Source organism: Lentzea sp. NPDC060358, assembly GCF_042725365.1.
GTDB lineage: Bacteria > Actinomycetota > Actinomycetes > Mycobacteriales > Pseudonocardiaceae > Lentzea.
The window spans coordinates 1-56773 of sequence record NZ_JBHXCW010000006.1 but is presented as its reverse complement, the minus strand read 5'-3'; the positions used below and the strand labels follow the sequence as shown (position 1 = coordinate 56773).

Below are 56773 nucleotides of genomic sequence, written 5' to 3'. Positions count from 1 at the left end.
ATCGACAGGTGGGGGCCGCTCAGCGTCACCACCGACGACTGCGACATCCCCGAAGACGTGCTCCGGCTGTCCGCGCAACTGGAGAACTTCCCGCGCCACCTGGGCATCCACTCCGGCGGCATGGTGATCTGCGACCGCGCCGTCAGCGAGGTCTGCCCGGTGGAGAAGGCGCGCATGGACAAGCGCACGGTCCTGCAGTGGGACAAGGACGACTGCGCGTCCATCGGACTGGTGAAGTTCGACCTGCTGGGCCTCGGCATGCTCTCCGCGCTGCACTACGCGATAGACCTGGTGCGCGACCACGAAGGCGTCGACGTCGACATGGGCGCGATCGACCTGGCCGACCCGGCCGTCTACGAGATGCTCCAGAAAGCCGACTCCGTAGGCGTCTTCCAGGTCGAGAGCCGCGCCCAGATGGCCACGCTCCCACGCCTCAAACCGCGCAAGTTCTACGACCTGGTCGTCGAGGTGGCACTGATCAGACCGGGACCCATCCAGGGCGGCTCGGTGCACCCGTACATCCGACGCCGCAACAAGGTCGAGGACTGGGACTACGACCACCCGTTGCTGGAGAAGGCACTGGAGAAGACCTACGGCGTCCCGCTGTTCCAGGAACAACTGATGCAGATAGCGGTCGACGTGGCCGGCTTCACCGCCGCCGAGGCCGACGAACTGCGCAGGGCCATGGGCGCCAAACGCTCGACCGCCCGCATGGAACGCCTGCGCGACCGCTTCTACGAGGGCTGCGCCCAGAACGACATCGGCGAGGAACTGGCCGGCAGCATCTACGCGAAACTGCTGGCGTTCGCGAACTTCGGCTTCCCGGAGTCCCACGCCCTGTCGTTCGCGCACCTGGTCTTCGTCAGCGCGTGGTTCAAGCTCTACTACCCGGCAGCCTTCTGCGCGGCCCTGCTCAGAGCCCAGCCGATGGGCTTCTACTCCCCGCAGTCCCTGGTGATCGACGCCCGCCGCCACGGCGTGACGGTCCACGGCCCGTGCGTGAACAGGTCTCTGCCCTGGGCAGGCCTGGAGCAACTGGACGGCGCGAACGCGGTCCGCATCGGCCTGTCCGCCGTGCGGGGAATGGGCGAGGAGGACGCGGCCCGGATAGTCGCCGCCCAGCCGTTCCGCGACCTGGAGGACTTCGGCACCCGAGTCCAGCTCACCACGGCCCAGGTGGAAGCCCTGGCCACAGCGGGCGCCTTCGCCGCCTTCGGCCTGGACCGCCGCCAGGCCCTGTGGGCGGCGGGCGCGGTGGCAGCCATCCGCCCGGACCGCCTGCCGGGAACCACGGTGGGCGTGGCCGCACCCGCGTTGCCGGGCATGGACGACGTGGAACTGGCAGTGGCCGACGTCTGGGCCACGGGCCTGTCCCCGGACAGCTTCCCGACCCAGTTCATCAGGTCCACTTTGGACTCGATGGGCGTCCTCCCGGTGATCTCGCTGCCGTCCGTCGAGCCGGGAACCCGAGTCCTGATCGGCGGAGCCGTGACCCACCGCCAACGTCCCGCCACCGCGGGCGGCGTCACGTTCCTCAACATCGAGGACGAGACGGGCATGGTGAACGTCGTGTGCTCGCCCGGCCTGTGGGCCCGGTACCGCAAGGTGGCGCGCGGCAGCGGCGCCATGCTCGTGCGGGGCGTGGTGGAGTCGGCGGAGGGCGTGATCAGCGTGCTGGCGGACCGCCTGCAGCACTTGGACCTGCGCATCCCGTCGAAGTCCAGGGACTTCCGCTGATCAGCCACGAGCCTGACCGCCGCGAGGCGACCGCAGTAGCCGGACCCAGGCACTGGTCGTCGTTTCCTTGTTCACCACTTCCAGCTGTCGGTAGGCCTTCAGCTGAACGGGATCACCGTTTTGGACGACGTCCTTGAAAAACCAGTCCGAAGTGATGACCGCAAGCAACGTAGAACTCTTCAGCGACTTCCGGAAAACTTCGGCATCGACGAGGCGGCATGCGTGGATGATCGCCGAACCGGTGGCGCCGTACTCGTCAAAGTCGACCTCGCCGGCGTGCATGGACAGCCGAAGCTGAATGCGCTCCCGCGCTAGCAGGGTTCGGTTGTATGCGTTCAGGGCCTCAACGAGCGCACCAGGCAGAAGATCGGCCAGTAGCCTCTTGCTCTCTCCTGCAGGGATGACCACGATCACACCATCCCCTCGGTCTGCCAGATGGCATGCGGGCAACTTGATGCCGACAGTGTCGAAGCCCGCTTCGACTGTTTTGCGCATGGCACGCCGGATTCGCACTTGGGTTGGGTTGCTAACGTGCCGGCTGGAGCCCACGACGTCGACCACGACGATCGTGCCATGCCCATTAGTGACTACCGGCTCTTTTTCCCCGGCGATGTCTGGTGGACCGCCACCGTTCTCGGCGGGACGCAGCGGTTCGGCTGAATTCTGAGCATTCGCGCTTTCCTCTTCGTGCGCGGGCTCGCTCATCGTTTCCTCCATCGTCGGACTCGCGCGGTCGGTCATGTGGTTGAAGCAAGTGGCGTTAAGGTGAGTAATGGTGTGGTCTCGAAGGTGGTCGGCAGAAGCGGCCCGCAAGGTCGATTCCGTCGGAAGCTGAAGCTTTCGGTTTGAACCCATTGAACTCCGTGCTGACAATTCGACCCGCGGTGCGCAAAGCTGCGCTCTTGCGGTTGCTCTGTTCGTGGCGGGCGGGTTGCTGTGCCCGCCTCCCTCGCTTGAGCACACCTGGAATCGAATATCTGGCGGAGTGTCGGTGAACGCCCACAGGTTCGCGTCGAACCTGGGTGTGGCAGGGAAGGAGCCCTTCCGCAGCTGCTCATGCTTGAGTCATCATGGTGTCGCCTGCTCCTGTCGGGTTCGGTACGAGGGGACGACATCATGACTTCTTCAAGTGCAGAGCCAGGCGTTCAATCGAACCTGCTCGACCTCGAGCGGGTTCCGTTCGCCAAAATGCGCGAGCTGGACGCCGAAATCCTGCGCAACGCGCTCGGCCATGTGGTCGAGCGTGCTCGGCTCGTTCGTGCTCCCTATCGAAGCAGCAACGCTTCCGGTGGTGAGCGGATCGATTGATGCCGACCGGTGCCGAGTACCACAGCATGTCGTGGAACGACTTCGACGCGTTGGCTCGTCTTCAGGGAGACGCGCAGATGGTGCGTCGTCTTCGTCAGGCTGAGCGCAGCAGGCGAATGTTGTTGCTGCACGCCTTGCTTGAAACCTCGGCGAAGGCGCCGGAGCTGTACGGGCCGATGCCTCTGCCCGACGAGGCGCGTCAGCTGTTCGATCGAGTGGAGCGCAAATCCCCAGCCGCGTTCGACCGGCTGCTCGCTCATCCGTACACCGGGAGCTGGGCGGGCTACACGACACGCCTGCTGCGTGACCGCATCGACGGTGTATGTCCACTGTGGATGCACCTCGGCCATGTGCACTCGATCGCCGCCGCTGCGGCGATCCGAGCCGGACTGGATTTCGAGATCGCAGTTCCACTGTGGAACGGAAACGCTTCCCTGCCGACACTCGGTATGACACGACTTCCCTTCATGACGTCCTTCTCGGTTGCAACGGTGCACGGCGGACCGGAAAGCTACCGGGTCACCAATGAGCTCGGCAGCGAGTCCATACCGGACCCCGACGAAACCGGAGCCGGATGGCAGCACATCCGTGTGTGTCACTGCGAGGTCGAGCAGCAGATCTTCACAGTGTGTCTCGATGACGTCGATCCTTACCGTGGGCTGTACGAGCCGCTGCTCCCGCAGCGGCTGGGCGACGTTGAGGTTGCTGATTGGACTCGACTGATTGACGAGGCTTGGCGGTTGGTCGTTGTGGCCGAACCGAGCTTCGGCAAGGTTCTCTCCGCAGGCTTGAGCTCGCTGGTTCCCAAACCGAACGTGCCGTTCCAGAACCCGAGCGCATCAACAGGTGAAGCCTTCGGCAGTGCTGTCGTGGGGCGGCCCGAAGACGGTGCGGACCTCGCTGCAACCTTGATCCATGAACTCCAACACATAGTCCTCGGCGGAATTCTTCACATGGTCCGTTTGTACGAAAGTGACCCGCAGGAGCGGATCTACGCGCCGTGGAGAGATGATCCCCGTCCGCTCAGTGGTGTACTGCAAGGTGTTTACGCGTTCTTCGGTGTTGCCGCGTTCTGGCGAGCACTCGCCGTGGTCGGTTCAGGCGTGATCGGCCGTCGTGCATCGTTCGAGTTCGCTTTCTGGAGGAGACAGGTCTGGCACACATTGCTGGTATTGCGGGAAGACGCGACTCTCACCGATGCTGGACGCCGTTTTCTTGCTGGTATCGAAGATGTTCTGGGGCCGTGGCAGCGAGAACACGTCCGTGAGGACATGGTCAAATTAGCTGTCGCAGTCGCCAAGGATCATCGAGCGGGATGGCGATTACGGCATTTGCGCCCAGAACCAGCTGCTGTAGCCGCCATTGTGGATTCATGGCGGGCGGGCAGACCCGTTCCGCCGATCGGAGCGATACACGCCGACTTGGTTTCGACACCCGTGCCGGACGGCACATGGTCCCGTAGCCGTGCCGCCTTGGTCCGGCTGAGTTTGACCAAGGCGGACCGAGCCGAGCTGGCTGCCACCTGGCGTGAGGTTCCTGGTGCCACCTCAGCCGATTTCGCTTACTCGACGAGTCGGTTCGAAGACGCGGTCATGGGCTATCGCGCCGAACTCGGAGCGACACCTGACCGGCCGGCATCCCTGGTGGGGTTGGGGCTTGCGCTGGATGCAACAGGGTCCGGGCCCGCGGCACGCGCGCTCCTTCATCGACCGGAGCTGGTTCGTGCTGTGCACCGGGAACTGCGGCGCACAGCTGCTCGAAGACCAACTCCGGAAGCCGTGGCAGAGTGGATCGGCCAACTCGTCTCAGGCTGAAGCCCCGTCTACATCAGAATCGGGTCTATGTCACAGTTCGCCCTCGCTCCCTTGATGGCGGCGATGGTGCCGGGGTGGGTTTCGCCCAGAGCCCTGCGGTACTTGTCCAGGATCGGGCCGCGATAAGGTTCGGCCTCTTCGATCCGTCCCAGTACTCGCAGGTCCAGACCCAAATTGATGGCGGCGGCCAGGGTCGTGGGGTGGTCCGCGCCGAGAACCTGTTCGGCGCGTCCCAGTGCGTCTTGATTCAGTGTCAGGGCCATCTCGGTTTCTCCGAGGGTTGCCACATCGCTGGCGAGGTTGATGGTTGCGATCACCGCATACGGGTGGTTTGCGCCCATACCCGACCGGTAGTGCTCCAGCGCTCGTTCGTCCAGCACTCGCGCCTCTGCTGCTGCACCTTGCAGTCGGAGCGTGACCGCGAGATCGACCGTTGCGGCAATCGTGTGCGGGTGCAGGACGCCGAGACTGCGGCTGTAGCGCTGGAAGGTCTGTTCGCCGAGGTCTTTCGCCGCTGCGAGGTTGCCCGAATGGCGAAGGTCGATCGAATGCGCCAACGCGCACGCCATGGTGGTCGGGTGGTCGACGCCGTACGCCACCGTGAATCGCTCAAGGGCTGCCGTCGACAGCTCGAGGGCGGTCTCGTGGTCACCGTTCTTGCGTCTAGAGACCGAAGACAAGAACTCCATTGCCACGCTGTCGGCGTTGTCCTTGCCGAAGCGAGCTTGGAAGAAGTCGGTGAGTTTCTCCTGGTCAATTCGCGCCCGAAGGTACTCGCCCGCCTCTCTCCTGTCCACGATGAGAGCGGAGTTGGAATAGAGTGTCTTGGGATGATCTGGTCCCAGAACTTCTACCCGACGCAGATAAGTGTTCTCGTCGATTTCGGCGGCGGTCTTGTAATCCCCGGAAAGTCGGAGACTCAAGGCGTGCTGATAAGCGGCGTTCAGGGATTCGGGATCATCCTCGCCGAATAGATTCCTTGATTTGATGTAGATCTCTTCGCTCAGTTTTGAAGCCTCTGCGAAGTCGCCCTTGGCGCGCAGGTCCATCACGATATTGGTCTGCAGAACGAGAGTCTCTTCGCTGTCCTCGCCGGATACTTGGATTCGACTCTGCAGCGTGGGCTGGTTGATTTTGGAGGCTTCCTCGTACCGGCCCAGCCCCCACAGGTAGAAGCCGAGCCGCTGAGCGACATCGAGTGTGTGCGGATGCGTTTTCCCCAACTGCCGCTGGAATTTGTCAAGGGCGTGCTCGGCGTACTTCGCGGCTTCGTCGTGGTCACCCCATGCGAAGAGGAAGCGCATCAGGTTGATCGCGAGCTGGCGAACCCATCCGTCTTCGCAGTCGACGATGTCGGCCGAGTAGGCGTGAGGTAGCAGTTCGCGGTACCGCGGCCAGTGGCGATCCGATTCAGGGTCGTTCGGGTCGCGGCTGACCAGCAGTTGGTGAGCTCCATGCCTCATCTGTGCTTGCAACTGGGGCGCCATCACCCGGTTGCGGAGGACCAACTGGACCAGGCGGTGGAGCTGGATCGTGTTGTTGCCGTGATCGATCTTCGCCAGACCGTAGCGGTTGATGTCGCGGATCGCCCTCGCCAACTGGATCGGGTCACGCAGAGCCGCGTCCAGTTCCGGGGAGATCGACGAGCGGCTCACTCCCGTGAACAGGTCGCGGGAAATGGGCTCGGGAGAGAAGTAGGCGCAGATGTGCAGGATCTGGTGAGCGGCGGGGTTGCGGGTCTTCAGTTCGTCGAACGAGACGTTCCACGCCGCGGCGACAGAGACCTCGTACGCAGACGGTGCGGAGGTGTCGAGGATTTCCGCGACGGACTCGTCGAAGAGACGTAGGTACTCGCTGACCGGCATACCCGTCATCGCTCGCCACGCCGCTGCCTGCTCGACTGCCAAGGGGAGGTCCCCGAGCTTCTCGGCGAGCCGATTCGCGTCGTCGGCGTTGATCTCCGGGCCTCGCTTGCCCAGCAGTTCGATACTCTCCTCGCGATCGAACACGGCCAGTTCAAGAGGCCTCGCCACGCCCGCCCAGTCCGGGTTTCGCGAGGTGATGAGCACCTCGCCGGGGCCGTTCGTGGGGATGAACGGCAGGACCTCCTCCGGCGTCTCCGCCGCGTCGAAGACGAGCAGCCAGCGCCGGAACGGCCTGCCCAGGCGCAGTGCCTCGCGAATGGCCGGCACAGCGGTGTTCGACTCCGAGGCGCCCGGCAGTCCCAGCTGCCTGGCCAAGTCGGTGAGACTGGCGCGAATCTGGGTCACGCGGGCCGCTTCGATCCACCAGATCAGGTCGTAGTCCTGTGAATGGCGGTAAACGTACTCGGTTGCCATCTGTGTCTTACCGATACCGCCCATACCGTGCAGTGCGGAGGGCAACACCGCGGTTGTGCCGCCTGCTGCCAAGCGTTTGCCCAACTGTTCGAGAAGCTCCCTCCTTCCGGTGAAGTTGGGATTTCGTGGAGGAACATTCCCCCAGACGGGTGGAGGGTCGTCCTTCTGTCGTTTGTAGAACGTGCGAGGTTCGGATGGCGTGTGATACGTGGAGGAGTGGTCGGGGGACTCGGAAATGGCCACGTCGCTCGGTCGATCCAGATGAGCAGCAGGGGTGGAAGTTGCCGCGGAATCGCTGGGCCGCTCGGCCAATTCGGGCATGTCCTCGCTCGCAGTCCTGCTCAGGCTGCCCTTGATTGATTCAGAGGCCAGCAAAACGGAACGCCCGTGCGTCCCGACTTTCTGCAGTCGGTCCGCACGGGACAAGTATGGTCCGGACAAGGCTCTCATGATCGCGCGTTCCAGCTCCACATCCGCGGGTGCACTCGCCTGATCCGGATCTGGAGTCCCATGCGGGTCGGCTATGGCATCTCGGATGCGCGCGAGAACGGGAAGGCGGTCCGAGAACTCCGCGGCGGCGGCCTGAACAACGCCGGCGGTCTCGGAACGGCGGGCGCCACCGAGCAGCAGTTCGCGAACGGGTTCCGTGAAGGCGAAGGCCTGGGTGTCCTGAACGGGTTCGTGGTCCTCCGGCTCCGCGGGGTGCAGCAACCTGCTCAGGAGCAATTCGGCCAGGTGTTCGATTTCTGCTTCCGGTACGAATCGGCGGCGAATCAATTGAGCGACGTCCAAGTGCGCGGGAACCGCGGCCAGCAGGGTCGCCAGCCGCAGCGCGGGCGGTGACGCCTGGGCGCGGAACTGCCGGATCTGGTCGTGGGCCGGCAGGGGGAGCGGCTCGGCGGCCGACGTCTCCCGGGCGGCCAGCAGGACCGTGCCGGTGATCGGGCCGCGGTGCTCGCCTGCGATCAGGCCGCTCCACCACCGCAGCCAGCGCGGTCGCATCTCGATCACCGGGATCGGCACGGTGCCGGGACGGACCAGCGCGTCCGGGTCCGGCTCGAGCCAGGCGTCGGGCAGGTCGAAGGTCCAGCGGCCGTTGGGCTTCATCGCGCCGTGGGCGGTCAGTTCGACGCGGTGGGTGCGCACGCGGCCGCGGTCCCAGAGCCACTGGGGGAGCAGGTGCACGACGCTGACCGGCATCGTGCGGCCCCACGTCGCCAGCATCGGCAGCAGGACGTCCGGTTTCCAGGTGTCGCCGACGCCGTCGGTCAGCAGCAGGACCACCCGCCTGCCGGAGGTGTCGACGATCTCGGCCGGGTCGCGCGGAGGTGTGTCCGCCGTGCCGCCGCGCAGGATCGGGACCGCGGCGCCGTCCGCGTCCTTGACCACCTCGAGCAGGCGGGTCTGGATCGTGCGGAACGCCCCCAGCCTGCTCAGCATCTCCGTGAAGGCGGAGACCCTGGGCTGCCAGAGCGACATCAGCGGGCTGCGGTCGATGACGAGGGTCAGGTCCAGCCAGCGTTCCTTCTGAGGCTTGGTCACCGGCCACCAGCGGCCGGTCTGCGCCACCCGGTCCGCCGTCCCGTGTTCGTCCAGGACCATCGTGTCGTCGCGCCACGAGCGGATCTCGCGCTTCAGCGGCCGCAGCGCGCGGAAGCACGCGAGCGAGTCGACCAGCGGAGCGCTGATGGCGTGGTCGCCGTGGGTGGCCGGGGAGAGGAACTCGGGCACGGCGGAGAACTCCGCGCGCATCGGTTCTTCGGATGGGGTCTCACGAACGGGTGGTTCCGCCGACGGAGTCTCACGAACGGGTGGTTCCGGGGCCGGATCGGGGGCGGCGACGTCGGCGGGCGGCGGAACGGGATCGGGGTCGGGTTCGGTTCGCTCGGGTGCGGGCGGCTCGGGCGGGGTGTGGTCCGGGTGGGTGGGACGGACGGCGGACGCCAGCCAGACGACGTCTCCCAACTCGGCCCAGTCGAGGTCGTCGATGACCAGGTCGGCGCCGTCGGGCTGCGCTGGTTCGGTGGTCTGGGTCCTGCCTCGGTCGCCAGGGGGTCCGGGAGCGCCGCTGGGCGTGCGCATGGGTCATCTGCCCGTCGTGAGTCGGTGCCAGAGCGAGTCGATCAGGCGCGGCCAGGCGACGCCGTCCGGTTTGTAGGCACCCGAGGTCGCGAGGTACACGGCGTCGAGGAGCCGGTCGGCCGGGATTCCGCCTTCCGCACGGCTCTTCTCCACGAACTCGCGCACGAGGGTGTCGCGGTGCCGGCCCTCCTGGTCCAGGAGGTGGTTGGCGACCATCGCGGCCAGTTGTTCGACGTTCGGGTCCTTGATTTCCAGCTGCAACGCGCGGCGGAGGAATGCGGGCGGGAATTCGCGCTCGCCGTTGCTCGTCATGATGACGATCGGGAACGCGTGACAGCGGACCAGGCCGTCCGTCACCGTTGCCGTCACATTTGGATCCGCGGTGTGCACCGTCATCTCGTGCGACGAATGGCGAACGCGCGCCAGTTCGTCGATCGTGAACTCCCCGTCCTCGAAGATGCTCAGGAGGTTGTTGGGGAGATCGGACTCGCTCTTGTCCAACTCGTCGATGAGGAGCACCCGCGGCAGTTTCCTGGGCAGGAATGCCGTTCCCAGCGGACCGAGACGCAGGAAATCGCCGATGGGCAGGTCGTCGACCGGACCGGATTGCTGGCTGGTCGCAGCTGCCTGCAGACGGCCGATCGCGTCGTAGCGGTAAAGACCCGATTCGAGGGTGGTGTGCGTGGAAATCGACCATTTCAACACGCGGCCGAGACGCAGTTCTCGCGCGATCCGGTAGGCGAGAGCCGATTTGCCCACGCCTGGCTTTCCGGTCAGCAGCAGCGGGCGGCGCAGGTACAGGCTCGCGTTGACCATGTCGAGCTCGTGGGCGTCGATGTGCTGCTCGGTCAGGTGGTACTCGGAACCCAGCCGGCGGATCGCCTCGCCGTCGTCCTCCGGCGGGTGACCGTCCGACGAGGGGACCGGTCCGCCGTAGGCGCGCCACGGCGGCGGGGGCGGGAGGATCTCGGTCAGGTCGATGTCGTACATGGGGCGCCCTGTTCCCCGGTAGATCCACCAGTCGGGTGCGAGGGGGGCGTTCGCTCCGGGGTCGTCAGCGCTCATCCGTTCTGCCCCTTCACTGTCCGGCCGGGTTCGGCGGGAAGGTTCTGGTCGGGTCGTCCCAGAGCACCACAAGATCGCGTATGAGGTCGTCGGGGCCGGCGGACAGGTGGGCCGCCCTGCGCTGCTCCGGCAGGTCGAGCACGCCACCGGGCCCGCCGGCCAGGCGGTCGACGAGCTCGCGCAGCTCCTCGGACGAGGCCGTCGGGTGCCACAGGATCACCGGCAGGCCGGCTCTCAGCGCCGGCACCAGGAACTCCGGCGCGGTGCGCGGCTCAGGGCGAGCGGATGGCGGTTTGTCCATTACCAGCCCAATCCATCTGGAATCACTCAGCACTGCGTCGATCGGATTCTCCCCTGCCGATGATGCTCCGACCGAGTGAATTCGCTCTGCGGCGGGGTCCTCCAGCATAGAGTCCCACCGCATGCGCCAGGCACGGTGCCAGTGTTTTGAGTGCATTCTTTCGAGTGAACGCATGATCAGCGTGTAGTCGAGCACGAGTGGGCGTGGATCACCGGAACTGTGCTCTTTGCTCCACGTGTAGATCGGCAATTGAAGCAGCTGGCGCGCCAGCAGGAATTCCAGGGTCACGGCCGCTGCTTGATCGGACCACGCGCTCTCCGCCTGAACGATCACTTCGTCGACCTGGTATTCCAACTCGTCGATGCTCACTTCGTGAACTCCGCCGCGTTGTGGTGACCGGTCGTCGGGATCGTCCTGCCGCCAGAAGGAGAGGATGCAGCGGCCTGAATCGATAGAGTCGAGCTCGACCCCGAACATCAGGTGCAGGTGCGGTTCCGCCGGAATCGGCAGACGCGTTTCGCGCTGTTCCTCCAGTGCGGGCGTCCGGCGCAGTTTGCGCGCGCTCTGCTCCGCCCAGTCGGTCAGGCGTGCGCCGATCTCCCCGCCGACCTCCCGGGCGACGAGCTCGACGAACAGGACCGCCGGCGGCACGCCGTCGGGACCCGCGTTGAAGTCGGCGAGGTGGAGGTAGGCCTCCCACGCCGAGCTGAACGGCTGGGCGGGCACGGCGGACCTGGTGGCGCGGCTGACGAGGATCGACAGGTGCGGCGTCTCGACCTCGACGAGCCAGCTGTGCAGTTCCTTGAGCTCGTCGATCGGGTTGAGCGGCAGCACCACCGACTCGTCCTGCTCGGCCAGCGGCGGCGGGCTCGATCGAGCGTTCTCGCCGTGCAGACGCAACCACGCGTGGCCCTTGTAGCTCTTGATCGTCACTTCGATCTGGCGGTAGGCCTCCGGCGCGGTGCCGGGATCCTGCTGGATGACCTCGGTGTAGAAGTGGTCCGAGGCGATCAGCGCCAGCAGTCCGTCGGAGTGCCGCAGCGCGACCTTGGCGTCCTGGGCGTCCAGGATCCGGAACGCGGCGATCAGCGCCAGACCGGTCCAGCCGTGCTCGTCCTGGTAGATCTCACCGGAGTGCACCGCCACCCGCAGCTTCATCCTGGCTTCGGCGACCCTGGTCGAGTTGAAGCGGCGGATCTCGGAGAGCAGCCGGTCGGGCAGTTTGTCGGCCAGCTGGCTCTTGGGGAAGGTGGGCGGGACGAGGATCATCATGCCGTCGCCGCGGTCCTCGTGGTAGCACTCGTCGTGGTCGATGCCCGCTCCGTCGAACGCTCGCTTCACCACGCCGTACAGGCCATCGCGCAACTCGGTCTGGTGGATCGCCATCCTCTGGCCGAAGTCCGCGATGTCCACGTTCACGATGGTCCGGTGCTCTGTCGGCGCAAGTGGCACGAGCCAGTCCCCTCCCACGACACGACATGACCTGCCGGTCCGTCGAGTACCAGATCGGCCAGTCGTCCCACCACGTCAGATGACGCACAACGCTCGATGGTTGGAAGATCGCGACCAAGTGCGGTCGTGGTGGGCCGGCATGCCCACAGTCTTGCTCCGGGAACAAGCTCCCGAGTCGGTTGTCAATCAAATGACATTGAGTTCCCCTGCCAGGACTCGAACCTGGTCCTCCCGCGTAACAGTCGGGCGTGCTGCCGGCAGCACCTCAGAGGACGCGCACCCCCGGCAGGAGTCGAACCTGCGTCTCCGGCTTCGGAGGCCGGTGTCGTGTCCGCTGGACCACGAGGGTCTTTCTCTTCACCAGTCGGATGCCCGCGAGTCGAACGCGGTTTTTCCTCAACCCGAATGAGGCGGGTTTCCGTCTCCCTCGCACCCGTCAGCACCCCTGCCAGGAGTCGAACCTGAATCTCGGCGTTCGTAGCGCCGCACTCTCTCCATTGAGCTACAGGGGTAGAAATGCACAGCAAAGAAAAGGAGCCGCCCGTTCGGTTTCCCGAAGGGCGGCTCCCCGTGGTGGCCTCGGTCGGGCCACTACAAGGAGCTCACCTGCACGAACGGTCGCCGCAGGGCGGGGCGGCCCGACGGGCGCACGCACGCGGCAGCGCGGCGGAGGTGCCGGCCTCGCATCTCGTGGCTCGTCATGGCTTTTCCCTTCGGCTTGGTGTGGTACGAGTATTGCGGGCGCGATCGGCGTCCGTCAATCATTTTCTCACGCGCGTTCATAAGTCATGAACGAAACGCCGCTCTCGAACAGCTGTCCGTTCGTGCGCTCGAACTTCGTGATGCCGGCCTCGCCGTCGAACAACGGGATGCCGCGGCCGAAGACCACGGGGTGGATCTTGAGCAGCAGCCTGTCGATCTGCGGCAGCAGTGCGGCGGCCAGCTTGCCGCCGCCGCACAGCCAGATGTCGAGGCCGTCCTCCTGCTTGAGGGCGGCGACGCGGCCGGCGACGTCGGCGTTGATCACCTCGACGTCCGGCGGGGTGCCGGTCACCTGGGTCGACACCACGAACTGGCGCAGGTGCGCGTAGGGCGACGGCAGGCCGCCGGGCACCTCGTAGGTGTTGCGGCCCATCAGGACCGTGTCGAAGTTCGGGTTCGGTGCGTCCTGCAGGCCCAGGGCTTCGCGGAACTGGGTGGGCAGGGTGTCCGGGTAGACGGCGTTGATGCCGGCCATGTGGTCGCCCTCGAAGACGAAGCCGTCGAAGGTCCCGTCCTCGGCGGCGATGAAACCGTCCAGCGTGACGGCCACGTAGTACACGAGCTTTCGCATCTCGGAACTCCCCTCGATCGGTCAACCACGACAAACGTAGTACTATGTCCGTAGTGGTTTTCAAGGAGGTAAGCAGTGGTGCGGAACGAGGCACGGCGAACGGCACTGCTCGACGCGGCGGTCGACGTCCTGGCCGAGGAGGGGGCGCGGGGGCTGACCTACCGCGCGATCGACGTGAGGGCCGGGGTGCCGGCGGGCACGGCGTCCAACTACTTCGCGAACCGCGACGAGCTGATGGTCGAGGTGATGGCACGGGTGCACGTGCGGCTCATGCCGTCGGACGAGTCGGTGGCCGCGTCGCTGGACCTGCCGCGCGACAGGGAGCTGACCGTCAAGTTCATGCACGACATCATCAGGCGGGCGGACGCCGACAAGGCCTGCTACCTCGCGATGATGGAGCTGCGGCTCGAGGCCACGCGCCGGCCGGAGATCCGGGACGCGCTCACGCGGACGATCGCCGAGAACATCGAGGCCAACGTCGCGTTCAACGAGGAGTCGGCGCTGCCGGGCGACCGGATGACCGTCGTCTCGCTGTACTTCGCGATGACCGGGCTGATCTACGAACGGCTGACGCTGCCGGACGTGGTCGCGGCGATGGACCTCGACGAACTCGTCGAGGTCCTCGTCGACCGCGCCATCGGCCCGGACTAGCGGCTGAGCGGGCCGCCGGTGATCGTCAGGGCGACGGCGATCACCACGATGCCCAGCGTCGAGTAGAGGAACGCGTCCATGCCGCGGCCGCGGATCTTGATCAGGCCCGCCTGCTCGTCCGTCACGAGGATCCGCAGCACGGCCGCGACCAGCAGCGACACGCCCAGCAGGACCGCGCCCTGCCGCCAGTGGTACTGGAAGATGCGCACCAGCCCGAGCACGCCGACCCCGAGCACCAGCGCGAACGGCAGGTGCTTGCCGGGGCCGGAACGCCAGCGCTGTTCGCCCATGAGCGCCTGCGCGTCAGACCGCTGCATGCGCGCGCTCGGCGGCTTCGACGGTGTTGGTCAGCAGCATCGCGACGGTCATCGGGCCGGCGCCGCCGGGGATCGGGGCGAGCCAGCCGGCCACCTCGCGGACCTCGGGGGCCACGTCGCCGACGAGGCCCGCCTCGGTGCGGGTGATGCCGACGTCGACCACGGCCGCACCCGGCTTGACCATGTCCGCGGTGATCAGGCCGGGGCTGCCGGCGCCCGCGATCACGATGTCCGCGCGGCGCACCTCGGCCGCCAGGTCCTTGGTGCCGGTGTGGCACAGCGTCACGGTCGCGTTCTCGGTGCGGCGGGTCAGCAGCAGGCCGATCGGGCGGCCGACGGTGACGCCGCGGCCGACCACGGTGACGTTCGCGCCGGCGAGCGGCACGTCGTAGCGGCGCAGCAGCTCCACGATGCCGCGCGGGGTCGCGGGCAGCGCCGCCTCCTCGCCGAGCACGAGTTTGCCGAGGTTGACCGGGTGCAGGCCGTCGCCGTCCTTGGCCGGGTCGATGCGCTCCAGGATCGCGTTCGCGTTCAGGTGCTTCGGCAGCGGGAGCTGGACGATGTAGGCGGTGACCTCGGGGTTCGCGTTCAGCTCGTCGATGACGGCCTCGAGCTCCTCCTGGGTGGTCTCCTCGGGCAGGTCGCGCCGGATGGACTTGATGCCCACCTTCTCGCACGCGCGGTGCTTGCCCTTCACGTACGAGTGCGAGCCGGGGTCGTCGCCGACCAGCACGGTGGCCAGACCGACGGAGCCGGGCAGCGCGGCGACCCGCGCCTTGAGGTCCTCGAACAGCGCGTTCCGGGTTTCGTTGCCGTTGAGCAGCGTCGCAGTCACGGCCTCATCTTCCCACTGGGCAACGCCGCGACGCCCACCGACACCAGCGTCAGCACCACGCCCACGGCGGTCGGCACCGCGAGGTGACCGGTCACCGCGTCGAGCAGCACGGCCCCGACGAGCTGCCCGCTCACACCGCACAACCCGACCATCAGCACGCCGATGAACCGCACGGACACGATCGCCCCGCCCACGCCGACGATGCCGAGCAGACCACCCGCGTAGAGCCACCAGTCCGACGGGAACGAGCCGGGCACCCCGCCCCACGCCACGGCGTTGACCAGCGCCAGCGCGACCGTGCCGACGGTGAAGTTGACCAGGATCGTCGCCGCGGAGTGCTTCGCGGCCTCGCGGACCAGCCCGTTCACCGCCTGCTGCCAGCCCATCAGCAGGCCCGCGACCAGCGGCAGCACCGCGAGCCACAGCGCGCCGGGCGAGGTGAACCGGTTCGACACCGCGATCGCGACGGCGACGACGCCGACCGCCGCCCCGGCCACGCGGGTCTTCGTGATCGGCTTCGGCTCACCGGGCCCGACGCCGAGGTTGTCCACCACCGCGCTGCTCACGACCTGCCCGATCACCACGGCGACCGTGAACACCGCCACACCGATCGTCGCGACCGCGAGGCCCTGCGACCCGACGAGCACCGCGCCGCTGATCCCGCCGACGCACTCCCACCACCGGATGCGGCGGTGCGCCAGCGCGTCGCGCAGCCGCAGCAGCCCGTCCCGTCCGGACTGTCGCGACAGGACGACCGCGAGCAGCACGAACCACCCGCCGGCGAAGGAGATCAACGCCGCCAGCAGCCCGTTGTGCACCGACTCCGCGAGTGAGGAGTTGACCCGCGCCTGGACCGCGATGGCGACGCCTCCCACCGCCGCGAGCAGACCTCCGGTCACCTGCGCAGACCGCGACACAGCTCCTCCAGTCCGGACGGTGGCGTTCTTGATCAGCTTTAACCTTGCACCCGCACCACGTTATGGTCGGGCCTCCACCGTTCGGCGCAGTGGCGGGGGACGTGTGCGATCCGGCGAGTTGCGGGGGAAGATGTTGGCGTGTCCGAGCCGAAACCGTTGAACCCTACTGAGCAGGACGCTCTGGTCAAGCAGATCGGCCTGACTCTCATGCGGGCCGCTCCCGAGGACTGGCGCAGCGTGATCGCGCAGTACCGGGCCACGGGCCGGTACTTCGAACTGGAGGCCGAACTGCGCCTGCAGGACGGCACCTCGCACGCGTGGGCGCCGCCGCAGGACGTGGCGTCGCTGTTCGCGCGGCTGCGCTCCGGCATGCACCGCGAGGGCCGGGGCAGCTGGACCAACGCCCGCTACCAGCTCGACCACCCGTCGAGCTACAACCTCGACTTCGACCGCGCCGAGCCGGGCTGGCAGACGCCACCTCCGCACCAGGCCTACGTCGACGAGATGCGGTACTTCCCGCGCGCCGAGGAGAACGTCCCCGACTGGCTGCGCCGCAGGCTGAGCCCGCCGACTCCGGTGTTCCGCACCGCCCGCGTGTTCGACGGCGCCGGCCCCGGTGGCCGTCCGTCGGTCAACCGGCCGCCGGTGCCGGAGTCCGAGGTCGCGCCGCTGCTCGCGTACCTGTCGAACGCGCCGGTCGCCGTGGCCGGCCGCGGCTTCGACGCCGACGTCCTGCACCCCGAGTCGCCGCTGGTCGTGCCGTCCGGGTTCCAGACCGACGGCGTGTGGATCTGGCCCGTCGGCGTGAGCTTCTACCTGCGCAAGTACGGCGTGCCGCCCGAGCCGGAACTGGTCGAGCGCGCCCGCGCCGCCGCCTTCGGCCTCCCGGACGTGTCCGAGGAGTCGAGGCTCGCCGCCGCCGCGAACCTCGGCGCTCCCGCCGCGCCCGCGGGCACCGCGGTGCCGGAGCCCGCGCCGGAGCCCGAACCCGTGCGGGAGCCCGAACCGCAGGCGGAGGAGACGCAGTTCGTCGCCGCGCCCCGGTTCGAGGACGAGAAGGACGACGAGGAGGAGGAGTACGACTTCGGGCCGCTCATCCCGGACCCGAAGGACGTCTCCGCCGAACGCGCGCAGGCCGAGCCCAAGCCCGAGGACCTCAACGCCCCGATCGTGGTCCCGACGCCTCCGCCGGCCGGGGACGGACCCCCCTATCGGGTGGTCTTCGACTCCGACGGCGTGCCCGACCACGTCGACGAGCGGCGCCTGCGCGACACCTACGGCGCGGGCATGGACCTCTTCGCCCCGCACCCGAACGACTTCGACGACCCGGAGCCGGTCGCGGACCCGGCCGACGAGCAGGACGCCGAGGACGAACGCCCGGTCGTGGACGTCCCCGAGGAACCCGAGATCCCCACCGCGGGCCCCGATGAGCCCGTCCTGCTCACGCACCAGCGCGAGGAGGAGCGGACCGACCACCTCCTCGCGGAGTCCGAGGACCACCCGCGTGACGACGTGCAGGACACGATGGCCTGGAGCCCGGTGCTCGACGAGCCGCTGGAGAGCCCGGCCGAGGTGACCGAGGAGCACCCGGTCGTGCCCGTCGCCGACGACGAGCCGGACCTCGCGCCCGAGGACGAGATCGAGTCCACGACGTCGTTCGAGTCCGCCGTCGAGCCCGAGGACGACGCCGAGTTCGAGTCGCGCTTCGACGCCCAGCTCGACTCGCACTTCGAGCAGGAGCCCGTCGCGGAGCCCGCGCCGGTCGTCGTCCCCGCGCCCGCTCGGGTGGAGGAGACGACCCAGTTCGACGCGGCCCTGTTCCAGGACCCGGAACCCGAGCCCGAACCGGAGCCGGAACCCGAACCGGAACCCGAACCGGAGCCCGAGCCGGAACCGGTCAGGCCGCCCCGGCAGGTCACGCCGGAGGAGGACCGCGACCTCGCGGGCACCCGCCGCGCGCTCGACGACCTGAGCGTGCCGCACGGCGTGTACCGCATCGGCGAGCCCGCCGACCGCACCTGGACGCTGCGCCTCGACGGCGAGAGCTGGGAGGTGTGCTGGTTCGACCAGGGCCCGAAGAACCCGGTGCGGTTCGAGAAGGTCGAGGACGCCTCGGCGTACCTGGTGGGCAGGCTCGTGCTGGGCAACTTCCGCACGGTCCAGCGCCCGCAGCAGCCGCCGCAGCTCCCGATGCCGCCGCGGCCGATGAGCAACGGCTTCCGCGAGGAGCCGCGCCGCCCCGTTCCGCCGCAGCGCCCGCCGATGCCCCAGCAGGTGCCGCAGCAGGCTCCCCAGCAGGCACCGACCCAGGTGGTGCAGGCCCCGCCGAAGCTGCCCGCGCCGGCCCCGGCTCCCTCGCCGGTCGCCGCCGCGGTCGCGCAGGAGGAGCCGTCGAAGCGGAAGTTCCCGATCTCGCCGCTGGCCGGCGAGCCGCCGCTGACGTTGTTCCGCCACAAGCAGATGTTCGAGCTGCCGGCGGGCACCGAGATCGACCGCTACGGCGACCAGAACGGCAACTTGGTCTACGTGGCGGGCACGCCGTTCCCGGAACGCAGCCTCGTGCCGTCGTGGATCAACCGCCCGTACCGCGTGTACCGGTTGCGGCGCCCGCTCGAGGTGCTGAGCGGGGTCGCGGTGCCGTGGTTCGAGCAGCCGGGCGGCGGAACCGCCTACCTGCTGCCGAAGGCGATCGAGGAGATGGTGGCGGACGGCGTCCTCGTGGAGATCACGGGATCAGCCGACAACTAGTCCGTGGGCGGCCGCGAACGCGATCGCCTGGTCGATGTCGATCAGGGCTCCGGCGAGCTTGGCCTGCCGGAGCCCGTTCGCGTCCACGAGCGCCCCGCGCAGGTCGGCTCCCTCGAGCTTGGCGTCGAGCAGCCGCGCGCCCATCAGGTCGGCCCGGCTCAGGTCGGTGTTGCGCAGGTCGGCTTCGCTGAGGTTCGTCTCGCGGAACCTCTGCCCGCTCAGCTTCATGTCGTGCAGCGGTGCGCGCACGAACGACGCCAGCGTGAAGTCCACCTCGGTGAACGTGGTCGGGCGCAGCACGCAGTCGACGAAGTTCGAGCCCATCAGGCTGCACGACGTGAACGACGACCGGGTCAGCACCGTGCGGTCGAAGGTGCACTGCCGGAACGCCGTCGCGTGGTGCCTCGACTCGCCCAGATCCGTGCGGGTGAAGTCGCAGCGGGTGAAGGTGCAGCCCGTCGTGACGAGCGAGCGGAGATCGGCCTCGGCGAAGTCGCAGTCCGTGAAGGTGCGCTTCTCCCACTGCTGGTCAGGCAGATTGGCGTCGGAGTAGTCCTCTCCGACCTCTTCCACCGGGTTGTCCACTCTCACACTCTCGCAGAGTGCCCGTGTTGGTAACGTGCGGGTCGCCGGGCGACCTGCCCGACGTCAACGAGGACCGTCATTCGGGAAGGCTCATGACCCGCACGCCCGTGAACGTCACTGTCACCGGTGCGGCCGGCCAGATCGGCTACGCACTGCTCTTCCGCATCGCTTCCGGCCACCTGCTCGGCCCGGACACCCCGGTCAACCTGCGGCTGCTGGAGATCACCCCGGCGCTGAAGGCCGCCGAGGGCACCGCGATGGAGCTCGACGACTGCGCCTTCCCGCTGCTCAAGGGCATCACGATCACCGACGACGCGAAGACCGCGTTCGACGGCGTGAACGTCGCCCTGCTCGTCGGCGCCCGCCCCCGCACCAAGGGCATGGAGCGCGGCGACCTGCTCGAGGCCAACGGCGGCATCTTCAAGCCGCAGGGCGAGGCGATCAACGCCGGCGCCGCGGACGACGTGAAGGTGCTCGTGGTCGGCAACCCGGCCAACACCAACGCCCTCATCGCCCAGCAGCACGCGCCGGACGTCCCGCGCGAGCGCTTCACCGCGATGACGCGCCTGGACCACAACCGCGCCCTGTCGCAGCTCGCGAAGAAGCTCGGCGTCGCGGTCACCGACATCGAGAAGATGACGATCTGGGGCAACCACTCGGCCACCCAGTACCCGGACCTGTTCCACGCCGAGGTCGGTGGCAAGACCGCCGCCGAGGCCGTGAACGACCAGGCGTGGCTCGAGAACGAGTTCATCCCGACCGTCGCGAAGCGCGGTGCGGCGATCATCGAGGCCAGGGGCGCGTCCTCCGCCGCCTCGGCCGCGAACGCCGCCATCGACCACGTCTACGACTGGGTCAACGGCACCGAGTGGACCTCGATGGCCATCCCGTCCGACGGCTCGTACGGCGTGCCTGAGGGCATCATCTCGTCGTTCCCGGTCCGCACCTCGAACGGCAGCTACGAGATCATCCAGGGCCTGGAGATCGACGAGTTCTCGCGCGCCCGCATCGACGCCTCCGTGGCCGAGCTGGTCGAGGAGCGCGACGCGGTCAAGGGCCTCGGCCTGATCTGAGTTCGCGTGGCAGGGTGGGGACGTGCTGATCCCATGGGACGTCCCCCAGCCACAGCTCTCCGATGACGTGCACCCCGCGCTCGCCGATGCCGCCCGTGCGGCGTCGGCGGCGTACGGGCGCGCCCGCTCTCTGCACACGCGCCTCGAGCTCCGCGAGGAAGTGGCGGACGGCGCCGACGGAACACCGACGATGCGCGTCGACCGCATCGTCGAAGACGCGATCCTGGAGTCCATCCACCGCAGTCGCGTGAACCTGCTCTCCGAGGAAGCCGGGTTCGTCGACAACGGTTCCTCGATCACCCTCGTCATCGACCCGGTCGACGGGTCCGCGAACGCCGCGTTCGGCGTTCCCCTCTCCTGCTTCGCCGGTGCGCTCGTGGAAGACGGCACGGCGAAGGAAGCCCTCACGACGTGGTTCGACACGGGCCGTGCGTGGCATGCGCGCGCAGGAGTGCCCACGTCGTTCCGCACCACCGGACGCACCTCTTTGGACGGTGCGTCGGTGTGCCTGATGCGTCCGAAGACCGGCACGCAGGACGCGTGGCTGCGCATCGCGAACCGCGCCGACCGCATCCGGGTGCTGTGCACGACGTGCCTGGAGACGATGCTCGTCGCCGAGGGCACCGTGGACGCGTTCATCGACCCGGGCAGCGACACGCACCGGATCATGGACCTCGCGACGGCGCTGGTCACCGTGCCCGCGGCGGGCGGCGTGCTGGTCGACCTGCACGGCCGGCCGTTCACGTTCGAGCCCGACCTGACCCACCGGTGGTCGGGCGTGGCGGCAGCGACCCCTCAGCTGGCTGAGGAGCTGATCGCGACGGTGCTGGGTTAGACGGTGCCCCGCGACTCGACGACGCAGTCGGGTCCGGGGAACACCAGACCTTCGTGCCCGTCGTTGAAGCGCACGAGGTACGGCGGGTGGCCGTCGTTCCCGCGCACCTCGAGGATTTCGCCCAGCCGCTCGTCGAGACCGATCGAGCGGCTGTGGACGTGGAGCCTGTCACCCACTGTTGCTTGCATGGTGCTGCAACACCTCCGGTGTGCGGCGTGAGGCCTGCGCGATGAACGCGTTCAAGCCTAAGCCGACACCGGAGGCGCGCAACAGGGCCTCAAGTGCTCATCCGCCGCAGGCCGAGGACACCTTCGCCACGAGGTCGGCCTTCTGCTGCACCCAGTCCGCCGCGGAGCTGACGTTCTGCATGCCGTTGGCCGCCTCTTCGAGCGCCTTCTTCACCTGCTCGTCCGGCGCGGTGTTCGCGAGGTTCTCGAGCTCCTTGGCCTTGGCCTGGGTGTCCTCCAGCGCCTTCTGCGGGTCGCTCATGTCCGGCGAGAAACCCACCAGCTGGATCGCGTCAGCGCACAGCTTGACCTTGTCCGCGGTGTTGCTGACGTCCTGGATCGTGTCGCAGGCCGTCAGGCTGCCCAACGCGATGACGGCTGCCGCCAGCGGTCCGACTAGGCGCATTCGCTCTCCTTCTGCCCGAAGTGTCCGTTTGTGTTGGTTACGACTCTACCGACGAACGGGGCTGGTCGGCCTGGCGTTGGTAGAGCTTGCGGATGACGTCGTCGATCTCGGGCTCCACCACGGCGAGGTCGTGGACCTCCACCTGGCTCACCACCCGAGTGATCAGCTGCGCCGCCGTCGTCTCCGCTCTCCTGAACGTGAGGTGGTGTCGCAACCCGTTGGCCTCGCTGCGCACCGCCGTCACTCCTGGGACGTCCGGAGCCGGGCCCGGTTCCCTGAGGTCGATGACCAGCTCGCGGTCGGGCGTGACCTCGGCGCGCAGGGCGTCGAGCGGGCCGTCGGCGAGCACCCGGCCGCGGTCGATCACCATCAGCCGCGGGCAGAGCCGCTCGATGTCGTCCAGGTCGTGCGTGGTGAGCAGCAGCGTGGTGCCGCGGCGGGTGTTGATGTCCGCGAGGAACTCCCGCAGCCGCTCCTTGGACTCGAGGTCGAGGCCGATCGTCGGCTCGTCGAGCACCAGCAGCTCCGGCGCGTGCAGGAGCGCCGCCGTGATCTCGCCGCGCATCCGCTGGCCCAGCGAGAGCTGGCGCACCGGCGTGCCGAGGAGCTCCTGCAGGCCCAGGAGCTCGACGCACTCGTCGAGCCTCCTGCGGTGGTCCTGCGCGGACACCCGGTAGATCGACCTCAGCAGGTCGAAGCTGTCCCGCAGCGGCAGGTCCCACCAGAGCTGGCTGCGCTGGCCGAACACCACGCCGATGCGCCGGGCGAGGTCGCGGCGCTGCTTGGACGGGTCCACACCGCTCACACGGAGGTGACCGCTCGACGGCACGAGGATCCCGGTCAGCATCTTGATCGTCGTGGACTTGCCGGCGCCGTTCGGGCCGACGTACCCGACCGCCTCGCCGGCCGCCACGTCGAACGTGACGCCGTCCACCGCCGTGACGGTCTTGTAGTTGCGGCGCAAGCCCTTCGACGTGGCGACCTTGAACTCCCTGCGGAGCTCCCTGACCTCGATCATGATCCCGTTCCCCGGTAGTGCCCGACCGCGAACCGCCACACCAGCGCGGCGACCCCCGCCGCCAGCGCCGCGACGAGCGGTGATGTCCATCCGACCCAGCCCGGAAGGCCGAGCGGGTCCTGCTTCCCGAGCAGCGCGAGGCTCGGGTAGTACGCCACGAACGCACCCGGCACGACGAACGCCATCAGCCAGCGCAGCGGCCGTGAGTAGACGTTGATCGGGTACGAAGTGAAGGCGTTGCTGCCGTACGTGACGGCGTTGGCGAACTCGCGGCCCTCGACGATCCAGAAGCAGATCGAGCAGGCCACCACCCAGACCGAGCTGTAGATGACCGCGCCTGCGAGCGGTGTCGCGACGGCCAGCACGACCCTCGCCGGCGTCCAGTCGATCGACACGTGCGCGAGCGCGTAGACCAGCACGCCGAGCGCGCCGGTGATGCGGCCGACCCTGCGCAGCCGGATGTCGGAGCACATGATCTGCGGCAACGTCCGGAGCGGGCGCATCAGCAGCACGTCGAAGCTGCCCGTGCGGATGTAGTTCGGCAGGTGGTCGAGCTGTCCCGCGAACAGGTCCGCGACCCCGAACGCCGCGCCCGCGAACGCGTACATCAGCAGCACCTCGTCCCGGTCGAACCCGCCGAGCGCGGTGATGTGCGTGAACAGCACCAGGATCACGACCAGCTCGTAGCCCTGGGCGATCACCTGCGTGACGAGGTCGATCGCGAACGAGGAGCGGTAGGACAGCTGGCTCTTCAGCTTCGCGCCGATGAGCCGCGGGTAGACGAACTCAGCCACCCTGGACCACCACCTTGCGCTCGGCCCTGCGCAGCACGGCGTGGCCGGCAGCCAGCATCGCGACCGCCCAGAAGGCTTGGTACAGCAGGAGTTCCGTGGTGCTGCCGTGGCCGAGGAACACGTCGATGGGCGCCTGCAGCAACGCCGGGAAGGGCGTCGTCCACAGCACGTCGCGCGCCCAGCCGGGGAAGAACGAGATGGGTACCGTCAGGCCGCACAGCAGGCCGGACGTGACGTTCCAGAACGCGTACACCCCGCGGTTGTCGAGCAGCCAGAAAGCGCTGGCCTCGACGAGGAACCGCACCGCGAAGCTGATCACGAGCGCGATCGTGGCGCTCAGCAGGAAGAGCGGCCACCGCAGCGGGTTCTCGGGGAACTGGAACGGGAACAGCAGCATGCCGAACGCCATCGGCGGCGCCAGCCTGGTGAGGAAGGCGAAACCGCCGCGGCCGAGGTCCTGCGCGAGCAGGGCGCTCTGCAGGTGCCAGGGCCGGTAGAGGTCTACTACCACGTCACCGGATCGCACTCGCTCGGCGAGCTCGTTGTCGCCCCACAGCAGGACGAACCCGAGCAGCCCCTGCCCGATCCAGACGTAGGTGTTGGTGGCAGCGATGTCGTAGTCCGCGATCTCCCCGTTCGCCGCGGTGAGCGCGGCGGCCAGGATCGCGACCCTGAGCAGGCCGAAGACCACGTTCGTGGTCATTCCGGCCAGCATCGCTTGGCGGTAGGTCGAGTACCTTCGGAATCCAGCAATGATCAAATCGGCGTGAACACGCACGTCGGTCTACGTTAGCGACCGTCGCAAGTGGATTTTCCTACTTGCCGAAGGCGCTGGTCACGACCTCTCCGACCTCGGGCTGCGACGCGAGGCAGAGGAAGTAGTTGCGGGTGCCGTCCTTGAACCCGACCGCGGTGATCTCCCAGCCCGTCGTGTCGACCGTCGGGCGGGTGTTGGCCTTCATGGCCTCCGGCGTGCAGACGCCCTTCACCTCGGCCGAGGCCGCCAGCTCGTCCGAGTCGACCGCCGGGATGTCGCCGGACAGCCAGCCGCCCGCGAACGCCTCCCAGTAGTGCTCGTCGGCACAGGTGCCGACCTTGCGGGCGGCGGCGGGCATGCCGCCGAAGTTGTTGATGCCGCGGAAGCACGTCGACTGGTCGACGCAGAACGTCTCCCCGCACTTCTTGAGGAACGGCGGCACGTCCTCGGCGCCGCCGGGCTGCGTCGTCTGGGGGCCGGGTCCCAGGGCGTCGGTCTTCTGGTCCTTGCCGAGGAGGCTCCACGTGAGCAGGCCCGCACCGATCGCGAGGACCACACCCGCCGCGGCCGCGACCAACGGCCACCGCTTGCGCTTCGGAGGCGGGGGAGTGGCCGGAACCGTCGGCTGCCGCATCGGGTCGCGCAGCTCGTCCCGCAACTGGGCCGCGCTGGGCGTGCGCAGGTTGGCGTCCGGGTGCAACGCCCGCGCCAGCGCCTCGTGCAGAGCCGCCGGCACCCCGTCGACGGCGGGCACGGGACGGCGCAGGACCTCGCCGAGCTGGTCGAAGCTGTTGATGGGCCACGGAACCGGCCGCGGCGGCTTGCCGGCGAGCAGCGTGTAGAGCGTCGCGGCGAGCGAGTAGACGTCGGCCTGCGGCGTCGGCTCCGCCATCGCGAACGCCTCCGGCGGCGCGTAGCTGGGACTCAGGGCGTCCCTGGTGACCGTGCTGCCGCCCTGCGCGTCCAGCAGCGCCGCGAGCCCGAAGTCGGCGAGCTTCGGCGTGCCGTACCGGTCGACGAGGATGTTGCCGGGCTTGATGTCCCGGTGCAGCACCCCTTCCTGGTGCGCCGCCGCGAGCGCGTCCGCGAGCTTGATCCCGAGGTCCCGCACCTGCTCGGGGTGGAACGGCCCGTTCTTGTCGAGCTGGTCGGCGAGCGACCCGCCCGTGCACAGCTCCATGACGATGTAGGGCGTGCCCCAGGAGGTGATGTTCGCGTCGTGCACCCCGACGACGTGCGGGTGCCCGGACAACTTGGCCGCGGCCCGCGCCTCCCGCAGGAACCGGTGCCGGTCCCGTTCGTCGACCAGCACCCGGTTGTCGATCTTGACCGCGACGTTGCGATGCAACTGGGCCTGGTGGGCGATGTACACGGTGGCGAACCCACCGGCGCCCAGCGGTCTCAGGTCGGACAGGCCGGGAATCTGGGGTGCGGTCACGCGCCGCAGCTTAGTTCCGCACCCCGACAATCCTCCGCGCAGATCGCCTTGCGTCAGCTCTTCTTCGCAGCGGCCTTGGCGGCTTTCTTGAAGTCGCGAACCTCCAGCAACGACTTAGCGTCCGTCACATCGGCGACGCTGCGCCGCGCCCCGTCCTCGCCGTAGTGCCCGGCGGCCTCCCGCCACCCGTCCGGCGTGACCCCGAACTGCTTGCCCAGCAGAGCCAGGAAGATCCTGGCCTTCTGGTCCCCGAACCCGGGCAGGGCCTTGAGCCGCTTGAGCACCGTCGGGCCGTCACCCCCGGCCCAGATCCCGGTGACGTCGCCGTCGTAGTGCTCGACGACGAACTGCGCGAGCGCCTGCACCCGCTTGGCCATCGAGCCGGGGAAGCGGTGCACGGCGGGCGGCGTGGCCATGGTCGTGGCGAAGGCCTCGGGGTCGGCTTCGGCGATGCGGTGGACGTCGAGGCCGTTCATGCGGTCGGCGAGGACCTTGGGGCCGGAGAAGGCCTTCTCCATGGGGATCTGCTGGTCGCAACACAATGACGAGTGTCTGTTTAAGTCGCAAAGGGCCGATATTGATTCGGCCAAGTCTTCGCATCGGTTACTGTATCTGGCCCTGTGTTCAAGATGGGAGGACTGACATGGAATATTTTCATGCTCGGCTCTCGACGGTCGGTGCAAGGCATGACGAGGTAAAACTTGACATGTCCTTGCCTGAGCTCGAAGAGAAGATTCTTGCACCATATCGTGAGGGTCGTATCATTACAATGAATGGGCGCTCAATCGACCCGATGGAGATCGAGCGCCTGCGCATTTCGATGAGTGATGTCCCCTCGCGCGTCCTGATTCAAGAGATCGAGCACGGCAGGCGGAACTCATCTGTTGCGGTCATCGGAGGCCCAAGTATGGGTTGGCGCGCAGCGAACCGCGCCGATGATGTTACGGACGAGTATGTGATAGGCCCTCCGGGCGGACTTCCAAGTTCTGGCGACGCGAAGCTTAATTCGGGAGAAAGGGATAAGTTGGAAGTGAACGCATCGGGACGCAGGGGGAACAGTATTTTCCTGGTTCATGGTCGAGATCTAGCGATTGTTGTCGCTATGAAGCAGTTTCTTCGTTCTTTGGGGATTAACGTGGTGGAGTGGAATCACGCTGTTGCGCAGACGGGCACTCCGAATCCTTATGTGGGCGATGTTGTCATGCAGGGTCTGAAGATGTCGGACGCTGCGGTGATCTTGTTTACGCCAGACGAACTCGTGCGCCTTCGTGACGACCTCGTTTCCGACTCTGACGGTGTTCACGAGAGAGAACTGCAGGGGCAAGCTCGTCCGAATGTGTATTACGAAGCGGGAATCGCAGATGCTATCGATAGGCAGCGGACCATCCTGGTCGACGTCGGTCCTGTAAAGCCTTTTAGTGACGCGTCGGGTCGACTCGTGGTTCGGTTTGATGGTTCAGCAAGTAAGCGCAACAACTTGGCCGAGCGCCTGCGGCTCGCAGGATTGGAGGTTAATACCAGTGGCGATGACTGGTTGTCGGATGGAGATTTTGAGTCTGCCATCAAGGCGAGCGTAGCGGTATTGGATAACGCGCTCAAGAGAGGAAAGGGTAAATGAGCGGATCTCTCTTTAGGGATTTTTTGTACTATGATGACCGGACTATTGATAGCTATCTCTCGGCTGTTGAGGGTGGCCTCTATGACACGGAGGACCACAGGACGAGGGTGAACAGCGCGGGAGTTACTCCTGACGGTATCGAAGTGTCGCCAGATCTGCTCTCGTCGTCGGATAGCCGAGTTAAAACGCTGCACCAAACTCCTGCGGCGAGATTTAGTCGCCTGGTGGAATATATTGAATCTGGGGGAGGTCTGAAGATCGTCCGGCCTGGGGGTCTAGCTGTCTCAGAGTTCGCTGACGATGATGAGTCGTTTTTTCAGATCAAAGGAGTCGTTGAGGTCTCGCCGGTGGTGAGCGCCGTGATGAATGCCGCGAAGTTTCAGGCTGTTGGTAACGTGATGCGAACCTTTAGTCGGCTCGGCTTGGGTGAGGTGCAAAACGACGATTTCATTGATAAGTTGGGTGCTTTGAATGAAGCGCGCGAAGCGCTTGGAGATAAAGTCTCCGTAGTTATGAATATTGGTGATGAAAACGCCAAATTTGTTCTGCCATTGCGGACGGAGCTTGCTCAAGGGCGATTCAACGAGCTGGAAGGTAGGGTGACAGTTCTTGGCAGGGTTGCTGATGTGGTCCCAAAAACGGGTCGATACACGCTGATCGATGTTCCGGGACGACCTGTGCTCTCTCGCCAGCAGCGCCGCCAGGCTGAAAAGGCTGGTAATGAGGATAAAGGGATCGTTCGAGGGCCCTTGGTGGTGCTGCACGTGCTCGCAGTTTATCGATAGAGTCTGTTTTATGGGTTTATTTAGGCGACTGGCTGATCATTCAAGGACGCGTCCTGTATCTATTGAAGTCAGGCGAACGTATGGTTGAACACTCCCGGAATTGCCAGCGTTGGCACGACGTCGCGAAGCGATGACGTGGCGTCGATCGCCGTGCCCAGCTCGATAAAGTTAGCCATGTCGGCGATCGTCACGGCCTAAAATCAGGCCAATGTCACCTTCCGTTTATGCGCTGCCGCCAGGAGGTGCCCTCCCTGTCCGCGCCCCGTCCCGAGCACGGCCGGAGGCCGCGCGCAGCGGGCGGGGATGTGGACAGAAGAGGAGGGCGCCTGCGCTGGCGAAGCCAGCGCCTTGAACAGGGAGAAGAAACTTTGAACCACCGTCACGCAGCCGAGTCCGTGTCGGCCAGCCGCGCGACAGGCTTGTACCGATGCTGCTCACGGATCAGCTCCGCCCAAGACTCCTCGCCCGAGTTGGTATAGCCAACACCGGCAACGGCCCAGTCGCCAACACGAACGGTCTGCTGATCAGCCGGAAGCGGATCGAGTCCAGCAAGCTCACGAGCGAGATCAGCACGGAACCTCGACCGATCGCTGCGCATGGTCCCGAGCGTCGTGGAGTACCGACGGCTCTTGGTCGAGAAGTGCCCGCCGTACCCGAGCATGTGCGCCCACTCCCGCAGCTTCAGGTACGCGTGGTCCTCGTGGCCGCCCAACTCCCAGCAGGTCTCGATCATCCGGCGTGCATGGCCCGACAGACCGCGAACGCGATGCAGGTGACCAACGCTCCTGATCTGCCGATCAACGGTCCCCGCGGCTTCGGCCCCCTTGGTGGCGTACTTCGCGATGTACCGCGCCACCTTGGCATCCGTCCAGCCGTCTCCGTCGTGCTGGATAGGCCTGATGTCGAGCTGCTTGCCCCATCGGATCGTCTGAGAGAACCCCGGCACGCCAACGCGCGCCGCGCGGGCAGCACCGTTGATCGCATCGCACAGCATCCCCGCATCCACACCGAACGGCGGTGGCTCGCCCGGACCGGACGGCCCGTCGAGCCGAATCACGGCGTGGAAGTGGACCAGGCCGCGTACCTGGTATTCGGCGACCTTCGCGTACTCGACCCGCAAGACCTTGGAGAGCTTCGAGCGCGAGACTCCAAGCGCCTCGGCCAGGTGCCGGCGGAGGTACACGGCGAACGTGTGCCACAGCTCGCCAGCACGGTTGTTCCACAGCACCGCTCCCACATAGTCGTAGCTGGCCGGATCAATGGCCTGCCCGAGTGCCGAGTCGTCTTCATCGTGCTTGGCGCTGCATGAGGATCCTTCACGGCGCGGATGACACGGAGAAACGACACCGGCCGCGTCCATGACCCGAGCATGCACCGGCCCGAACGACGGCGCGGTGAACGTGGCGAACACCCGAGGGTGCGACGCAACGGAGGTCGGAACGTCGCGACCTCCGACAAGCCCTGACCTGATCAGGTGGAACGTGTCATCGGCGTAGACCTGCGAACATGCCTCGCACCGGCTCGCGCGTCGGTTGCCGCAGGCGGTCAGCAGGTACTCGTTCGGCTCGTCCCACGTCGAGTAGGTACTGAGCACTTCGCCGGTTGCGGTGTCGACCGTGGCAGACGAGCCGACCAGACGGATCGGTGCAGAGCAGCCACGCGTGCTGGCGACCATCTCTTTCCAGCGGTGGAAGTCCTGCTTGTTGGCGGCACCCTTCGCCAACGACACGAACTCGGGTGGCAGGTCGATCTCGTGGCCGCTCATCACGCGGCCTCCTGCTGGTGCTGGGCGGCTCGTTCGTCGGCGAGTCGAACGCCGAAGATCGCGTTGACGCGCTGCCAGCGTTCTTCGCTCCAGGCGGGCACGGCTGCGGCTTGCTGCTCGGCCCACTCCCACATCTCGTCGGGCGATGGCCCCACAAGAAACACTCCCCTTCACGGTCGTGGAGCCACGACGCGTCAACACAGGCAGCGCGGGGATCTACCCCTACTTGTGTTTGTGAAAGGGAGTGTTTGTGTGGTGGTTGCGGTCTTCTGTGGCACCCCAGAGGGCGTGGCCCTCGTGCTGCTCTCGTCAGGGGATGATGTGCCACTCCGCAGGCCGTAGCCTCAAGTTTTGTTTGTGTGTATAGGTTTCTGGTGCTTGTGTTGAGTTGTCGCACGTGTTCGCGAACTGCGTCGCGGCTCCGCTGCGGTTGATCAGACGGCCGTCAGGCGGCGGCCGGTGTTCGGTCAGTCGTCATGCTCGTCGGCGAGACGGCGTTGGATCGCTGCGACCGAATTGGCGAGCTCGGCCGCGACTCGGCGGGCCTGTTGGCGGGCTCCTCGGTGTCGCCACGCCGCTGCGAGACCGCAGGCAATCGCGTACAGAGCGACGCAAGCCCACACGACGCACACGACGACGACTTGGATTGCTTCAGCGAGAGGGCTTGGCGCTGCGCTGACCTGTTGGCTCGCGAACACGCCACCCGAACCAGCAGCAAGACCACCGAGCAGCAGCAGAGCGCCACCAGTTCCGATGTCCATCGGCTCACTCGGCACGTCCGACAGCGGCACTCCAGCGAGCCATCTCGCCTTCGCTCACAGGCGCAAACGTCTCGGGCTTCGCGTTGCTGGCCTCCTGGTGCAATTCCTCGCACCTGGCTGCGAACTCGGTGGCCGCCTTTGCGAGACCCCACGCGAACTGGGCAGCGAGCTTAGGACCGTCCGGCCCGTCTGGCGTCTGCACAGCAAGTTGCGAATCGCCAATTGCGGCGATGAGCGACGGCGAACCAGGCATGTGCTCGACCAGCGCTGAGAATGCTCCCTCCTCCGGTCGAGCTAGTACGTAGAACCCCATCTCGTGCCTCCTGTCGAGTCGTCCTGACACGACGATCGGCGAGTTGCGGCGATGAACCCACCACGCGAAAGACTGAGATATCCAATCCGCTCATATCCGCACGTCAGCGCGTGCTTGTGTGATTACACTCGGGCTTGGTCGCAGGTCAGGGATGGTGATGAGCGGACGGGGCACGCCTCGGCAATGCCGGGGATGCGGGACGCGGTTGGCGAGTGACAACCGCGCGCATTTCTGTGCGCCCTGCGTGCGTCGCGACGTTCAGGCTTCTCGCGCGCCTGCGAAGCCAGCCGAGTTCTGGGACCGTCCGCGTCTCAGCGCTGCCCTGCGGTCAAGGCACTTCGGCCACGTGATCGAGGCTTACCGGAAAGAACACGATCCGGCTCTCACCCAGGCCAAGATCGGACGCTGGTTCGGGCTGACGCAGGGGCAGATCAGCCGCCTGGAACGCACCGCCGAGTCGCTCCAAGATCTGGGTAAGCTTGAACAGTGGGCGTGGGCTCTGCGGATTCCAGAGGAACTGTTGTGGTTCCGGTTCGCTGAGGACGACGTGCCGCTCGCTCTGGCCATGCCGTATGAGTCCGGCTTCGGCTGGTTCAGTGCTCCGTCACCGGAGATCGTTGAGCGGATCGTCGGCACGGCTGATGTTGAGACTCTGCGGGCGATGACCCGAACGTTCAGGCAGCTGGACAACCGCTTCGGTGGTGGGCATGCCCGCGCGACGGTTAGCCACTACCTCGTGGGCGAAGCCGTACCGCTGCTGCGGGCTGGCCGGTTCAAGGACGGCGTGCGGCGGGAGCTGTTCGGAGCGGTCGCGGAACTCAACCAGCTCGCTGGATGGATGGCGTACGACGTTGGCGACGCCAGCGCTGGACGCAAGCACCTGCGGCAGGCCCTCCAGCTTTGCCAGGACGTCGGCGACGACGCGCTTGCCGCCGAGATGCTGGCTGGCATGAGCCATCACGCGGCGTTCGTGCGGTCGCCTCTCGTGGCTGTCGACCTGGCGCGAGCTGCGCGTGACAATGCCGGCCGAACCGGCATCTCCGCGCTTATGGCTGAGTCCGCGGTGATGGAAGCTCACGGGCTCGCGCTGCGCCGTGATGCCAAGGGATGCCTTGCGGCACTTGGGGATGCGGAGACTTCGTTCTCGTCGGTAGGTTCCGATGTGCCCGAGTGGTTGCGGTACTTCGATGCCGCGTACATGGCGGCGAAGTTCGCGCACTGCTTCCGGGATCTTGGGCGGCCTGAGGAAGCGGAGCGGTTCGCGCGGCGGTCGCTAGAGATGACCGAAGGGTACGACCGAGGGCGGCTGTTCAACACGGCCTTGCTTGCATCGATCCTGGCTGATCAGCGGCGCGTTGAGGAAGCCTGCGCAGCGGGCACGAGCGCTCTGCGCATGGCGGGGAACATGCACTCCGTCCGGACTGTGGCGTACCTGGAGGACGTGGCCCGGCGTCTCCAGCCGTTCCGCGCTGAGCTTGCGGTGCAGGCGCTTTACGCGGAGATGGCTGCCGTTGGCATCGGGCTACCCGAACGCCAGAACGTGCAGTAGGCCAACCTGTGCGGCTGCTCCGATGATCTCGCCCTTTGCGATCATGTCCTTGATCGAGGACAGCGGGATCCAGGCCACGCGCTCCGCCTCGTTGATGTCGGCCTCTTGGCCGGTGTCCTCCGCGCCTTCGGCGACGTAGATCAGGTTCTCGAAGTCGGCCGTACCAGTGAGGGGCTGGAACGTTGTCAGAAGGCGGACGCTGCGGGGCTTCCAGCCGGTCTCCTCGATCGCTTCGCGCTCCGCGCAGGCAGCGGGATCTTCGTTTGGGTCGAGGTAGCCGCCGGGAAGCTCCCAGGTCCAGCGGTCCATGATCCACCGGTGCCTGTAGATCATGAGCACATTCTCGCGCGCATCGTCGAGCACCAAGGCCATGACCGCCTTGGGCATGCGCAACACCCACTGCTCAAAGTGGACACCGTCTGGCAGTTCAACGTGCGCGATGCTCACATGAAGTTTGCGGGTGTCGTCCACGAGACGTTCTTCGTGGATCGTCCAACGGGTGTCTGCGCTGTCAGGTCCAGGAAGCACAATTCTGAGCCTACAGCATAGCTAGGGGCACCGTTTGTCTATGATGTCTGTCAGGCGACGTCCTCATCGGGCAAAATTGCCGAGGCAATTTTCACTGCGATGTCACGGACGGAATCGTTTTCCGTCGTGAAACCTGCAAGGTCCGGCAGGATTCCGCTGTATTCGGCAACATCCTTAAAGGTGACGTTGTGCAGTACTGGGATGAGAGTGTTCTTGTGTAGCAAGGCGCCCAGCTCGCGCTGGGTCCAGAACCTGCCGGTGAGGTAAGCAGGTGTCAATAGAGCAATGCCTGACTTGGCCCTCCGCAATCCTTGATCCATCTGGAGTGCCAGGCTCTTGCCTGGGATGATTGCAACTTCGTCGAACCAGACGGATACGCCGAACTCTGCGAGGTTTTCGCGGAGTTCCGTAGCTACCTCGGCGCCATCAATCCGCGCGTAGCTGAGAAATGCGTCGTATTCTCGGTTGTCCAGTCCTGCGACTGCTTCGTGAACTCGATCGACAAGCTGTCGTTCATGGACGGTGTAGCGCACCGTAGGCCGAGTGCTCCTTGCCTGCAGGCTTCGGTTGATGTCGGCTACCACCTTCTTGTTGTGCTGTTCGGCGGCGCGGTTGTGTGATGCAACCTTGCGGTTGTAGTCGGCTACCGCCCTCTGGTTTTGCTGGTCGATCCTCCGGGCTTCCTGTGCGACAGCTTGCTTGATCTTGTTTTCTGCACGGCTGACCTCGCGCTTGAAGTCTTGTTCAGCCTTGCGTTGCGCTGCGCGAACCTGCGCCTGGAACGCGCTCGCGTTGAACTTCTTGACCACTCTGGCTCCTGGGGTGTTGCTGCCTGCGTGTACCTGTCAGTCAGTCTAGATCGCGGCACTGACAATTTTTCGCAGGCATGGAAGCGGCGGTTGGAGGCGCTAGAAGAATTGGTTCGACCAATAAGGTTAGGTAGCTTCACTAAGCTCTTTAGGATCGCCAAACGAGTTCAATCCGCTCCGGGTGGAATCCTCGGCGTCCGTTCGCTGGAGAGATCAGGATGGCTGCCAACGCTTCTTCGATGTATGCGCGCTTCTGTGCCAAGGGGTAGTCGGGCCAGTCGGCGCGAATCGTCGCCAGGCTCGTACCCGCCGTAGCCGTCCTCGCTAGCCAGCGTTCGCGGTCGGCAAGTAGCTCGCGCTCCTGCTGTTCAAGCTCGGGCAGCATGGCGAAGTAGCGGTTAGCTGAGATCTGCCGCTCCTTGCGGGCCGCGCTCAGCTCTCGCAAGTCCTCGCGAACCTCGGCAAGCTCGGCTTCCTGTGCCCACGGCTCCGGCGTGCTCTGAGCTTCGCGGCGCTCGGCTTCCAGCTCATACTTGCGGATCACGGCGGCCGTCACCCACGCGTCGGTTTCCTGGCCGGGGATGCTGACGCCTCCGCCGCAGCCGCCCTTGTTCCTGGCCTCGCAGGTGTAATAGAAGCGATTGGGGTCCTTGACTCTCGACGCGTGAGCCTTCAACGCACGGAGCTTGCCGCCACAGTCGTCCTTGCCGCAGCGAAGCGTGCCGGTGAGCAGGTACGTGCGGGTGTTCTTGCCGCGTCCGGCGATCGCGTGGTTGCCGATCACGGCTGTGACCGCGTCCCACTCGTCGACAGTCAGGATCGGCTCGAACTGGCCGATGACGGGTTCTCCGGCGTCGTCGCGAACGATCTCGACGCGGAACGACTCCTTGCCGGTCTGCTGGTTGATCTCGCGCACGTTCCGCGATCGGAACCCGCAGACACGCGGGTTACGGAAGACCGTCTTGACCGTCTGGTTCGTCCACGCGTTGCCCAGCGGTGTGGTGACGCCCCGGTCGTTCCAGTCGTTGACGATGGCCGACATGGGAGCTCCGCGGAGGATCCGTTGTGCGGACTCGCGGATCAGCTCGGCCTCGGCCAGGTTCAGCGTCCGCTTGTCCTCGTTCCACCCGAACGGGCGTCGGCCTCCGGTCGGGATGCCGGCCAGTTCCAACGCCCGGTGCTTGCGGCGCACACGACGGGCGGTGTCGGCGGACTGCTTGTTGTTGGTAGCAACGACGATGCGCGCCACGGTCCGGCCGTTGTCCGTCAGCAGGTCGAGCGTGCCCGTTATGTCCATGATCGGACGTCGGAAGTGCTCCACGACCTCGATGGCGTCTTCGAGGTGCCGGTTGTCACGGGTGAGCCGGTCGATGTCGTAGACCACCAGGCCGTCCAGCCGCTCACCGTCCGGCGTGATGCCGCGCTTCAGGTCGTTCAACGCGCCCTCGAAGATCGGGCGCACGACGCGGTAGGTGTATGAGCCGTCCGGGAGCTGCACGCGCTTGCGCTTCCAGGCGGAGGTGTCCGGCTCGATGTACGTGTGGACGTACTGGCCCTTGCGGGACTCGACGTACGTGCGGCAGTCCTTCTCCTGCTCCTCGCGGCCCTTGATGTCCTTGCCGGACAACGGGAAGCTGCGCACGTTCGCCTGCGGGTCGTCGTGGTTCAGCTCGAACGACAGGCGGACGAGACCGGCCAGGTTCAGGCCTTCGAAGTTGCCCCAGTGCGCGCGTTGGACGCGGTCGGATGGATCCATACGCTAGTCATACATCAGACAGTGTGCTGGTCCAGCAACATTCCCAGGAGGAGCGCGAACCGGTCTTCCGCCAGGAGGGCGTCGGCGTCCGGGTTCTGCGCTAGGCACACCGTGCGGGTCATGGCGGCAATGATCCCACGACTGCCTGGTCTCGGCTGCTCAGCAGTAACAACCAGTCGACGTGGCGCGATGTGCATTCCTTGAAGGTGAACTCTTGCGATTCGTGTTTCTGCGGCCATCTGGGTGAAGTTGTGGCAGCCGAGACGGGGGCTCCGCTAAATTCCGGCTCCAGTTGACTGCGATTGTGGGGAGGGGACATGTCGCAGGTGGACATGTTCGATGTGGATCCGGACGACGAAGTCGAGGATGTCACGGAAGAGCAGTCGGAGCCTCTTGTGATTACTCAGGAGGAGAGGCGCCTGGTCACTCAGCCGTACGATCTGTCGCTTGCCACGTTGGTCGATGACATCGAACGCAAACGACTGATGCTCAACATCGAGTACCAGCGGAAGTACGTCTGGGACAGGGCCAAAGCGAGTCGTCTCATTGAAAGTTTTCTGTTGAACATCCCTGTTCCGGTGTGCTATTTCGCGGAGAACGAGGACGGCACCTACGAGGTGATCGATGGATTGCAGCGAATCACGACGATCCGGGATTTCTTGGAAAATCAGTTCCCGCTGCGCGGTGTCTCCATCCTGCGTGAACTCGAGAATTTGACGTTCGCAGAGATGTCCACCAGGGATCAGCGGCGGCTTCAGAACCGCACAGTCAGGTGCATTGTCATCACCGAGGACTCGCATCCGGACATCAAGTTCGACGTGTTCGAGCGGCTCAACACCGGATCGGCCAGACTTGTTCACCAAGAGCTTCGGAACTGCATCTACCGCGGGGAGCTGAACAAGTATCTCAAGGAGCTTTCTGGCAGGGAATTTTTCTATGGAATCCTCGGTGGTCTTCGCAACCATCGCATGGACTATGAAGAACTGGCTCTGCGATTCTTTGCTCTGTATGAGGACTTTGCGGCCTATCGACCTCCGTTGAGGCAGTTGTTGAACACCTACATGCGGGTGCATCGCAAGGAAGTGCCTGACGTGGCTGCGGCAGAGGTGTTCGAAGACACCTGCAGAACGGTGGCGCATGTCTTCGGAAAGGAAGCTTTCCGGCTCCGTTCGAAGGGGGGCGGCTCATTGGGTGCTTTCAACAAGGCGCTGTTCGATGCCATCATGTTGCCGCTGGCTTTCGCGGATCGCGCAAAGGTGATGAAGAACGGGCCCGCTGTCCGCGAGCTGCGAGAAGGTTTGCTGCAGGATGAGGAGTTCAGCACGGCGATCGGGCGCGCCACGGCTGACCGCTCTCGTATGAGGCTGCGGACGCACGCTTTTGCGGAAGGTCTTATGAAGATCGGGATCAAATGCGATCTTCCTCAGATCAAGTTGAAGTGATGGGGATGCGTGCTGCCGTCGGTACTGAAGCCATCGGTGACTTCATCGAGAGTGTGCAGGAGGTCGAACTCCTGCTGCGTGCAGATGAAGCGCCTGAGAACGCTCTGCCGTCACCTGGTGAACGGCGGAATCGCCGTGACTTGAAAAACGCTTTGTGTAGAGCCGGTCTACTGATGCTGGTTGCGCACTTCGAGGGTTATGTCAAGGCGGCTCTTGCGGAGTTCCTGGACGAGGTCAACGGTGCCAAGCCTCCTTCGCGCCGTATCCCGGACTCGTTGCTGGAGTTGTTCACCAGGGATCGAATTCAGGAGATCCTTCGCCTGGATGACGGAACGCAGCGGATTCACAAGACTCGCAAGCTGTTCAACGTGTACTCCGTCTTGTGGGACGACGACCGTGCGGTGAATCCTTCGCTGCTTTCTTCCAGGGTGTTGGCCAGGCAGTTCACGAACGCCAAAGCGGAATCGCTGGAGCATGTCCTCGGGTTGATCGGTGTCGAGGACGCGCTGCAGCGTGTGGAGGTCGCGGTGCGAAAGCGCTTGGACGACAACTCGCCGGAGGCGACGCGAGTCAATCTGAGTGCGAAGCTGAAGGAGATCGTTGAGAAGAGGAACAGGATCGCTCATGGAGATCTGACCGAGAAGCCGACGGTGCCTGAAGTGCGCGCGTATCTGACGTTCTTGCTCTGCGTGGCGAGATCGCTCGACGAATTGTTCGTCGAGCGAATTGGTTACTGCTGCTCGCTGCGCTGATGCAGGGACGACCAGTCTGGCTGTGGATCAACGAGGGATCCAGCAAATTTGATCTTTGGTGATCATCGTTGTGGCCGGACCGTGTAGTGCTATGCGCCGGCCACCCGGACCTCCGACACCACCTGGCGCACGAGCACGCGCAGCGCCTCGCGGTCCACCGTCGACGGGTCGTCCGCCAGCCACTCGCCGATCTCCCGCACGAACTGCTCCGGCGTCATCGGCGGCACGTCGAAGTCGAGGTCGTCGTCGCACGTGACCTCGCCGGAGCGGGACGGGTAGATGATCAGGGCGCCGCGGATCTCCAGCCACGGGAGCAGTTCCGCGAAGCGGTCGATGCCGTCGAGCAGTTGGGTGCCGCCGCCCCGGAACGGGTGGCCGTTGCGCCAGAGTTCGCCGTCCTCGTCGCAGTAGTAGTGGCCCGGGAGCCACGACTTCGACTCGATCAGGACCAGGCGGCGGCCGCACAGGAGGGCGTGGTCCACGTCGGTGAAGACCGAGCCCGGCCAGGCGAGGCCGTGGAAGATGCGCACTCCCGGTAGCTGCGTGAGGTACTCGGTGAGGAGGCCGGCGGTCAGCCTTTCGCGTCTGTTTTCACCCGGACGGCCGAAGATTGTGTTCCCGTCGTACTCGCCGGCGAACGCCCGTTCGGCTCTCGCGAGGGCGGTGTAGCGGCGGACCAGTCGGAACGCTCCGTAACCGGCGCCCGCCACCAGGGGGAGCCAGACGGCCAGCAGGAGCGGGGACAGGGGCATGGCCAACGGGAGCAACAGGACGAACCACCCGCCGATCGCGGCGGCCGCGGGGGCGTGGCCCAGGCCCGTGGCGGGGACGTAGCGCACTCGGGCGCCCAGGTCGATGCGGTTCCACCAGTCCATCGAACCCAGGTCGACCCTGGGGCGCGGTGCCGTGTAGTTCGGGTCGTCGCCGAAGTCGCGCAGGCGGCCCGTGTGGCCTGTTCTGCGAGGTCGAGGCCTTGCCGGCGGGCGGACCGCGGTGGGTGCCGGGCGGTCGTAGTCGGCTCGGCGGACCGGGTCCTTCAGCGTCTCGTAGGCCTCCTGGAGCAGGCGGAAGCCGCCGGACGTGCCACCCGCGTCGGGGTGCATGACCTTGGCGAGAGAGCGGTAGGCCGACTTGATCTCCGCGGCGCTGGCGCCCCGGCTGACACCGAGCAACTCGTAGTAGTCGATCCCTGGCACGACACCGTCCAGTCCGAGGTTGATGCACGAACCTTATTGGGTCCAACACTTTCGCAGGGCATACGGCCCGCCATTCGCGGACTAGTGTGGGTGGCGCGGTGGCGATGGGGCCTGTAGCGCAGTGGTCGACGCGCCCTCCGGAACGGGGGGAGAACGCCGGTTCGAATCCGGCCGGTCCCGCTCAGCATCCGGGTTTCCTCCTTCCCCCACTCCCTCGTGCGGACGGGGTGCGCGCCCGGTTCAAGCTGGTCCTTTGTGGACTGAGTGCCGCCGCGCAACTCGGGCGCCGAGTTGCCGACCCGGCCGGCCTGCCGCAGTCTTCCGCGCATGGCGACCTGTGACGTCTGTGGCAACGAGTACTGGATGGCCTTCGAGGTGCGCACCGTCGGCGGTGGCGTGCACACGTTCGACAGCTTCGAGTGCGCGATCCAGCGGCTCGCGCCCCGCTGCGAGCACTGCGACTGCCGGGTGATCGGGCACGGTGTGGAGGTGGAGGGCCGGTTCTTCTGCTGCGCCCACTGCGCGCGCACCGCCTCGGCCGACCTCGGCGCGCAGATCCGCGACACGGTCGGCGCGCATCCCGGCTAGTTCAGCACGAGGTCGAGGCTCAGCGGCACGGGTGGCGGCAGCGCGTCCGCGCCGGTCCGGAACGACTCCAGGAGGTAGGCGACGAGCCGTTGCGACGCGGCCGTCGCCACCTCCACCGGCACGCCGGCGAGTCCGCTGTTGGCCATGAGCACCAGCGTCAGGTCGTACGGCGAGAAGTCGGCGCGCAGCTCACCGCTGTCCTTGGCCCGCTGCACCAGTTCCCCGAAGCACTGCCACGTGCGGTCGCGGACCTCGGACCGCATCTCCGGGAACGTCGCGACGAACGCGGCGGTGAAGCCGCGGTCGCACGCCTGGAGCAGGCACACCTTCTCGATCACCGTGCGGAAGCCGCGCCACGCGTCGGGGTCCGCGAGCGCCTCCTCGATGGCGGCCTGGCACAGCGCGAACTGCTCGGTGAAGGCCTCCGCCACCAGTGCTTCCTTGGTGGGGAAGCGGCGGTAAAGCGTGGCGACACCTACGCGCGCACGGCGTGCGATCGCCGCCATCGGTACGTCGAGCCCGCGTTCTGCGAACAGGTCTCGTGCGACGGCCAGCACTCGTGCGCGGTTCTCGCGCGCGTCGGCGCGCATCTGAGACGGTTCAGCGGTCACTTCTTCTCACTTCACGCCAAGTGGACGGGGTTCTCCACTTACGAGGTTACGTTCGGGGACATGGACTTCAAGGCTCCGTTCGTCCACCGGTTCAACAAGCTGGTCGTCGGGCTGCGCGACGCGCCGGTCGTCGGCAAGCTCGTGCGCAAGGGGATCACCGTCGTGTCCTACACAGGGCGCAAGTCGGGTCGTACGTTCTCCACACCCGTTGGCTACCAACGCAAAGGCGACTTCATCGACATCAGGGTGGCGATGCCGGACTCCAAGAGCTGGTGGCGCAACTTCAGCGGTGAGGGTGGCCCTCTGACGCTCGAACTCGATGGCGCGCAACGGACCGGACATGCGACATCGCACCGTGACGACAAGGGTCGTGTCACGGTGCGAGTGCGGTTGTAGTGCGTCAGGAAGCCAGTGCAGCCAGGCGGCGGCGCTCCAGGAACGCGGCCAGCAGGTAGGCGCTGCCGCCGAGCACGGCCAGCACCCCGAAGAGCCCCGGCGCGGGCACGAACAGCGACGCCGACGCGACCAGCGCGAGCCACGTGCCGAGGTTGTAGTGCAGGGCGTTGCGGCGGACCGCGCCTTCGGCGATGTAGATCAGGCCCACCACGATGCTCGACCCCGCGGGCCACAGCACGGTCGGCAGCTCCGGATGCTCGAACACCGTGCTCAGGCCCGTGATCGCCAGCGCCAGCGCGGCGAACCCGGTGATCCAGGCGGTGCCGACGAGCCGTTCGGCCCGGCGGCGCGCCTCGGGTGCGCCGCGCTGGGCGCGCAGCGACGACAGCGTGGCGAAGACCGTGCCGGCGGCGAGGCCGGTGCCGAGCAGCGCGACCGGCAGCCAGCCCGGCATCAGGACCGCGCCGGACCTCGAGAGCAGGGAGGAGCCGTGGCCGAAGACGTAGGCGAACGCGAAGCCCAGGTACGCGGCGCGGTTGTCGACCTCGGTGGCGGGGACGGCGATCGTGGTGCGGATGGCGGTGGCGTTCACGGCAGGGACCTCCGGGGAGTCAGATGAGCGAGGTGATCAGGCGTGGTGCGAGTGCGGGGTACTGGAGTGAGCGGCGGATCGCCGCGCGCTGGTCGGCCAGGCCGTGCAGGCCCAGCCACAGCGTCAGGGCGTCCGCCGCGGGCTCCGGGCGGACCGAGTCGGTGAGGACCCTGGTGAAGAGCCCCAGCGCCGGTCCGGAGAGATCGGCCGCACCGAACATCACGCGGTAGCGGCGGGGGTGGGCGACGGCGAAGTCCAGGTAGGCGAGGCCCGCCGAGCGGACGTCGGGTGCGGCGAGCACGAGGGCCTCGAGCTCCTGGAACGCCTCGTGGCACACGGCCAGCAGGATCGCCGCCGGGCCCGGGAAGTGCTGGTAGATCGACGAGGTGGGCAGACCTGCCGCGCGGGACACGGCACGCAGCGTCACGGCGAGGTCGGAGTCGACCAGGGCCGTCGCCGCCGCCACGATGGCCGAGCGGCAGCCCGGACCGCTCACGGCTCCGGGACGATGACGACCTTGCCGAGGACCGTGCGCGACTCGGCGAGCGTCAGCGCGGAGGCGGCTTCCGACAGCGGGATGCGGGCGGCGACCTGCGCCTTCAGCACGCCGGAGCCGACCAGGCGGAGCACCTGGGTGAGGTCGTCGCGCAGCCGGGCGCGGAACGTGGCGGTGCGGAAGCGCTTGCCCGCCCAGAAGTTGTAGAAGCCCGCGCCCTTGCCGTTGGGCAGGAAGTTCCACAGCAGCAGGCGCCCGTACAGCTTCAGCACCGGCAGCATCGCGTTGCCGGGCTCGTCCTTCGTCGCGGCCGAGCCGTAGTTGACCAGCGTGCCGCCGCGGCGCAGCAGCTTCCACGACTCCTGCAGGCCCGCGCCGCCGACGTGGTCGAACACGGCGTCCACGCCCTCGGGCGCCAGCTCGCGGATCTTGGCGTACATGGCGGGGTCGCGGTAGTCGACCGGGGTGGCGCCGAGCTCGCGCACCGCGTCGTGGTGGCGCGGCGAGGCCGTGCCGATGACCTTGATCCCGGCGTGGCGGGCGAGCTGCACGAGCGTCGAGCCGACGCCGCCGTTCGCGCCCAGCACCACGATCGTGTCGCCGCGCTTGACCTTCGCGGTGCGGTACATCATCTGCCACGCCGTGACGCCGTTGACCACGACCGTCTCGGCGGCGTCGGACTCGACGTCGTCCGGCACGGGCACCAGGTCGGCGGCCTCGAGGACGAGGTGGCTGGCCCACGCGCCGACCTTGGTGACGGCGGCGAACCGGTGGTGCCGCAGCGCCGGGTCCACACCCTCCCCGACGGCGACGACGGTGCCGACCAGGTCGTAGCCGGGCACGAACGGGAACGCCGGCTGGTCGTAGTACTTGCCCAGGCGCATCTGCTGCTCGGCGAAGCAGACCCCGGTGGCCTCCATGCGCAGGACGACCTGGCCCTCGCCCGGCGCGGGCAGCTCCCTGACCTGCACCTGCAGGCCCTCGGGCTCGACGACGCCCGGCAGGACGACCTCGGTGGCGCGGATGGTGGCGGTGGTGGCGTTCATGTCTGGCTCCTCGTGGCTCGTTGTGCTTACGAACATAAGCTAACGGCCGTAAGGCAACGAGCGCAAGCCCTAACACCCATAAACTTTCAGGTGTATGGTTACGGCCGTGACGAACACGGAACCGCGCAGGCGCAACCGCAGGGGCGAGGGCGGGAAGCTGCGGGAGGAGATCATCGCCGCGGCTCTCGCGCTGCTGGACGAGGGCGGCGACGAACGCGCGGTCACGCTGCGCTCGGTCGCGCGCAAGGCGGGCATCGCGGCGCCGTCGATCTACGCCCACTTCGCCGACCAGCCGTCGATCATGCTGGCCGTGGTGCAGCAGGAGCTGGACGGGCTGTCGGCGGCGCTGCGCGAGGCCGACGAGGCCGCGGGAACCGATCCCCGCACGCGGCTCTTCGCGGTGTGCCACGCCTACCTGGACTTCGCGCAGGCGCACCCGCAGCGCTACCGGATCATGTTCGGCGGCCTGTGGACGCCGTCGGTCGAGGACACCTCGATCACCGACGCCGACCTCGACTCACTGGGCGTGGAGGCGTTCACGCTGCTCGTCGAGCTGCTGAGCGGGTGCATCGAGGCGGGGATCGCGCACGACAGCGACGACCTCTACGGCGACGCCGTGGCGTTGTGGCTGGGACTGCACGGCCTCGCCCACCAGCGCGCCGTGGTGCGCAAGATGCCGGGACCGGCCGATGTCGGGGACCGGCTGATCAAGGCACTCGCGCACCTCAAGTAGCTGCTCAGGGGGCCTCGAACAGGGTCGACACCGACTCGCCGACGTTGATGCGCCGCATCGCCTCCGCCATCGCGGGGGCGATCGAGAGCACCGTCAGCTTCGGCACGGCCTTGTCCGCCGGGATCGGCACGGTGTTCGTCGCGACGATCTCCAGCACGTCGTCGAACGCCTGCAACCGGTCCAGGGCGCCGGACGAGAACAGGCCGTGCGTGCAGGCCACCCTGATCGACCCGGCGCCGCGCTCCCGCAGCTTGTCCAGCAGCTCGATCACCGTCGACCCCTTGGCGATCTCGTCGTCGAGCACGATCACGTCCCGCCCGGCCACGTCGCCGATCACGGTCGAGATCTGCACCTTGTCGTCGGCGAAGCGCTGCTTGGCGCCGGCCGCGACGGGCAGCCCGAGGATGCGCGCGAAGTGCGCCGCCTCCTTGGCGTTGCCCAGGTCCGGCGACACCACGACGGTGTTCGACAGGTCGTGCTGCGAGAAGTGCGCGGCCAGCTCGCGCAGCGCGTGCAGGTGGTCGACGGGCACCGAGAAGAACCCGTGCACCTGCGGGGAGTGCAACGTCATCGCGAGCACCCGCGACGCGCCGGCGGACACCATCAGGTCGGCGACCAGCCTGCCGCCGATGGAGATCCGCGGCGCGTCCTTCTTGTCCGACCTCGCGTACGCGTAGTGCGGCAGGACGACGGTCGTGCGCGCGGCCGAGGCGCCGCGCGCGGCGTCGAGCATCAGCAGCAGCTCGACGAGGTGTTCCTGCACCGGCGGCACCAGCGGCTGGATGAGGAACACGTCCCGCTCCCGGCAGTTCGCCTGCAGCTGCACCTCGAGGCAGTCGTTGGCGAAGCGGGTGAGGCGGCTGGGGGAGAGGTCGACGCCGAGGTGACCACAGATCTCGGCGGCGAGGGAGGGATGGGCAGAACCACTGAAGACAGCGATGTCACGCACGTCGACGAACCTAGTCGACGACCAGCACCAGCTTGCCGTCCTGGAAGCGGGGCGTCAGGTTGCCGCGCGTGTCGACCGTGTGCGTGCCACGGGGCAGAACGGCCTCGATCGCCGTGAACGCGATGATGTCCGAGACGCCGTGACGGCCGCGCAACGACCGTTGGCCCTGGAACCGCAGAGCGCGCCCCTCGCGCCGGTACTGATGTGCCTCGGCAGCAGTGGAGGCGCCCACGCGGAGCGCCTCCGGGCCCACCAGGCGTCCCGAGGACGCACCGCGCACGGAGACCCCGAAGCCCTGTTCGACGAGCGAGGTCACCACCGCGTCGGACGGGGCGACGGGGACCATGAAGGACATCGCGTGGTGGCCGTCGACCTCGTGCACGGCGACCGTCCGGGCCGTGGTCAGCACCGTGTCGTGCAGCTCCAGCGCGATCTTCTCCGCTTCCCAGCGGTTTTCGTGGCCGGCGTCGATGCCGACGTAGGTGCTGGTCACCTGACCTCCACTTGCGCGGACGAGGGTGTGTCCGCTGCGGTTCGAACCCCGCATGGTGCCAGCGCGGCTCATGGGATCGCTCGACCTCGGCCTGTGGCGTTGGCAACGTCGTCCTCCACGTGGCGAGACCGGGTGCGTGGAGGCTAGACCGATCGGGTGAGGCTCAGGTAGCCGCTGAATGGCTGGAAGTGGAACGGTTCAGATCGGCATCAGGTTCAGCCAGTCCAGGAACGGCAGAGCACCGGTGGCCTGCAGCGCGACGGTTCCCAGCCACACCGACAGGATCGTGATGATCGGCCCGACGATCGCCATCTCGACCACGCCGCCGGTCTTCATCCGCATGATCTTCGGCGGCGCCACCGGGTACCAGGTCTTGCCCATGATCGGGATCGGCCACAGGATCGGGCAGCCCTGCTCGGTGATCGCGTCGCCGACGTAGTGCGCGAAGCAGCCGACGCCGACCGCGATCCCGCACGCCGCGGCGGAGGCGTTGGTCTGCGCCGTCCACGCGATCATCGCCCAGGTGATCCCCGCGGAGACCAGGGTGATCAGCAACGCGTCCTGCTTGGGGCACCAGTCGTTCATGATGCCGCGCACCGCGAGGCCGGCGAACACGAACATCAGCACGGGCAGCGCCCACTTCTGGCTGTTCTGCACGACCGCGGTGGTGAACACGGCCGAGAACATCGCGAAGACGAGCGTGTGCGTGAGACCGCGGTGCCCGCCGTCGCGCTTGGAGTCCTTCTTCAGGCGGGTGGTCCGGTAGACGAGGCTGCTCAGCGCGTTGATGCCGGCCGAGAGCCCGCCGCTGATCGACCCGAACGTGCGCGAGATGGTCGAGCCGGGGTGGTCGAGGTCCGGCAGCAGCGCCGCGCCCGTGGCGAGGACGGCGCCCACGGCCCAGCTCTGCGGCGTGAGCTGGCCGATCGGATGACTCGACGCGAGGGCGGTGACGGCGCTCCAGGCGAGCAGCCCGCTCATCGCATGTGTTGGCCCAGTGGACACTTACTCCCCTTCTGGAGATCACCCGATAGGTGAGAACAGTAGTCGTTCGGTATCAAGCATCACGGCAGCAACTCCATCTCGACGGACAACTCATTTCCGACGGATGGAGTCAGTCATGTCGCAGGTGTGGCTCGTCACCGGCAGTTCCCGCGGCCTCGGCCGCAAGATCGCGGAAGAGGTGCTCGCCGCGGGCCACCGGCTCGTCGCCACCGCCCGCAACCCCCGCGATCTCGACGACCTCGTCTCTCAACACGGCGACCGGGCCAGATCTGTTGCACTCGACGTGCGCGATCCCGAACACGCCAGGGCGGCCGTCGCGACCGCCGTGCGCGAGTTCGGGCGGCTCGACGTCGTCGTGAACAACGCGGGCGCGGGCCGCGTGACCTCGATCGAGGAGTGCTCGGAGGCCGACTTCCGCGACCAGCTGGAGATCAACCTCATGGGCGTCGTCAACGTCACTAAGGCCGCGCTGCCGGTGCTGCGCGAGCAGCGGTCCGGCCACTTCCTGACGATCGGCTCCACCGCGGGCCACACGGCGCTCGGCGGCGGGCTCGCGCCGTACGTGATGGCGAAGTTCGCGCTCCGCGGCTTCACCGAGTCGCTGGCCGCGGAGTGCGCGCCGTTCGGCGTGAGGGCGACGATCGCCGAGCTCGGCGGCTTCCAGACGGACTGGACCGGCCCGTCCCTGGTGGTGACCGAGCCGGGCGAGGACTACGTTCCGACTGTCGGGGTGCTGCTCGGCATGGTGCGCGGTGCGCACGGCAACATGCCCGGCGACCCGGTCAAGGCCGCGCGCGTCCTGCTGGACGTGGTGGCCATGGACGCACCGCCGCTCAGTCTTCTGCTGGGCAGCGACGCGGTGGATATGGTGCGTCTGGCAGACCAGGCACGGAATGCGGAAATCGACAAGTGGGAGCACGTGAGCCGGTCGACCGACCGCAACCCCGAACCGGTGTAACCGGGGTCGCAGGCGCGGGTGGCCGGTTTACCAGTACGCTTGTCTTGCTTGCATCGTCGCGAGAGGAGCGCCCGGAGTTATGGGCAAGATCAAGGTTCAGGGCACCGTCGTCGAGCTCGACGGCGACGAGATGACCCGGATCATCTGGCAGTTCATCAAGGACAAGCTGATCCACCCGTACCTGGACGTCACTCTGGAGTACTACGACCTGGGCATCGAGCACCGGGACGCCACGGACGACCAGGTCACGATCGACGCCGCGAACGCCATCAAGAAGCACGGCGTCGGCGTCAAGTGCGCCACGATCACGCCGGACGAGGCGCGGGTCGAGGAGTTCGGCCTCAAGAAGATGTGGGTCTCGCCGAACGGCACGATCCGCAACATCCTCGGCGGTGTCGTCTTCCGCGAGCCGATCATCATCTCGAACGTCCCGCGGCTCGTCCCCGGCTGGACGAAGCCGATCATCATCGGCCGTCACGCGCACGGTGACCAGTACAAGGCCACCAACTTCAAGGTGCCCGGCGCCGGCAAGCTCACGATCACGTTCCAGCCGGAGGACGGCTCGGACCCGATCGAGCACGTCGTCACCGAGTTCCCGGCGGAGGGCGGTGTGGCGATGGGCATGTACAACTACAACAAGTCCATCGAGGACTTCGCCCGCGCCTCGTTCTCCTACGGCCTGCAGCGGGGCTACCCCGTCTACATGTCGACGAAGAACACGATCCTGAAGGCCTACGACGGCCAGTTCAAGGACATCTTCCAGCGCGTGTTCGACGAGGAGTTCAAGGCGGAGTTCGACGCCAAGGGCCTCACCTACGAGCACCGCCTGATCGACGACATGGTCGCCGCCGCGATGAAGTGGGAGGGCGGCTACGTCTGGGCGTGCAAGAACTACGACGGTGACGTCCAGTCCGACACGGTCGCGCAGGGCTTCGGCTCGCTGGGCCTCATGACGTCGGTCCTGATGACGCCGGACGGCAAGACGGTCGAGGCCGAGGCCGCGCACGGCACCGTGACGCGCCACTTCCGCCAGCACCAGGCCGGCAAGCCGACCTCCACGAACCCCATCGCGTCGATCTACGCGTGGACCCGTGGCCTCATGCACCGCGGCAAGCTGGACGGCACCCCCGAGGTGGTCCGCTTCGCCGAGGCGCTCGAGGAGGTCGTGATCGAGACCGTCGAGGCCGGTCAGATGACCAAGGACCTGGCCCTGCTGATCAGCAAGGACCAGGCGTGGCTGACCACCGAGGACTTCCTCGCCGCGCTCGACGAGAACCTCAAGAAGAAGATGGCGTCGTTCTGACGTCCTGCTGCTGAGAAAGGCCACTCCGGTCACACCGGGGTGGCCTTTTCTCGTGGCGCGTCACCCGGTCGGTTCCTCTTGCGGGTGGTTGCCGCTTCCCGGCCGTCCCCTCGGTTGGTTTGCCGCTATATCTGCTGCTGAAGAGCAGTTCGCGGTTCGGGGAGGCGTCATGTTCGGAGTTCCGGTCAGGGGACTGATCGTGATCGGTGTGCTGGGCGTCGCGGGGGTGATGTACGCGGTGAACGGCGGCAAACCGGTGGACAGCGCCAAGGCCGAGGAGATCTGCCGGATCACGGTGACCGCGGACGTCCTGAACGTCCGCTCGGGCCCCGGCGACCTGCAGCCGATCGTCTCGACGATGCCCCGCGACGCCGTGACCGCGGCGTCGTCGCGCGTGGAGAACGGCTACCGCATGCTGAGCGACCGCCGCTGGGTGAGCCAGCAGTTCACGGCGCTGACCAGCGACTCGACCTGCAAGTAGACTCGCGGGCATGTTGCGGAACGTCTTCCGGTGGGGCCGGGGCAGGAATCTGGTGCCGTGCACCTGCGAGCCCGAGTGGCAGGGCCTCTACACGGAGATCGACGGCCAGCGCCAGCTCGCGCTGCCCCGCGACGAGATGGCCACCCTGGTCGGCTACCTGGACCTGACCGCGCACTGCGGCGGCTGCGGCGCCGAGTACCCGAAGCCCTGGGGCCTGGCCTCCAAGTAGGCTCCCGCGTCGTGCTGACGATCTCCACGGTCAACGTCAACGGCCTGCGCGCCGCCGCGAAGAAGGGCTACATGTCGTGGCTCGCTTCGTCTTCCGCGGATGTGGTGTGCCTGCAGGAGGTCCGTGCGGAGCCGGCCGAACTGGCCGCGGATCTCCACTCGCCGGACGGCTGGCACGGCGTGTACGCGCCTTCTTCCGTGAAGGGCCGTGCGGGCGTGGGCGTGCTCTCGCGCGTTGAGCCTTCGTCGGTGCGTGTGGGGTTCGGTGCGGCCGAGTTCGAGGCGAGCGGCCGGTACGTGGAGATCGAGCTGCCCGGTGTCGTGGTGGCGTCGCTCTACCTGCCGTCCGGCGACGTCGGCACTCCCCGGCAGGACGAGAAGGACCGGTTCATGGCCTCCTTCCTGCCGTACCTGGTCTCGTTGCGGGAGAAGGCCGCCGTGTCCGGGCGCGAGGTCGTCGTGTGCGGGGACTGGAACATCGCGCACCAGCAGGCGGATCTGAAGAACTGGAAGACGAACCAGAAGGAAGCCGGGTTCCTGCCCCACGAGCGGGAGTGGATGACCTCGGTGTTCTCTTCCGGGTACCACGACGTTGTTCGTGACCTGCACCCCGATGTGGTCGGGCCCTACTCGTGGTGGTCCTACCGGGGGAAGGCCTTCGACAACGACTCCGGGTGGCGCATCGACTACCAGGTCGCCACCGAGGGGCTGGCCGGGCGGGCTGTCTCCGCCGTGGTGGAGCGGGCTGCGACGTACGCGGAGCGGTGGTCGGACCACGCACCGGTCACGGTGGTCTACTCCGACTGACCCAGTCCAGGCAGCCTTTATCGCTCCCGCCACCCCGCCGACCACTCGATTTCACCCGCCGGCTCCCCGAACATGAACACGATTCACCATCGATGAATCGGGAGCGCACACATGACGGGCTTCACCAGGCGCAACTTCCTCCTGGCCATGGGCGTGGGCGCCGCAGGCGTGCCGCTGCTCGACGCGCAAGCGATTGCGTCGACGGCGGGCACCACGCTCGACACCACCGCCACGCCGGTCGGCAGCGGGACCTACCGCAGGTTGCAGGCCGGACCGGGATGGCCGACGGTGGTGCGCACCGACCTCGTCGGCGCCAAGCCGAACCGGGAGGCGCGGCGGCAGGCGTTGGCCAGTTTCGTGCAGTTCAGCGACATGCACATCTGCGACGCGCAAAGTCCGCTCCGGTTCGAGTACCTGCACCCGTACCTCGGTTCGAGCGCGCACCGGCCGCAGGAAACCCTCACCGCGCAGGGCAGCACGTCACTGGTCAAGCGCGTCAACGCCGTCAAGCGGGGGCCGCTCACCGGCAGGCCCTTCGACTTCCTCATGACCACCGGTGACAACACCGACAACCACGAGCACGTCGAGCTCGACTGGTTCCTCACCGTCCTCAACGGCGGCACCATCACGCCCAACACCGGCGACAGCCGGTACGAAGGCGTGCAGAACGCCGGCATCAGCACGTACTGGCAGCCGGACCTCGCGGGCATGGACGACTACAAGGCCAAGGGGTTCCCTCAGCTCGAGGGGCTGCTCGACGCGGCCGTCAGGCAGTTCACCAGCCCCGGCCTCGACATCCCCTGGTACGCCACGATCGGCAACCACGACGACAGCGTCGTCGGCGCGCTGCCGGACGGGCTGCTCGACGGCTGGTACACCGGGCGGAAGAAGATCGTCGGCTTCGGTGACCCCGTGCAGAACGCGAAGCTCGCGAAAGCCTTCAACGACCCCGCGGCCATCCCGGAGGCGATGAGCATCCTCGCCAACGGTGGCGCGGTCCGGACCGTCACGCCCGATGACCGGCGTCGGTTGTTCACCACGGGTGAGTTCGTGCGCAAGCACCTGCCTACGGGCGGGCACGGGTACACGGACGCCAACGCTGATGGAGTGGACGTCTTCTACACGTTCCGGATGGCGCCCGGCGTCACGGGCATCAGCATGGACACCACGAACCTCGCCGGGTTCTCCGAGGGGTCTATCGGGCTGCACCAGCTCAACTGGATCGAGAGGACCCTCCGCCGCAACAGCTCCCTCTACTACGACTGGCTCGGGCTGCCGCAACGGCAGAACGTCACCGACGAGTTGTTCGTGCTGTTCAGCCACCACACGTCCAAGACGATGGGCAACGTGCTGCCGGACCGGCGGCGTCCGCTCGACCCGCGGATGAACGGTGACGCGCTGGTCAACCTCCTGCACCGGTTCCCCAACGTGCTGGCGTGGGTCAACGGGCACACGCACCGCAACGTCATCACCGCGCACCGGCACGACACGCCGTCCAGGAGTTTCTGGGAGATCAACACCGCCGCGCACGTCGACTACCCGCAGCACGCCCGCGTCATCGAGGTGGCGGACAACGCCGACGGCACGTTGTCGCTGTTCACGACCCTGCTCGAGGCCGACGCGCCCTACCAGGTCGACTTCGGCGACCGGACCGAGCAGGGGCTCGCGAGCCTCTGCCGGGAGTTCACCTACAACGACATCCACTCACGGGCCGAGCCGCTGGGCACGCCGCTCGACCGCAACACCGAACTGCTGGTCGCCGTGCGCTGAAGTGGGATGTCCCACAGCCGGTCGCACCTGATCAGGAATTTCGGCGGCCTAAGGTCGTTGACGTGGCAGTGGACATCTCTCTGAACCCACCGCAGCCCCGGCCGAGCGCTGCGGCGATGCGGCGTGCGTTGCGCCGGGCCGCCGACGGGGCCGTGCTGGACGCGACCGAGGCCGCCGTGCTGCTGCACGCGCGCGGGGAGGACCTCGACGCGCTGCTGGGCGCGGCGGGGCGGGTGCGGGACGCGCACCTGCTCGCCGAGGGGCGGCCCGGGGTGGTCACGTACAGCCGGTCGGTGTTCATCCCGCTGACCCGGCTGTGCCGGGACCGGTGCCACTACTGCACGTTCGCGACCGTGCCGCACCGGCTGCCCGCCGCGTTCCTCGAACGCGACGAGGTGCTGGCGATCGCCCGCGCCGGGGCGGCACAGGGCTGCAAGGAAGCGCTCTTCACGCTCGGCGACCGGCCGGAGGACCGCTGGCCCGCCGCGCGGGAGTGGCTGGAGGCGCGCGGGTTCGAGTCCACTCTGGACTACGTGCGGGCCAGCGCCATCGCGGTGCTGGAGGAGACGGGGTTGTTGCCCCACCTCAACCCCGGCGTGCTGAGCTGGGAGGAGCTGACGCGGCTGCGGCCCGTGGCGTCCAGCATGGGCATGATGCTCGAGACCACGGCCGAGCGGCTGTGGAGCGAGCCGGGCGGGCCCCACTACGGCAGCCCGGACAAGGACCCCGCGGTCCGGCTGCGGGTGCTGACCGACGCCGGGCGCGTCAACGTCCCGTTCACCACGGGCGTCCTGATCGGCATCGGCGAGAACCTGACCGAGCGCGCCGAGTCGCTGCTCGCGATGAGGCAGGTCGCCAAGCAGTACGGGCACATCCAGGAAGTCATCATCCAGAACTTCCGCGCCAAGCCGGACACGGCGATGCGCGGCATGCCCGACGCCGACCTGACCGAGCTCGCGGCGACGATCGCCGTGGCCCGCCTGGTGATGCCGTCGACCGTGAGCGTGCAGGCGCCGCCGAACCTGGTCGGCGAGGAGTTCGGCCTGATGCTGCGCGCGGGCGTCGACGACTGGGGCGGCGTCTCGCCGGTCACGCCCGACCACGTGAACCCCGAGAAGCCGTGGCCGCAGGTCGACACGCTCGCGGACATCACACGCGAAGCCGGATTCTCGTTGCAGGAGAGGCTGAACGTCTACCCGCGCTACGTCCGCGCGGCGGCGGGGCAGTGGATCGACACGCGACTCACCGCCCACATTTCCGCGCTGTCGCTGGAGAACGGGCTCGCGAACCCCGACGCGGTGGTCGCCGGCCGCGAGTGGCAGGAACCCGACGGCGGCCTCGACACCTACGGCCGCGCGGACCTCAACACCGCGATCGACACCGAGGGCCGCACGAGCGACCGGCGCGGCGACTTCGACGAGGTCTACGGCGACTGGGCCGAGCTGAAGATTCCCGTTGCGCCGCAACGGCTTTCCGAGGACGTCCAACGTGGACTGAAGATCGCCGCGAACGACCCGGCGGCGCTGCTCGGCGACACCGACGCCGCCATGGCGCTGCTGACCGCCGACGGCGACGCGCTCGAGGAGATGACCAGGCTCGCGGACGACCTGAGGCGCGAGGTGGTCGGCGACGACGTCACCTACGTCGTCAACCGGAACATCAACTTCTCCAACGTCTGCTACGTCGGCTGCCGGTTCTGCGCCTTCGCGCAACGGGAACGCGACGCGGACGCGTTCCGGCTGTCCGCGGAGGAGGTCGCCGACCGCGCGCAGGAGGCGTGGGACGACGGCGCCACCGAGGTCTGCATGCAGGGCGGCATCGACCCGAAGCTGCCGGTGACCTACTACGCCGACGTCGTGCGCGCGATCAAGAAGCGCCTGCCCGGCATGCACGTCCACGCGTTCAGCCCGATGGAGATCGTCTCCGCCGCGGCGAAGGCCGGCGTGAGCGTGCGCGAGTGGCTGACCGAGCTCAAGGAGGCCGGCCTCGACACGATCCCCGGCACCGCGGCCGAGATCCTCGACGACGACGTGCGGTGGGTGCTCACCAAGGGCAAGCTGCCGACCGCGACCTGGCTCGACGTCGTCGGAACGGCCCACGAGCTGGGCATCCGCTCGTCCAGCACGATGATGTACGGCCACGTCGACCACCCCGGTCACTGGCTCACGCACCTCCGCGTGCTCGCGCGGCTGCAGGACCGCACCGGCGGGCTCACCGAGTTCGTCGCGCTGCCGTTCGTGCACCGCAACGCCCCCATCTACCTCGCCGGGGTCGCCCGGCCCGGCCCCACCCGCCGCGACAACCGCGCCGTGCACGCGTTCGCGCGGCTGGCGCTGCACGGCCGGATCGCCAACATCCAGTGCTCGTGGGTCAAGCTCGGCGACGAGGGCACGGCGGAGATCCTCAACGGCGGCGCGAACGACATCGGCGGCACGCTGATGGAGGAGACCATCAGCCGCATGGCCGGGTCCGAGCACGGGTCGGCGCGCACTGTGCGTGAGCTCGAGACCCTGGCATCGCTGGCAGGGCGTAACGCCCGTCAGCGGACTACGACATATGGGCGAGTGCGAACCGATGATCGGTGACCGATAGTCTGATTCGGCGCATCGACGCTACCGGCCATCGGTAGCTTGGCGGCCAATCAGTCAGCAAGGTTCACCCTTCCGGGGTGGGCCTGTGCCATGGGGAGGCTCGGCAAGTGCACGGCATGAGTCTGGTACTGAGCGCTGCGGTCGAGAGCAGCATGACCGGTACCGCGGCGGGTCCCGTGGGTCTGATCGCGGTGACCGCCGGCGTCGGCGGTCTGGTGTTCGGCCTGGTCAAGCGGCGCAAGCCGGCTCCGGTGACGGCCGCGAACCAGCGGATCGACCTCGGTCAGCAGGACACCGCGCAGAACTGATCCACGCGGTCTGAGAAGATTCGTCCGTGTCCACGGAGAACGCGCCCGCAGAAGGCACCCCGGCGAGCACCACCGCGCCGGCCAAGCGCCCCCGCGTCCTGTCCGGCATCCAGCCGACGGCCGGGTCGTTCCACCTCGGCAACTACCTGGGTGCGGTGCGGCAGTGGGTGGCGCTGCAGGAGGCGCACGACGCGTTCTACTGCGTCGTCGACCTGCACGCGATCACCGTGGAGCAGAACCCGAAGACCCTGCGGCAGAACACCCGCGTCTCGGCCGCCCAGCTGCTCGCGCTGGGCATCGACCCCGACCGCGCGACGCTGTTCGTCCAGTCGCACGTCCCGGAGCACGCCCAGCTCGGCTGGGTCATGCAGTGCATGACCGGCTTCGGCGAGGCGTCGCGGATGACCCAGTTCAAAGACAAGTCCGCGCGTCAGGAGCAGTCCGTCGGCGTGGGCCTGTTCACCTACCCGATCCTGCAGGCCGCGGACATCCTGCTGTACCAGGCGCACTACGTGCCGGTCGGCGAGGACCAGCGCCAGCACCTCGAGCTGACCCGCGACCTCGCGACCAGGTTCAACTCGCGCTACGGCAAGACGTTCCGCCTGCCGGAGGCGTACATCGTCAAGGACACGGCGAAGATCTTCGACCTGCAGGAACCGACGGCGAAGATGAGCAAGTCGGTGCCCGGCGGTGTCGTGGAGCTGCTGGAGGACCCGAAGCGCTCGGCCAAGAAGATCCGGTCCGCCGTCACCGACACGGGCCGCGAGATCGTCTTCGACGTCGAGGCCAAGCCGGGTGTGTCGAACCTGCTGACGATCTACTCGGCGCTGACGGGCCGCACGGTCGAGTCGCTGGTCGCCGACTACGACGGCAAGGGCTACGGCGACCTGAAGAAGGACCTCGGCGAGGTCTTCACCGAGTGGGTCACGCCGGTGCAGGAGCGCGTGAAGACCTACCTCGACGACGTGGCGTCGCTGGACAAGATCCTGGCCGCCGGCGCCGAGCGCGCGCGTGAGGTCGCGTCGGGCACGCTGCGCCGCACGTACGACAAGATCGGCTTTGTTCTGCCGGAGTAGTGCACTTGCACTAGCGTCTTGATCGTGGACAAGTGGCGGCGGAAGTACGCGTGGCTCGACCACGTCATGCGTGCGTACGAGCGGTACGACCAGCGGTACGGCGCTCAGCACGCCGCCGCGGTGACGTACTTCAGCGTGCTCTCCCTGGTGCCGATCCTGATGATCGGCTTCGCCGTCGCCGGTTTCGTGCTCCAGTCGCAGCCGGACCTGCTGGCGTCGCTGCGGGAGAGCATCGCCGAGGCCGTCCCGGACGAGAACCTGCGCAAGCAGATCAACGAGGCCGTGAACACCGCCCTGGACTCCAAGGGCACCGTCGGCATCATCGGTCTGCTCGGCGCCGCCTACTCCGGTCTCGGCTGGATGAGCAACCTGCGCGACGCCCTCACCGCCCAGTGGGGTCAGGCGAAGGGGGAGCTGCCCTTCCTCGGCACGCTGGGGCGCGACCTGCTGTCGCTGCTCGGCCTGGGGCTCGCGATCGTGATCTCGTTCGGCATCACGGCGGTCGGGTCCGGCCTCGCCGAGCAGATCCTGGAGTGGATGGGGCTCGCCGACCAGGGCTGGGCGCGCGTCCTGCTGCGCATCGGCTCGATCCTGCTGTCGCTGGTGGCGAACTGGCTCGTGTTCCTGTGGGTGCTCTCGCGGCTGCCGCGCAAGCCCGTGGGGTGGCGCAGTGCGCTGCGCGGCGCGCTCGCCGGCGCGATCGGGTTCGAGATCCTGAAGCAGACCGCCACGATCTTCCTGTCCTTCACGACCAAGTCGCCCACGTCGGCCGCGTTCGGGTCCGTGATCGGTGTGCTGGTGTTCGCGAACCTGGTGGCGCAGTTCATCCTGTTCATCACGGCCTGGACGGCGACCGCGCGGGAGAACGTGGAGCCGGAGGTCGTCCAGCCGCCCGCGCCCGCCGTCATCGAGCCCGTGGTGACCGTGAAGTCCGGTCCGCCGCCGTCGCTGGTGCTGGGCGTCGGTGCCCTGATCGGGGCGTTGCTCGGCTTCCGCTGGCGCAAGCGCTAGTGCGGTGAACGACGAAGGCCCCCGG

The 56773-nt window shown here is 67.2% G+C and carries 55 protein-coding genes and 4 tRNA genes (1 of these 59 cut by a window edge); 26 read left to right on the top strand and 33 right to left on the bottom strand.

The window, feature by feature from the left end; translation table 11 throughout:
- On the top strand, positions 1–1737 hold the 3' portion of the coding sequence (locus ACFWGZ_RS02635; RefSeq protein WP_382449693.1) for an error-prone DNA polymerase. It extends 1557 nt beyond the left edge of the window; 1737 of the gene's 3294 nt are visible here — the last part of the coding sequence; the start codon falls outside the window, past its left edge; the stop codon is at positions 1735–1737.
- Here ACFWGZ_RS02635 and ACFWGZ_RS02630 read toward each other — a convergent pair whose 3' ends face one another.
- Positions 1738–2478 carry a hypothetical protein gene (locus ACFWGZ_RS02630; RefSeq protein ID WP_382449692.1) on the bottom strand — a complete coding sequence of 247 codons (741 nt, stop codon included), beginning with the start codon at positions 2476–2478 and terminating at the stop codon, positions 1738–1740.
- 375 nt (positions 2479–2853) lie between these two features.
- Here ACFWGZ_RS02630 and ACFWGZ_RS02625 point away from each other — a divergent pair, with 375 nt between their 5' ends.
- Both ACFWGZ_RS02625 and ACFWGZ_RS02620 read left to right on the top strand, forming a co-directional pair.
- Positions 2854–3045, top strand: a complete 192-nt coding sequence (locus ACFWGZ_RS02625; RefSeq protein WP_382449691.1) for a hypothetical protein — start codon at positions 2854–2856, stop codon at positions 3043–3045.
- Positions 3045–4859, top strand: a complete 1815-nt coding sequence (locus tag ACFWGZ_RS02620) for an HEXXH motif domain-containing protein (protein ID WP_382449690.1) — start codon at positions 3045–3047, stop codon at positions 4857–4859. Before ACFWGZ_RS02625 ends, ACFWGZ_RS02620 begins: the two co-directional genes overlap by 1 nt.
- 8 nt (positions 4860–4867) lie before the next feature.
- Here the strand turns inward: ACFWGZ_RS02620 and fxsT are convergent, their stop codons facing one another.
- The 7 genes from fxsT to ACFWGZ_RS02585 form a co-directional block, all read right to left on the bottom strand.
- Positions 4868–9280, bottom strand: a complete 4413-nt coding sequence (gene fxsT / locus ACFWGZ_RS02615; RefSeq protein WP_382449689.1) for an FxSxx-COOH system tetratricopeptide repeat protein — start codon at positions 9278–9280, stop codon at positions 4868–4870.
- A gap of 3 nt (positions 9281–9283) precedes the next feature.
- On the bottom strand, positions 9284–10270 hold the full coding sequence (locus ACFWGZ_RS02610; RefSeq protein WP_382449688.1) for an AAA family ATPase: 987 nt from the start codon (positions 10268–10270) through the stop codon (positions 9284–9286).
- An 88-nt stretch (positions 10271–10358) separates the two neighbouring features.
- Complete coding sequence (locus ACFWGZ_RS02605) at positions 10359–12059, bottom strand: hypothetical protein (RefSeq protein WP_382449687.1); 1701 nt, start codon at positions 12057–12059, stop codon at positions 10359–10361.
- A 240-nt stretch (positions 12060–12299) separates the two neighbouring features.
- A tRNA-Asn gene (locus tag ACFWGZ_RS02600) sits at positions 12300–12371 on the bottom strand.
- A gap of 4 nt (positions 12372–12375) precedes the next feature.
- A tRNA-Arg gene (locus ACFWGZ_RS02595) sits at positions 12376–12447 on the bottom strand.
- A 91-nt stretch (positions 12448–12538) separates the two neighbouring features.
- Positions 12539–12610: transfer RNA gene (locus ACFWGZ_RS02590), tRNA-Arg, on the bottom strand.
- Positions 12611–12867: 257 nt separating this feature from the next.
- Positions 12868–13431, bottom strand: a complete 564-nt coding sequence (locus tag ACFWGZ_RS02585; RefSeq protein ID WP_382449686.1) for a dihydrofolate reductase family protein — start codon at positions 13429–13431, stop codon at positions 12868–12870.
- A 75-nt stretch (positions 13432–13506) separates the two neighbouring features.
- Here ACFWGZ_RS02585 and ACFWGZ_RS02580 point away from each other — a divergent pair, with 75 nt between their 5' ends.
- Positions 13507–14082 carry a TetR/AcrR family transcriptional regulator gene (locus tag ACFWGZ_RS02580; RefSeq protein ID WP_382449685.1) on the top strand — a complete coding sequence of 192 codons (576 nt, stop codon included), beginning with the start codon at positions 13507–13509 and terminating at the stop codon, positions 14080–14082.
- Here the strand turns inward: ACFWGZ_RS02580 and ACFWGZ_RS02575 are convergent.
- Genes ACFWGZ_RS02575 through ACFWGZ_RS02565 form a run of 3 tightly spaced genes read right to left on the bottom strand, consistent with a single transcriptional unit; the run spans position 14079 to position 16151 of the window.
- The gene (locus ACFWGZ_RS02575) at positions 14079–14399 is read right to left on the bottom strand and encodes a DUF3017 domain-containing protein (protein WP_382409707.1); all 321 of its coding nucleotides are present in this window, start codon (positions 14397–14399) and stop codon (positions 14079–14081) included. The genes ACFWGZ_RS02580 and ACFWGZ_RS02575 overlap by 4 nt on opposite strands.
- The gene (locus ACFWGZ_RS02570; RefSeq protein WP_382449684.1) at positions 14386–15234 is read right to left on the bottom strand and encodes a bifunctional methylenetetrahydrofolate dehydrogenase/methenyltetrahydrofolate cyclohydrolase; all 849 of its coding nucleotides are present in this window, start codon (positions 15232–15234) and stop codon (positions 14386–14388) included. The genes ACFWGZ_RS02575 and ACFWGZ_RS02570 overlap by 14 nt, the downstream gene beginning before the upstream one ends.
- Positions 15231–16151, bottom strand: coding sequence for a DMT family transporter (locus tag ACFWGZ_RS02565; protein ID WP_382449683.1), 921 nt, complete (start codon positions 16149–16151; stop codon positions 15231–15233). Before ACFWGZ_RS02565 ends, ACFWGZ_RS02570 begins: the two co-directional genes overlap by 4 nt.
- A 138-nt stretch (positions 16152–16289) precedes the next feature.
- Here ACFWGZ_RS02565 and ACFWGZ_RS02560 point away from each other — a divergent pair, with 138 nt between their 5' ends.
- Positions 16290–18899, top strand: a complete 2610-nt coding sequence (locus ACFWGZ_RS02560; protein WP_382449682.1) for a glycohydrolase toxin TNT-related protein — start codon at positions 16290–16292, stop codon at positions 18897–18899.
- On the opposite strand, the gene ACFWGZ_RS02555 is transcribed toward ACFWGZ_RS02560, so the two are convergent.
- On the bottom strand, positions 18885–19484 hold the full coding sequence (locus ACFWGZ_RS02555) for a pentapeptide repeat-containing protein (RefSeq protein ID WP_382449681.1): 600 nt from the start codon (positions 19482–19484) through the stop codon (positions 18885–18887). The two genes, ACFWGZ_RS02560 and ACFWGZ_RS02555, sit on opposite strands and share 15 nt — an antisense overlap.
- Before the next feature lie 92 nt (positions 19485–19576).
- Here ACFWGZ_RS02555 and ACFWGZ_RS02550 point away from each other — a divergent pair, with 92 nt between their 5' ends.
- Together ACFWGZ_RS02550 and ACFWGZ_RS02545 are read left to right on the top strand one after the other, a co-directional pair.
- Positions 19577–20557: a malate dehydrogenase gene (locus ACFWGZ_RS02550; RefSeq protein ID WP_382449706.1), complete on the top strand. Its 981-nt coding sequence runs from the start codon at positions 19577–19579 to the stop codon at positions 20555–20557.
- 22 nt (positions 20558–20579) lie between these two features.
- Positions 20580–21392, top strand: coding sequence for an inositol monophosphatase family protein (locus ACFWGZ_RS02545; protein WP_382449680.1), 813 nt, complete (start codon positions 20580–20582; stop codon positions 21390–21392).
- Here the strand turns inward: ACFWGZ_RS02545 and ACFWGZ_RS02540 are convergent.
- The 7 genes from ACFWGZ_RS02540 to ACFWGZ_RS02510 form a co-directional block, all read right to left on the bottom strand.
- Entirely contained in the window at positions 21389–21580 is a 192-nt protein-coding gene (locus ACFWGZ_RS02540; RefSeq protein WP_382449679.1) for a DUF1918 domain-containing protein, read from the bottom strand. The two genes, ACFWGZ_RS02545 and ACFWGZ_RS02540, sit on opposite strands and share 4 nt — an antisense overlap.
- A gap of 97 nt (positions 21581–21677) precedes the next feature.
- On the bottom strand, positions 21678–22025 hold the full coding sequence (locus tag ACFWGZ_RS02535; RefSeq protein ID WP_382449678.1) for a hypothetical protein: 348 nt from the start codon (positions 22023–22025) through the stop codon (positions 21678–21680).
- A gap of 37 nt (positions 22026–22062) precedes the next feature.
- Positions 22063–23043 (bottom strand): ATP-binding cassette domain-containing protein, encoded by a 981-nt coding sequence (locus ACFWGZ_RS02530; RefSeq protein WP_382449677.1) that lies wholly within the window; start codon positions 23041–23043, stop codon positions 22063–22065.
- The gene (locus tag ACFWGZ_RS02525) at positions 23040–23837 is read right to left on the bottom strand and encodes an ABC transporter permease (RefSeq protein ID WP_382449676.1); all 798 of its coding nucleotides are present in this window, start codon (positions 23835–23837) and stop codon (positions 23040–23042) included. Before ACFWGZ_RS02525 ends, ACFWGZ_RS02530 begins: the two co-directional genes overlap by 4 nt.
- Positions 23830–24540: an ABC transporter permease gene (locus tag ACFWGZ_RS02520; RefSeq protein ID WP_382449675.1), complete on the bottom strand. Its 711-nt coding sequence runs from the start codon at positions 24538–24540 to the stop codon at positions 23830–23832. The genes ACFWGZ_RS02525 and ACFWGZ_RS02520 overlap by 8 nt, the downstream gene beginning before the upstream one ends.
- A gap of 112 nt (positions 24541–24652) precedes the next feature.
- Positions 24653–26032, bottom strand: coding sequence for a serine/threonine-protein kinase (locus tag ACFWGZ_RS02515; protein ID WP_382449674.1), 1380 nt, complete (start codon positions 26030–26032; stop codon positions 24653–24655).
- 53 nt (positions 26033–26085) lie between these two features.
- Positions 26086–26622, bottom strand: coding sequence for an HhH-GPD-type base excision DNA repair protein (locus ACFWGZ_RS02510; protein ID WP_382449673.1), 537 nt, complete (start codon positions 26620–26622; stop codon positions 26086–26088).
- A 53-nt stretch (positions 26623–26675) separates the two neighbouring features.
- Here ACFWGZ_RS02510 and ACFWGZ_RS02505 point away from each other — a divergent pair, with 53 nt between their 5' ends.
- Entirely contained in the window at positions 26676–27650 is a 975-nt protein-coding gene (locus ACFWGZ_RS02505) for a TIR domain-containing protein (RefSeq protein ID WP_382449672.1), read from the top strand.
- Positions 27647–28435, top strand: coding sequence for a hypothetical protein (locus tag ACFWGZ_RS02500; RefSeq protein WP_382449671.1), 789 nt, complete (start codon positions 27647–27649; stop codon positions 28433–28435). Before ACFWGZ_RS02505 ends, ACFWGZ_RS02500 begins: the two co-directional genes overlap by 4 nt.
- A 68-nt stretch (positions 28436–28503) precedes the next feature.
- On the opposite strand, the gene ACFWGZ_RS02495 is transcribed toward ACFWGZ_RS02500, so the two are convergent.
- From ACFWGZ_RS02495 to ACFWGZ_RS02485, 3 genes are all read right to left on the bottom strand, one after another.
- Positions 28504–28626, bottom strand: a complete 123-nt coding sequence (locus ACFWGZ_RS02495) for a hypothetical protein (protein WP_382449670.1) — start codon at positions 28624–28626, stop codon at positions 28504–28506.
- A gap of 188 nt (positions 28627–28814) precedes the next feature.
- Positions 28815–30200 carry a replication initiator gene (locus ACFWGZ_RS02490; protein WP_382449669.1) on the bottom strand — a complete coding sequence of 462 codons (1386 nt, stop codon included), beginning with the start codon at positions 30198–30200 and terminating at the stop codon, positions 28815–28817.
- On the bottom strand, positions 30200–30355 hold the full coding sequence (locus ACFWGZ_RS02485; protein ID WP_167972756.1) for a hypothetical protein: 156 nt from the start codon (positions 30353–30355) through the stop codon (positions 30200–30202). Before ACFWGZ_RS02485 ends, ACFWGZ_RS02490 begins: the two co-directional genes overlap by 1 nt.
- A 1265-nt stretch (positions 30356–31620) precedes the next feature.
- On the opposite strand from ACFWGZ_RS02485, the gene ACFWGZ_RS02480 reads away from it, so the two are divergent.
- Positions 31621–32823, top strand: a complete 1203-nt coding sequence (locus tag ACFWGZ_RS02480; RefSeq protein WP_382449668.1) for an XRE family transcriptional regulator — start codon at positions 31621–31623, stop codon at positions 32821–32823.
- Here ACFWGZ_RS02480 and ACFWGZ_RS02475 read toward each other — a convergent pair.
- From ACFWGZ_RS02475 to ACFWGZ_RS02465, 3 genes are all read right to left on the bottom strand, one after another.
- Positions 32797–33294, bottom strand: a complete 498-nt coding sequence (locus tag ACFWGZ_RS02475) for an NUDIX hydrolase (RefSeq protein WP_382449667.1) — start codon at positions 33292–33294, stop codon at positions 32797–32799. The genes ACFWGZ_RS02480 and ACFWGZ_RS02475 overlap by 27 nt on opposite strands.
- 107 nt (positions 33295–33401) lie before the next feature.
- Entirely contained in the window at positions 33402–34160 is a 759-nt protein-coding gene (locus ACFWGZ_RS02470; protein WP_382449666.1) for a toll/interleukin-1 receptor domain-containing protein, read from the bottom strand.
- A 148-nt stretch (positions 34161–34308) separates the two neighbouring features.
- On the bottom strand, positions 34309–35916 hold the full coding sequence (locus tag ACFWGZ_RS02465; RefSeq protein WP_382449665.1) for a recombinase family protein: 1608 nt from the start codon (positions 35914–35916) through the stop codon (positions 34309–34311).
- Positions 35917–36233: 317 nt separating this feature from the next.
- Here ACFWGZ_RS02465 and ACFWGZ_RS02460 point away from each other — a divergent pair, with 317 nt between their 5' ends.
- Positions 36234–37358 (top strand): DUF262 domain-containing protein, encoded by a 1125-nt coding sequence (locus tag ACFWGZ_RS02460; RefSeq protein WP_382449664.1) that lies wholly within the window; start codon positions 36234–36236, stop codon positions 37356–37358.
- A 5-nt stretch (positions 37359–37363) separates the two neighbouring features.
- Entirely contained in the window at positions 37364–38110 is a 747-nt protein-coding gene (locus tag ACFWGZ_RS02455; RefSeq protein WP_382449663.1) for an MAE_28990/MAE_18760 family HEPN-like nuclease, read from the top strand.
- Between the two features lie 89 nt (positions 38111–38199).
- Here the strand turns inward: ACFWGZ_RS02455 and ACFWGZ_RS02450 are convergent, their stop codons facing one another.
- Positions 38200–39306, bottom strand: coding sequence for a DnaJ domain-containing protein (locus ACFWGZ_RS02450; protein WP_382449662.1), 1107 nt, complete (start codon positions 39304–39306; stop codon positions 38200–38202).
- Positions 39307–39412: 106 nt separating this feature from the next.
- On the opposite strand from ACFWGZ_RS02450, the gene ACFWGZ_RS02445 reads away from it, so the two are divergent.
- Positions 39413–39486: transfer RNA gene (locus ACFWGZ_RS02445), tRNA-OTHER, on the top strand.
- A gap of 147 nt (positions 39487–39633) precedes the next feature.
- Complete coding sequence (locus tag ACFWGZ_RS02440) at positions 39634–39894, top strand: Prokaryotic metallothionein (RefSeq protein WP_382449661.1); 261 nt, start codon at positions 39634–39636, stop codon at positions 39892–39894.
- Here the strand turns inward: ACFWGZ_RS02440 and ACFWGZ_RS02435 are convergent.
- Entirely contained in the window at positions 39891–40505 is a 615-nt protein-coding gene (locus tag ACFWGZ_RS02435) for a TetR/AcrR family transcriptional regulator (RefSeq protein WP_382449660.1), read from the bottom strand. The two genes, ACFWGZ_RS02440 and ACFWGZ_RS02435, sit on opposite strands and share 4 nt — an antisense overlap.
- A 60-nt stretch (positions 40506–40565) precedes the next feature.
- Here ACFWGZ_RS02435 and ACFWGZ_RS02430 point away from each other — a divergent pair, with 60 nt between their 5' ends.
- Positions 40566–40901: a hypothetical protein gene (locus ACFWGZ_RS02430; protein WP_382449659.1), complete on the top strand. Its 336-nt coding sequence runs from the start codon at positions 40566–40568 to the stop codon at positions 40899–40901.
- Between the two features lie 4 nt (positions 40902–40905).
- Here ACFWGZ_RS02430 and ACFWGZ_RS02425 read toward each other — a convergent pair whose 3' ends face one another.
- Genes ACFWGZ_RS02425 through ACFWGZ_RS02415 form a run of 3 tightly spaced genes read right to left on the bottom strand, consistent with a single transcriptional unit; the run spans position 40906 to position 43035 of the window.
- Positions 40906–41493 (bottom strand): ABC transporter permease, encoded by a 588-nt coding sequence (locus ACFWGZ_RS02425; RefSeq protein ID WP_382449658.1) that lies wholly within the window; start codon positions 41491–41493, stop codon positions 40906–40908.
- 19 nt (positions 41494–41512) lie between these two features.
- The gene (locus tag ACFWGZ_RS02420; protein WP_382449657.1) at positions 41513–41989 is read right to left on the bottom strand and encodes a TetR/AcrR family transcriptional regulator; all 477 of its coding nucleotides are present in this window, start codon (positions 41987–41989) and stop codon (positions 41513–41515) included.
- The gene (locus tag ACFWGZ_RS02415; RefSeq protein WP_382449656.1) at positions 41986–43035 is read right to left on the bottom strand and encodes a medium chain dehydrogenase/reductase family protein; all 1050 of its coding nucleotides are present in this window, start codon (positions 43033–43035) and stop codon (positions 41986–41988) included. Before ACFWGZ_RS02415 ends, ACFWGZ_RS02420 begins: the two co-directional genes overlap by 4 nt.
- Before the next feature lie 106 nt (positions 43036–43141).
- Here ACFWGZ_RS02415 and ACFWGZ_RS02410 point away from each other — a divergent pair, with 106 nt between their 5' ends.
- Positions 43142–43768: a TetR/AcrR family transcriptional regulator gene (locus tag ACFWGZ_RS02410; RefSeq protein WP_382449655.1), complete on the top strand. Its 627-nt coding sequence runs from the start codon at positions 43142–43144 to the stop codon at positions 43766–43768.
- 4 nt (positions 43769–43772) lie between these two features.
- Here the strand turns inward: ACFWGZ_RS02410 and ACFWGZ_RS02405 are convergent, their stop codons facing one another.
- From ACFWGZ_RS02405 to ACFWGZ_RS02395, 3 genes are all read right to left on the bottom strand, one after another.
- A complete protein-coding gene (locus tag ACFWGZ_RS02405) occupies positions 43773–44717 on the bottom strand; it encodes a ribose-phosphate diphosphokinase (RefSeq protein WP_382449654.1) in 945 nt (314 codons plus the stop codon).
- 10 nt (positions 44718–44727) lie between these two features.
- The gene (locus ACFWGZ_RS02400) at positions 44728–45210 is read right to left on the bottom strand and encodes a hypothetical protein (protein WP_382449653.1); all 483 of its coding nucleotides are present in this window, start codon (positions 45208–45210) and stop codon (positions 44728–44730) included.
- 198 nt (positions 45211–45408) lie between these two features.
- Positions 45409–46215 carry a metal-dependent hydrolase gene (locus ACFWGZ_RS02395; RefSeq protein WP_382449652.1) on the bottom strand — a complete coding sequence of 269 codons (807 nt, stop codon included), beginning with the start codon at positions 46213–46215 and terminating at the stop codon, positions 45409–45411.
- 115 nt (positions 46216–46330) lie between these two features.
- On the opposite strand from ACFWGZ_RS02395, the gene ACFWGZ_RS02390 reads away from it, so the two are divergent.
- From ACFWGZ_RS02390 to yhjD, 10 genes are all read left to right on the top strand, one after another.
- Positions 46331–47173 carry an SDR family NAD(P)-dependent oxidoreductase gene (locus tag ACFWGZ_RS02390; RefSeq protein WP_382449651.1) on the top strand — a complete coding sequence of 281 codons (843 nt, stop codon included), beginning with the start codon at positions 46331–46333 and terminating at the stop codon, positions 47171–47173.
- Positions 47174–47252: 79 nt separating this feature from the next.
- On the top strand, positions 47253–48476 hold the full coding sequence (locus tag ACFWGZ_RS02385) for an NADP-dependent isocitrate dehydrogenase (RefSeq protein WP_330854022.1): 1224 nt from the start codon (positions 47253–47255) through the stop codon (positions 48474–48476).
- A 169-nt stretch (positions 48477–48645) separates the two neighbouring features.
- A complete protein-coding gene (locus ACFWGZ_RS02380) occupies positions 48646–48957 on the top strand; it encodes an SH3 domain-containing protein (protein ID WP_382449650.1) in 312 nt (103 codons plus the stop codon).
- Positions 48958–48967: 10 nt separating this feature from the next.
- Entirely contained in the window at positions 48968–49186 is a 219-nt protein-coding gene (locus ACFWGZ_RS02375) for a hypothetical protein (protein ID WP_382449649.1), read from the top strand.
- A gap of 11 nt (positions 49187–49197) precedes the next feature.
- Positions 49198–49992, top strand: coding sequence for an exodeoxyribonuclease III (locus ACFWGZ_RS02370; RefSeq protein ID WP_382449648.1), 795 nt, complete (start codon positions 49198–49200; stop codon positions 49990–49992).
- 111 nt (positions 49993–50103) lie between these two features.
- Entirely contained in the window at positions 50104–51762 is a 1659-nt protein-coding gene (locus ACFWGZ_RS02365) for a TIGR03767 family metallophosphoesterase (RefSeq protein WP_382449647.1), read from the top strand.
- 62 nt (positions 51763–51824) lie between these two features.
- On the top strand, positions 51825–54347 hold the full coding sequence (locus ACFWGZ_RS02360) for a bifunctional FO biosynthesis protein CofGH (protein ID WP_382449646.1): 2523 nt from the start codon (positions 51825–51827) through the stop codon (positions 54345–54347).
- 122 nt (positions 54348–54469) lie between these two features.
- Positions 54470–54661 carry a hypothetical protein gene (locus tag ACFWGZ_RS02355; RefSeq protein ID WP_382449645.1) on the top strand — a complete coding sequence of 64 codons (192 nt, stop codon included), beginning with the start codon at positions 54470–54472 and terminating at the stop codon, positions 54659–54661.
- A 26-nt stretch (positions 54662–54687) separates the two neighbouring features.
- A complete protein-coding gene (gene trpS, locus ACFWGZ_RS02350) occupies positions 54688–55737 on the top strand; it encodes a tryptophan--tRNA ligase (RefSeq protein WP_382449644.1) in 1050 nt (349 codons plus the stop codon).
- A 24-nt stretch (positions 55738–55761) separates the two neighbouring features.
- Positions 55762–56748, top strand: coding sequence for an inner membrane protein YhjD (yhjD, locus tag ACFWGZ_RS02345; protein ID WP_382449643.1), 987 nt, complete (start codon positions 55762–55764; stop codon positions 56746–56748).
- Positions 56749–56773: the final 25 nt, after the last annotated feature.

Coding starts and splice junctions, on each gene's coding strand:
- ACFWGZ_RS02625 (WP_382449691.1), top strand. CDS start 2,854: ATGACTTCTTCAAGTGCAGAGCCAGGCGTTCAATCGAACCTGCTCGAC.
- ACFWGZ_RS02440 (WP_382449661.1), top strand. CDS start 39,634: ATGGCGACCTGTGACGTCTGTGGCAACGAGTACTGGATGGCCTTCGAG.
- ACFWGZ_RS02390 (WP_382449651.1), top strand. CDS start 46,331: ATGTCGCAGGTGTGGCTCGTCACCGGCAGTTCCCGCGGCCTCGGCCGC.
- ACFWGZ_RS02520 (WP_382449675.1), bottom strand. CDS start 24,540: ATGACCACGAACGTGGTCTTCGGCCTGCTCAGGGTCGCGATCCTGGCC.
- ACFWGZ_RS02465 (WP_382449665.1), bottom strand. CDS start 35,916: ATGGATCCATCCGACCGCGTCCAACGCGCGCACTGGGGCAACTTCGAA.
- ACFWGZ_RS02355 (WP_382449645.1), top strand. CDS start 54,470: ATGAGTCTGGTACTGAGCGCTGCGGTCGAGAGCAGCATGACCGGTACC.
- ACFWGZ_RS02490 (WP_382449669.1), bottom strand. CDS start 30,200: ATGAGCGGCCACGAGATCGACCTGCCACCCGAGTTCGTGTCGTTGGCG.
- ACFWGZ_RS02620 (WP_382449690.1), top strand. CDS start 3,045: ATGCCGACCGGTGCCGAGTACCACAGCATGTCGTGGAACGACTTCGAC.
- ACFWGZ_RS02500 (WP_382449671.1), top strand. CDS start 27,647: ATGAGCGGATCTCTCTTTAGGGATTTTTTGTACTATGATGACCGGACT.
- ACFWGZ_RS02385 (WP_330854022.1), top strand. CDS start 47,253: ATGGGCAAGATCAAGGTTCAGGGCACCGTCGTCGAGCTCGACGGCGAC.
- ACFWGZ_RS02530 (WP_382449677.1), bottom strand. CDS start 23,043: ATGATCGAGGTCAGGGAGCTCCGCAGGGAGTTCAAGGTCGCCACGTCG.
- ACFWGZ_RS02375 (WP_382449649.1), top strand. CDS start 48,968: ATGTTGCGGAACGTCTTCCGGTGGGGCCGGGGCAGGAATCTGGTGCCG.
- ACFWGZ_RS02505 (WP_382449672.1), top strand. CDS start 26,676: ATGGAATATTTTCATGCTCGGCTCTCGACGGTCGGTGCAAGGCATGAC.
- ACFWGZ_RS02535 (WP_382449678.1), bottom strand. CDS start 22,025: ATGCGCCTAGTCGGACCGCTGGCGGCAGCCGTCATCGCGTTGGGCAGC.
- ACFWGZ_RS02430 (WP_382449659.1), top strand. CDS start 40,566: ATGGACTTCAAGGCTCCGTTCGTCCACCGGTTCAACAAGCTGGTCGTC.
- ACFWGZ_RS02460 (WP_382449664.1), top strand. CDS start 36,234: ATGTCGCAGGTGGACATGTTCGATGTGGATCCGGACGACGAAGTCGAG.
- ACFWGZ_RS02380 (WP_382449650.1), top strand. CDS start 48,646: ATGTTCGGAGTTCCGGTCAGGGGACTGATCGTGATCGGTGTGCTGGGC.
- ACFWGZ_RS02630 (WP_382449692.1), bottom strand. CDS start 2,478: ATGACCGACCGCGCGAGTCCGACGATGGAGGAAACGATGAGCGAGCCC.
- ACFWGZ_RS02540 (WP_382449679.1), bottom strand. CDS start 21,580: ATGCAAGCAACAGTGGGTGACAGGCTCCACGTCCACAGCCGCTCGATC.
- ACFWGZ_RS02415 (WP_382449656.1), bottom strand. CDS start 43,035: ATGAACGCCACCACCGCCACCATCCGCGCCACCGAGGTCGTCCTGCCG.
- ACFWGZ_RS02455 (WP_382449663.1), top strand. CDS start 37,364: ATGCGTGCTGCCGTCGGTACTGAAGCCATCGGTGACTTCATCGAGAGT.
- ACFWGZ_RS02585 (WP_382449686.1), bottom strand. CDS start 13,431: ATGCGAAAGCTCGTGTACTACGTGGCCGTCACGCTGGACGGTTTCATC.
- ACFWGZ_RS02575 (WP_382409707.1), bottom strand. CDS start 14,399: ATGCAGCGGTCTGACGCGCAGGCGCTCATGGGCGAACAGCGCTGGCGT.
- ACFWGZ_RS02550 (WP_382449706.1), top strand. CDS start 19,577: ATGACCCGCACGCCCGTGAACGTCACTGTCACCGGTGCGGCCGGCCAG.
- fxsT (WP_382449689.1), bottom strand. CDS start 9,280: ATGCGCACGCCCAGCGGCGCTCCCGGACCCCCTGGCGACCGAGGCAGG.
- ACFWGZ_RS02365 (WP_382449647.1), top strand. CDS start 50,104: ATGACGGGCTTCACCAGGCGCAACTTCCTCCTGGCCATGGGCGTGGGC.
- ACFWGZ_RS02610 (WP_382449688.1), bottom strand. CDS start 10,270: ATGTACGACATCGACCTGACCGAGATCCTCCCGCCCCCGCCGCCGTGG.